Source organism: Limnohabitans sp. (assembly GCF_034680285.1).
Lineage (GTDB): Bacteria > Pseudomonadota > Gammaproteobacteria > Burkholderiales > Burkholderiaceae_C > Limnohabitans_A.
The window spans coordinates 55,274-112,121 of the sequence record NZ_JAXITC010000012.1 but is presented as its reverse complement, the minus strand read 5'-3'; the positions used below and the strand labels follow the sequence as shown (position 1 = coordinate 112,121).

The 56,848-nt window shown below is 58.0% G+C and carries 51 protein-coding genes (2 of these 51 cut by a window edge); 36 read left to right on the top strand and 15 right to left on the bottom strand.

The genetic code is table 11. The features are described 5' to 3' along the window. A protein-coding gene (locus tag SWE17_RS11260) for a polyhydroxyalkanoic acid system family protein (RefSeq protein ID WP_322993191.1) crosses the window boundary here: on the top strand, positions 1-218 show its 3' portion. It extends 79 nt beyond the left edge of the window; the window shows 218 of its 297 coding nt (coding positions 80-297); its start codon lies off the left edge, out of view; its stop codon occupies positions 216-218. A 7-nt stretch (positions 219-225) separates the two neighbouring features. On the opposite strand, the gene SWE17_RS11255 is transcribed toward SWE17_RS11260, so the two are convergent. Next, positions 226-2,214 (bottom strand): lytic transglycosylase domain-containing protein, encoded by a 1,989-nt coding sequence (locus tag SWE17_RS11255; protein ID WP_322993190.1) that lies wholly within the window; start codon positions 2,212-2,214, stop codon positions 226-228. 9 nt (positions 2,215-2,223) lie between these two features. Between SWE17_RS11255 and SWE17_RS11250 the strand changes: the two genes are divergently transcribed. The 4 genes from SWE17_RS11250 to SWE17_RS11235 all read left to right on the top strand — a co-directional run bounded on the left by SWE17_RS11250 (position 2,224) and on the right by SWE17_RS11235 (position 5,033). Then, positions 2,224-2,808 (top strand): 5-formyltetrahydrofolate cyclo-ligase, encoded by a 585-nt coding sequence (locus tag SWE17_RS11250; RefSeq protein WP_322993189.1) that lies wholly within the window; start codon positions 2,224-2,226, stop codon positions 2,806-2,808. Positions 2,809-2,826: 18 nt separating this feature from the next. Next, a complete protein-coding gene (locus SWE17_RS11245) occupies positions 2,827-3,456 on the top strand; it encodes a TetR/AcrR family transcriptional regulator (RefSeq protein ID WP_322993188.1) in 630 nt (209 codons plus the stop codon). Positions 3,457-3,529: 73 nt separating this feature from the next. Next, complete coding sequence (locus tag SWE17_RS11240; protein WP_322993187.1) at positions 3,530-4,531, top strand: MBL fold metallo-hydrolase; 1,002 nt, start codon at positions 3,530-3,532, stop codon at positions 4,529-4,531. Between the two features lie 49 nt (positions 4,532-4,580). Continuing rightward, positions 4,581-5,033, top strand: coding sequence for an OsmC family protein (locus tag SWE17_RS11235; RefSeq protein ID WP_322993186.1), 453 nt, complete (start codon positions 4,581-4,583; stop codon positions 5,031-5,033). Positions 5,034-5,043: 10 nt separating this feature from the next. On the opposite strand, the gene coq7 is transcribed toward SWE17_RS11235, so the two are convergent. After that, on the bottom strand, positions 5,044-5,670 hold the full coding sequence (gene coq7 / locus SWE17_RS11230; RefSeq protein WP_322993185.1) for a 2-polyprenyl-3-methyl-6-methoxy-1,4-benzoquinone monooxygenase: 627 nt from the start codon (positions 5,668-5,670) through the stop codon (positions 5,044-5,046). Between the two features lie 357 nt (positions 5,671-6,027). Here coq7 and SWE17_RS11225 point away from each other — a divergent pair, with 357 nt between their 5' ends. Both SWE17_RS11225 and SWE17_RS11220 read left to right on the top strand, forming a co-directional pair. Beyond that, on the top strand, positions 6,028-6,993 hold the full coding sequence (locus SWE17_RS11225) for a porin (RefSeq protein ID WP_322993184.1): 966 nt from the start codon (positions 6,028-6,030) through the stop codon (positions 6,991-6,993). A 149-nt stretch (positions 6,994-7,142) separates the two neighbouring features. Beyond that, on the top strand, positions 7,143-8,171 hold the full coding sequence (locus SWE17_RS11220; RefSeq protein WP_322993183.1) for a tripartite tricarboxylate transporter substrate binding protein: 1,029 nt from the start codon (positions 7,143-7,145) through the stop codon (positions 8,169-8,171). 45 nt (positions 8,172-8,216) lie between these two features. On the opposite strand, the gene glpK is transcribed toward SWE17_RS11220, so the two are convergent. Continuing rightward, complete coding sequence (gene glpK, locus SWE17_RS11215) at positions 8,217-9,722, bottom strand: glycerol kinase GlpK (protein WP_322993182.1); 1,506 nt, start codon at positions 9,720-9,722, stop codon at positions 8,217-8,219. Between the two features lie 3 nt (positions 9,723-9,725). Next, positions 9,726-10,526 (bottom strand): DeoR/GlpR family DNA-binding transcription regulator, encoded by an 801-nt coding sequence (locus SWE17_RS11210; RefSeq protein ID WP_322993181.1) that lies wholly within the window; start codon positions 10,524-10,526, stop codon positions 9,726-9,728. A gap of 135 nt (positions 10,527-10,661) precedes the next feature. On the opposite strand from SWE17_RS11210, the gene SWE17_RS11205 reads away from it, so the two are divergent. Together SWE17_RS11205 and SWE17_RS11200 are read left to right on the top strand one after the other, a co-directional pair. Continuing rightward, complete coding sequence (locus SWE17_RS11205; protein WP_322993180.1) at positions 10,662-12,239, top strand: glycerol-3-phosphate dehydrogenase/oxidase; 1,578 nt, start codon at positions 10,662-10,664, stop codon at positions 12,237-12,239. A 24-nt stretch (positions 12,240-12,263) separates the two neighbouring features. Beyond that, complete coding sequence (locus tag SWE17_RS11200) at positions 12,264-13,409, top strand: Gfo/Idh/MocA family oxidoreductase (RefSeq protein ID WP_322993179.1); 1,146 nt, start codon at positions 12,264-12,266, stop codon at positions 13,407-13,409. Between the two features lie 25 nt (positions 13,410-13,434). Here SWE17_RS11200 and SWE17_RS11195 read toward each other — a convergent pair whose 3' ends face one another. After that, the gene (locus tag SWE17_RS11195) at positions 13,435-14,412 is read right to left on the bottom strand and encodes a hypothetical protein (protein ID WP_322993178.1); all 978 of its coding nucleotides are present in this window, start codon (positions 14,410-14,412) and stop codon (positions 13,435-13,437) included. Between the two features lie 71 nt (positions 14,413-14,483). On the opposite strand from SWE17_RS11195, the gene SWE17_RS11190 reads away from it, so the two are divergent. From SWE17_RS11190 to SWE17_RS11135, 12 genes are all read left to right on the top strand, one after another. Further along, positions 14,484-15,755: an ABC transporter substrate-binding protein gene (locus SWE17_RS11190; protein ID WP_322993177.1), complete on the top strand. Its 1,272-nt coding sequence runs from the start codon at positions 14,484-14,486 to the stop codon at positions 15,753-15,755. A gap of 107 nt (positions 15,756-15,862) precedes the next feature. Further along, entirely contained in the window at positions 15,863-16,840 is a 978-nt protein-coding gene (locus tag SWE17_RS11185; RefSeq protein ID WP_322993176.1) for a sugar ABC transporter permease, read from the top strand. A 1-nt stretch (position 16,841) separates the two neighbouring features. Beyond that, positions 16,842-17,891, top strand: coding sequence for a carbohydrate ABC transporter permease (locus SWE17_RS11180; protein ID WP_322993175.1), 1,050 nt, complete (start codon positions 16,842-16,844; stop codon positions 17,889-17,891). 36 nt (positions 17,892-17,927) lie between these two features. Further along, positions 17,928-18,968 (top strand): sn-glycerol-3-phosphate ABC transporter ATP-binding protein UgpC, encoded by a 1,041-nt coding sequence (locus SWE17_RS11175; RefSeq protein WP_322993174.1) that lies wholly within the window; start codon positions 17,928-17,930, stop codon positions 18,966-18,968. Continuing rightward, entirely contained in the window at positions 18,965-21,118 is a 2,154-nt protein-coding gene (locus SWE17_RS11170) for a TIM-barrel domain-containing protein (RefSeq protein WP_322993173.1), read from the top strand. The genes SWE17_RS11175 and SWE17_RS11170 overlap by 4 nt, the downstream gene beginning before the upstream one ends. A 162-nt stretch (positions 21,119-21,280) precedes the next feature. Further along, positions 21,281-22,558, top strand: a complete 1,278-nt coding sequence (locus SWE17_RS11165) for an ABC transporter substrate-binding protein (RefSeq protein ID WP_322993172.1) — start codon at positions 21,281-21,283, stop codon at positions 22,556-22,558. 110 nt (positions 22,559-22,668) lie between these two features. After that, complete coding sequence (locus SWE17_RS11160; protein WP_322993171.1) at positions 22,669-23,517, top strand: sugar ABC transporter permease; 849 nt, start codon at positions 22,669-22,671, stop codon at positions 23,515-23,517. Then, positions 23,514-24,347 (top strand): carbohydrate ABC transporter permease, encoded by an 834-nt coding sequence (locus SWE17_RS11155; protein WP_322993170.1) that lies wholly within the window; start codon positions 23,514-23,516, stop codon positions 24,345-24,347. Before SWE17_RS11160 ends, SWE17_RS11155 begins: the two co-directional genes overlap by 4 nt. Positions 24,348-24,352: 5 nt before the next feature. Continuing rightward, entirely contained in the window at positions 24,353-25,393 is a 1,041-nt protein-coding gene (locus tag SWE17_RS11150) for an ABC transporter ATP-binding protein (RefSeq protein ID WP_322993169.1), read from the top strand. A 10-nt stretch (positions 25,394-25,403) separates the two neighbouring features. Beyond that, complete coding sequence (locus SWE17_RS11145) at positions 25,404-26,699, top strand: MGH1-like glycoside hydrolase domain-containing protein (RefSeq protein WP_322993168.1); 1,296 nt, start codon at positions 25,404-25,406, stop codon at positions 26,697-26,699. 30 nt (positions 26,700-26,729) lie between these two features. After that, a complete protein-coding gene (locus SWE17_RS11140; RefSeq protein WP_322993167.1) occupies positions 26,730-27,755 on the top strand; it encodes a LacI family DNA-binding transcriptional regulator in 1,026 nt (341 codons plus the stop codon). Positions 27,756-27,766: 11 nt separating this feature from the next. Then, positions 27,767-28,945 (top strand): AGE family epimerase/isomerase, encoded by a 1,179-nt coding sequence (locus SWE17_RS11135; RefSeq protein ID WP_322993203.1) that lies wholly within the window; start codon positions 27,767-27,769, stop codon positions 28,943-28,945. 27 nt (positions 28,946-28,972) lie between these two features. Here the strand turns inward: SWE17_RS11135 and SWE17_RS11130 are convergent, their stop codons facing one another. Then, entirely contained in the window at positions 28,973-29,947 is a 975-nt protein-coding gene (locus SWE17_RS11130; protein WP_322993166.1) for a tripartite tricarboxylate transporter substrate binding protein, read from the bottom strand. Positions 29,948-30,153: 206 nt separating this feature from the next. Between SWE17_RS11130 and SWE17_RS11125 the strand changes: the two genes are divergently transcribed. From SWE17_RS11125 to SWE17_RS11090, 8 genes are all read left to right on the top strand, one after another. Then, the gene (locus SWE17_RS11125; protein WP_322993165.1) at positions 30,154-30,798 is read left to right on the top strand and encodes a DUF3047 domain-containing protein; all 645 of its coding nucleotides are present in this window, start codon (positions 30,154-30,156) and stop codon (positions 30,796-30,798) included. A 145-nt stretch (positions 30,799-30,943) separates the two neighbouring features. Beyond that, complete coding sequence (locus SWE17_RS11120; protein ID WP_322993164.1) at positions 30,944-32,551, top strand: ABC transporter substrate-binding protein; 1,608 nt, start codon at positions 30,944-30,946, stop codon at positions 32,549-32,551. After that, the gene (locus SWE17_RS11115) at positions 32,551-33,531 is read left to right on the top strand and encodes an ABC transporter permease (RefSeq protein WP_322993163.1); all 981 of its coding nucleotides are present in this window, start codon (positions 32,551-32,553) and stop codon (positions 33,529-33,531) included. The genes SWE17_RS11120 and SWE17_RS11115 overlap by 1 nt, the downstream gene beginning before the upstream one ends. 2 nt (positions 33,532-33,533) lie before the next feature. Further along, complete coding sequence (locus tag SWE17_RS11110; RefSeq protein ID WP_322993162.1) at positions 33,534-34,781, top strand: M20 aminoacylase family protein; 1,248 nt, start codon at positions 33,534-33,536, stop codon at positions 34,779-34,781. 32 nt (positions 34,782-34,813) lie between these two features. After that, positions 34,814-36,397 (top strand): ABC transporter substrate-binding protein, encoded by a 1,584-nt coding sequence (locus SWE17_RS11105; protein ID WP_322993161.1) that lies wholly within the window; start codon positions 34,814-34,816, stop codon positions 36,395-36,397. Between the two features lie 3 nt (positions 36,398-36,400). Then, positions 36,401-37,309 (top strand): ABC transporter permease, encoded by a 909-nt coding sequence (locus SWE17_RS11100; RefSeq protein WP_322993160.1) that lies wholly within the window; start codon positions 36,401-36,403, stop codon positions 37,307-37,309. Then, positions 37,306-38,274, top strand: coding sequence for an ABC transporter ATP-binding protein (locus SWE17_RS11095; RefSeq protein WP_322993159.1), 969 nt, complete (start codon positions 37,306-37,308; stop codon positions 38,272-38,274). The genes SWE17_RS11100 and SWE17_RS11095 overlap by 4 nt, the downstream gene beginning before the upstream one ends. Beyond that, a complete protein-coding gene (locus SWE17_RS11090) occupies positions 38,271-39,266 on the top strand; it encodes a dipeptide ABC transporter ATP-binding protein (protein ID WP_322993158.1) in 996 nt (331 codons plus the stop codon). The genes SWE17_RS11095 and SWE17_RS11090 overlap by 4 nt, the downstream gene beginning before the upstream one ends. A gap of 58 nt (positions 39,267-39,324) precedes the next feature. On the opposite strand, the gene SWE17_RS11085 is transcribed toward SWE17_RS11090, so the two are convergent. From SWE17_RS11085 to SWE17_RS11070, 4 genes are all read right to left on the bottom strand, one after another. Continuing rightward, positions 39,325-40,326, bottom strand: a complete 1,002-nt coding sequence (locus tag SWE17_RS11085; protein ID WP_322993157.1) for a tripartite tricarboxylate transporter substrate binding protein — start codon at positions 40,324-40,326, stop codon at positions 39,325-39,327. Positions 40,327-40,410: 84 nt separating this feature from the next. Beyond that, on the bottom strand, positions 40,411-41,898 hold the full coding sequence (locus tag SWE17_RS11080) for a tripartite tricarboxylate transporter permease (RefSeq protein ID WP_322993156.1): 1,488 nt from the start codon (positions 41,896-41,898) through the stop codon (positions 40,411-40,413). A gap of 57 nt (positions 41,899-41,955) precedes the next feature. Next, entirely contained in the window at positions 41,956-42,420 is a 465-nt protein-coding gene (locus SWE17_RS11075) for a tripartite tricarboxylate transporter TctB family protein (protein WP_322993155.1), read from the bottom strand. Next, complete coding sequence (locus SWE17_RS11070) at positions 42,417-43,391, bottom strand: tripartite tricarboxylate transporter substrate binding protein (protein WP_322993154.1); 975 nt, start codon at positions 43,389-43,391, stop codon at positions 42,417-42,419. The genes SWE17_RS11075 and SWE17_RS11070 overlap by 4 nt, the downstream gene beginning before the upstream one ends. A 137-nt stretch (positions 43,392-43,528) precedes the next feature. Here SWE17_RS11070 and SWE17_RS11065 point away from each other — a divergent pair, with 137 nt between their 5' ends. Both SWE17_RS11065 and SWE17_RS11060 read left to right on the top strand, forming a co-directional pair. Continuing rightward, positions 43,529-44,251, top strand: a complete 723-nt coding sequence (locus SWE17_RS11065) for a response regulator transcription factor (RefSeq protein ID WP_322993153.1) — start codon at positions 43,529-43,531, stop codon at positions 44,249-44,251. Continuing rightward, entirely contained in the window at positions 44,248-45,678 is a 1,431-nt protein-coding gene (locus SWE17_RS11060) for a sensor histidine kinase (RefSeq protein WP_322993152.1), read from the top strand. The genes SWE17_RS11065 and SWE17_RS11060 overlap by 4 nt, the downstream gene beginning before the upstream one ends. A 94-nt stretch (positions 45,679-45,772) precedes the next feature. Here the strand turns inward: SWE17_RS11060 and SWE17_RS11055 are convergent, their stop codons facing one another. Both SWE17_RS11055 and zwf read right to left on the bottom strand, forming a co-directional pair. Then, positions 45,773-46,618 carry a MurR/RpiR family transcriptional regulator gene (locus tag SWE17_RS11055; RefSeq protein WP_322993151.1) on the bottom strand — a complete coding sequence of 282 codons (846 nt, stop codon included), beginning with the start codon at positions 46,616-46,618 and terminating at the stop codon, positions 45,773-45,775. 14 nt (positions 46,619-46,632) lie between these two features. Then, the gene (gene zwf, locus SWE17_RS11050) at positions 46,633-48,096 is read right to left on the bottom strand and encodes a glucose-6-phosphate dehydrogenase (protein WP_322993150.1); all 1,464 of its coding nucleotides are present in this window, start codon (positions 48,094-48,096) and stop codon (positions 46,633-46,635) included. Positions 48,097-48,179: 83 nt separating this feature from the next. Between zwf and tal the strand changes: the two genes are divergently transcribed. Both tal and pgi read left to right on the top strand, forming a co-directional pair. Beyond that, entirely contained in the window at positions 48,180-49,127 is a 948-nt protein-coding gene (tal, locus tag SWE17_RS11045) for a transaldolase (RefSeq protein WP_322993149.1), read from the top strand. Positions 49,128-49,130: 3 nt separating this feature from the next. After that, positions 49,131-50,663, top strand: coding sequence for a glucose-6-phosphate isomerase (gene pgi, locus SWE17_RS11040; protein WP_322993148.1), 1,533 nt, complete (start codon positions 49,131-49,133; stop codon positions 50,661-50,663). A 105-nt stretch (positions 50,664-50,768) separates the two neighbouring features. Here pgi and SWE17_RS11035 read toward each other — a convergent pair whose 3' ends face one another. Further along, positions 50,769-51,740 carry a cupredoxin family protein gene (locus tag SWE17_RS11035; protein ID WP_322993147.1) on the bottom strand — a complete coding sequence of 324 codons (972 nt, stop codon included), beginning with the start codon at positions 51,738-51,740 and terminating at the stop codon, positions 50,769-50,771. 662 nt (positions 51,741-52,402) lie between these two features. On the opposite strand from SWE17_RS11035, the gene SWE17_RS11030 reads away from it, so the two are divergent. Beyond that, positions 52,403-52,900, top strand: a complete 498-nt coding sequence (locus tag SWE17_RS11030; RefSeq protein ID WP_322993146.1) for a DUF411 domain-containing protein — start codon at positions 52,403-52,405, stop codon at positions 52,898-52,900. 114 nt (positions 52,901-53,014) lie between these two features. On the opposite strand, the gene groL is transcribed toward SWE17_RS11030, so the two are convergent. Both groL and groES read right to left on the bottom strand, forming a co-directional pair. Then, positions 53,015-54,667 (bottom strand): chaperonin GroEL, encoded by a 1,653-nt coding sequence (gene groL / locus SWE17_RS11025; protein ID WP_322993145.1) that lies wholly within the window; start codon positions 54,665-54,667, stop codon positions 53,015-53,017. A gap of 81 nt (positions 54,668-54,748) precedes the next feature. Continuing rightward, positions 54,749-55,036: a co-chaperone GroES gene (groES, locus tag SWE17_RS11020; protein ID WP_019426307.1), complete on the bottom strand. Its 288-nt coding sequence runs from the start codon at positions 55,034-55,036 to the stop codon at positions 54,749-54,751. A 225-nt stretch (positions 55,037-55,261) separates the two neighbouring features. Here groES and SWE17_RS11015 point away from each other — a divergent pair, with 225 nt between their 5' ends. Beyond that, on the top strand, positions 55,262-56,089 hold the full coding sequence (locus SWE17_RS11015) for a lysophospholipid acyltransferase family protein (RefSeq protein ID WP_322993144.1): 828 nt from the start codon (positions 55,262-55,264) through the stop codon (positions 56,087-56,089). Positions 56,090-56,101: 12 nt separating this feature from the next. Continuing rightward, positions 56,102-56,848: the 5' portion of a lipid A biosynthesis acyltransferase gene (locus SWE17_RS11010; protein WP_322993143.1), read on the top strand. It continues 120 nt past the right edge of the window; the window shows 747 of its 867 coding nt (coding positions 1-747); its start codon is at positions 56,102-56,104; the stop codon falls past the right edge of the window.

Sequence of the window (56,848 nt, the reverse complement as noted above, 5' to 3'; positions counted from 1 at the left end):
AAGCGGAGCAGGAGTGGGGCATGAACTGTGCGTTAGAGCCTGGTGAGGCGGTCGACCGCATGCGCTTTGAGCGCAGCGGTGTGAGCGGCGAACTGATCGTGACCGAGACCCGTTTTGACCTGCAGATCCAACTCGGCTTTTTGTTGGGTGCCTACAGCGGCAAGATCGCAGAAAAAATCAACGCCAACTTGGACGAGTTGCTGGGGCCCGTGGCCTGACTTTGGTTCAGGGCAAATCCTTGTTCACTTCGGCCATGGGTGAGTTGCGCGGGCCGATCATCCCCAAGCGTGCTTTGAGCGATTGCGGCTGGCGCGTCAAGATGGCCGCGTAGTTGGTCGTGTTGGACAGCACTTTTTTCACGTAGTCACGCGTTTCCTGGAACGGGATGTTTTCGGCCCAAATGGCGGCTTCGAGCACCGGGCCATTGCGCCAGTTGCGCGGGCGGCTGGGGCCTGCGTTGTAGGCGGCGGTGGCCATGGGCATGGAGCCTTCAAAATCGTCCAGCACCAGTTTCAGATAACCCGTGCCAATGGCCACATTCACTTCCCGGTCGGTGATCTGCTCCGGGGTGAAACTGGTCAACCCGATTTTCTTGGCGGTCCATTTGGCGGTGGCTGGCATGACCTGCATCAGGCCAGATGCCCCCACATGCGAGCGGGCGTCCATGATGAATCGGCTTTCCTGTCGGATCAGACCGTACACATAAGCCGGGTCAAGTTTGATCTCGCCAGCCCGGCGCACCACGATCTCGCGCAGCGGCATGGGGAAGCGCTGGTCAAAGTCGATGGCCTCTTTGGTCCGGTCGCTGGTGTTGATGCAGCGGTCCCACACCTGGCGCTGACAGGCCAAGTCGGCGGCGGCCAGCAGCTCGCGGTCGTTCATCCCGCCTGGCGTGTGCAAGTTGGTGCTGTAGTTCCACTCGCGGTTGCCTTCAGGTCGCAGTCCGATCTGGATCGCATAAAGGGCGCGTTGCAGACCGGGGTTGGTCTGGGCTGCGGCTTTCTCTTGCGGCGTCAACGCCAAAGGGCGCTCTGGCGCGGTGATGGATTGGCCCAACTCCTCCAGTGCCAGTTGTTCGTAAAAACCTTTCACGCTGGCAATGCTGCGCAGCAAAGCTTGCGCCTCTTGCTTTTGGATGGCGTCTTGCGCTGTGGCCAGCATCGCGCGGGCTCGCCAATACACCCAAGCAGGGTCTTTTTGTGATTCTGGGCTCATGGCCTGGGTGGCCGTCAGTACCTGACGCCACTGGCCCTGACGCAGAGCAGCGCGGACCTTCCAAGTCAGCAGGTCGTCGTTCAGGTCGTTGTCTTTTTGCACTTTGGCAAAGTGACTGGCGGCGTTCTCCTGCAGTTTCCAAGCAGCTTGTTTGCCAATCACAGCCCATGTCCAGTTGCGCTCCTCTGGGCTCAGCTGAACGGACCAGCGGCGACTGAGCAAATCGGCCGCTTCGTCCGGGTCTTTGGCCGCCAAACGGATCAGGGCCAGCACGGCCAACTCTTTGCGGCTCTTGGTGATGGCCAAAATCCGCTTGTCCAGGTATTTGCCTGGGTCGGCATGGATCAGGGCCACTTGCTCGGACAAACGTGGGGCTTCGATGTCGACCGCAGCCTGCGCCGCGCGGGGGCGGTTCGCGTCCATCGCGATGCGGGCCTTGCGCCACAAATCGAGGCCGTTGATCTGTTTGCCCGAATGCAAATGGTCGGCGACGTAGGTGCAGCCATCGTCGGTCTCGCGCAGGCTGTACCACAGGCGTTTGGCTTCCTCGACCACATCGGCTTTGCTGTTCATGGCCTCGGTGGCCAAGGCGTAGCAGCGCAATTCACGGTCGTCGCGCATGCGGTAGCGGGGGTATTCGGCGGTGAAGCCGGCCCAATCGCGTCGCTTGCCCAATTGCAGCAGCCAGTCGTTGCGCAAGCGGTCTTCGTAGTAGCTGCCCGCATAGCTGTTCAAAAAGCTGCGAATCTCCGATTCGGGGGCCGTGTCCAGCCGCGCACGCATTTCCCAATAGGCCGCCAAGGGCTCCAGCACATGGCCCCGGGATTTGGGCAGCAGGGCAGACAGGCGGGTTTTGTCGTTCTTTTTGAAGGCCTGGCTCATGTCCAGGATGACTTCATCCCCCTTGTTGAGGGCAGGAACTTGGGCGTTTGCAAAAGGGCTGCACAAGCCTGTCGCGGCGATGGCACAAAGCAGTGTCAGAATCTGATTGAATTTCATGGGTCGATTATGGACAAAGCTGACGTTAAAAGAGCCTTGCGAAAAGCCTTGGTGGCAGAAAGGTTGAACCTGCCAGACCGTTTGGAGCGGGGCGAAGCCTTGCAGCGCATCATGCGCATCTGGCTGTTTGACCGCCCGGACACGGTGATCGGCGCCTATTGGCCCATCAAGGGCGAGTTTGACCCTTTGCCCGTGTTGCACCGCTGGAAAGAGGACGGGGAGCTGCATGGCGAGCCCCAGCGCCGCCAAATTGGCTTGCCCGTGGTCAACAAGCTGCACAAAACCCTGACGTTTCATACCTGGTACCCCGGCTGTGCGATGGAGGAAGACGCGTACGGCATCCCCAAACCCAAAGACACCGAAGTCATCGTGCCCACCTTGCTGTTTGTCCCCTGCGTAGGCTACGGCACGGGCGGTTACCGCCTGGGCTATGGCGGCGGTTTTTACGACCGCACGCTGGCCACCTTACAGCCTAAGCCTTTCACGGTGGGCTTAGGCTTTACTCAAGGCTTTGTGGATGACCTCGAGCCGGAAGCGCACGATGAGCCGCTGGACGCCATCCTGAACGACAACGGGGTGGTGTGGCCGGTTTGAGGCCGCCATTCGCAAACCATGGCCCGACCCAAATCAGCCACCCACGACATCAAGCGCGACGCGATCCTCGACATCGCGGCGCAATGCTTTGCCGATCGCAGCTACCCTGCGGCGAGCATGAACGAAATTGCGGCAGCCTGTGGCACCTCCAAGGCGCGCCTGTACCACTACTACGAGAGCAAAGAGGCGATCCTGTTTGACTTGCTCGACCGACACACCCAGCGCTTGTTGGGGGTGATCGCGCAAACCGAAGCCACGGCCCAGCGCAAAGACCTGAACGAACGCGCCACCCTGCATGAGTTGGTGCGGGCGTTTTTGCAGGAGTACGAGACCTCGGCCACCCGGCACGCAGCGCTGCTGAACGACACGCAGTTTTTGAGCGACGCCGCCGATGCCACCTTGCCCAATGCGGGTGTGTCGCCGCGCGAGCTGATCCTGAACCGACAGCGTGACATCGTGGCCGCGATGACCCGATTCATGAAGCGGGCCTATCCCGAGCGCCTCACCCCCACCAACCAAACCGCGCTGACCATGATGCTGCTGGGCATGATCAACTGGACTTTCACCTGGCTGCGCCCAGGCGGTCCGATCAGTTACGCGGCTTTTGCCGATGAGGTGATTGGCATGCTCGAAAAGGGCTTGGGTTGAACTTTGAAATTTACCTATCCGTAACGCATTTCGTTTAAGTAAAATCGACCCCATTCATTGACCGGAGACTTCCATGTCCAAAGCCCCCACCAAAGCATTCGCCAGCCAAGCCGATTTGACCGAAAAGAAGATCACCTTCGAGCAACTCAGCCAGCATTGCTGGGCCTACACAGCTGAGGGCGACCCCAACTCGGGCGTGATCATCGGTGACCGATTCATCATGGTCAGCGACGCCACGGCCACGCCGGCCATGGCGCAAGACCTGATCAAGAAAATCCGCACCGTCAGCGACTTGCCCATCAAATATGTACTGCTGACCCATTACCACGCAGTCCGTGTGCTGGGCGCTTACGCCTACGCCGCCGAAGGCGCGACCGAGATCATCGCCAGCGAAGGCACTTTGGACCTGATCAAAGAGCGCGGCGCGCAAGACATGAAAAGCGAGATGGAGCGCTTTCCTCGCCTGTTCCGTGGTGCCGACAGCATCCCGGGCCTGACCTGGCCGACCATGGTGGTGGGCGGCGGCAACCCCACCCAAGGCGAAGTACCCGGCAAGCTCAGCATCAACTTGGGCGGCGTGGTGGTGCAGATTTGGCATCCGGGCCCTGGCCACACCCGTGGCGATACGATTGCTTGGGTCGAAGAAGAAAAAGTGCTCTTCTCGGGTGACTTGGTCGAGTACGAAGCCGGTGTGTACACGGGCGACGCCCAACTCGAAGAGTGGCCAGCCACGCTCGAAGCCCTGCGCGCCCTGAAGGCCGAGTTCATCGTGCCGGGTCGTGGCGAGGCCATGAAGGGCAACGCCAACGTCAACAAAGCACTGGACTACACCCAGCGCTGGGTGACGACTTTGTTCCAAGCTGGCAAAGAAGCCGTAGCGGGCAAGATGGACCTGAAAGCCGCCATGGCCCACACCCGCAAGAGCATGGACCCGGTGTTTGGCCATGTGTTCATTTATGAGCACTGCCTGCCGTTTGACGTGACCCGCGCTTATGACGAAGCCAGTGGCATCAAGAACCCCCGCATCTGGACCGCCGAGCGCGACATGGAGATGTGGAAAGCACTGCAAAGCTGAGCGGCCCTGACAAGCGCAGTCAAAACGGAAATATCGTAGGAATCACGACATGGAATGCACAGTTTCTTGGACCGGCGCGGCCGGCACCCGCTCAGGCATGGGCTTTGTGGCCGAGACCGGCTCTGGGCACATGGTGGTCATGGACGGTGCGCCAGACGCCGCAAAGCCTGAAAACGGTGGCCAAAACCTGGCGCCTCGCCCCATGGAAATGCTCCTGGCCGGGACAGGCGGCTGCACCGCCTACGATGTGGTGCTCATCTTGAAGCGTGGCCGACACGACGTGCGGGGCTGCAGCGTCAAGCTCAGCAGCGAACGTGCCGAGGTGGACCCCAAAGTCTTCACCAAGATCAACATGCACTTCACTGTCACCGCCAAAGGCGTGCCCGCCAGCGCGGTGGAGCGGGCGATTGCCATGAGCCATGACAAATACTGCTCGGCCAGCATCATGCTGGGCAAGAGCGCTGAAATCACCACCAGTTTTGAGTTGGTGGAAGCGGCTTAATCAGCGCGCTTCAAATCCGGTGCGCCACGGTGGTCATCACCTTGGCGGCCAGTTGCATCACCGACTTCACAGGGCCTGGCAGTTCAACAGCCCCGGCCTTCATGGCCATCTGGGCGTGAGCGATTTCATCGGCTTTCATTTGGGCCACGATGGCGCGAGAGGCGTTGTCCGCCGCAGGCAACAAGTCCATGTGGCTTTGCAGATGCGCTTCGACTTGGCGCTCGGTTTCCACCACAAACCCCAAACTGACCTGATCGCCGCCCAGCTTGCCCGCGACATAACCAATGGCGAAAGCCCCCGCATACCAAAGCGGGTTCAGCAGCGAAGGGCGGCCCTTGAGTTCGTTCAGGCGTTGCTGAGTCCAAGCCAAATGGTCCGTCTCTTCTCGGCTGGCTTCGGACAACTGCGCACGTAATGTCGGGTTTTGACACGCCAGGGCCTGCCCTGTGTAAAGCGCTTGTGCGCACACTTCGCCCACATGGTTCACGCGCATCAAAGCGGCCGACTCGCGCTGCTCGTCTGCTGTCAGCGCCAACTCGGCCCTAGAAGCCTGCGGAGTGGGCCGACTGGCTCGCGGCTCGGCAAACAAAGTGCGCAAAGCGCTGTCGGCGGCCAAGATGAAAGCGTTGGTGGACATGTAAACCCTCTGGTGAACGCCTTACTTTAATAGAGTCTTCTCCGCTTGTTCAGATGCGTCACCCTAAACACCCCGTCTTTTGCACCGTCGTATTCAAGCAATGCCTTCTGAAAATCAGCCAAATTGTTGAATTGATTGATAAAAATGGAAAATCAAAGATGGTTTGTTCTCTTGGGCGCCTTGTTTGTTGCATTCATGCAACGAAAAAGCCTTTTATTCATGGAAGTTCTTTGAAAAGTCTTCTTGCTCTGGTGCAATAGCTCAACCTTCCGAATTTGGAGGTTGGCTAAGCGTTCAGGCAGGTGTCTTTCACCTGGTGGATTCGAAGCTCTTTTTTAATCTTTGGAGAAATTTGCAATGAAAAAAACTCTGATTGCTCTGGCTGCTGTTGCTGCCACAGGCGCTGCTTTCGCACAATCTTCGGTGACCATTTCCGGTAAGTTTGGCCCTTCATACGGCAAAAGCATCGGTGGTCAGTCCAACCTGGGCGTGACCGACGGTGACGTTCGCTTCACTTCCGTTGAAGACCTGGGCGGTGGCTTGAAGGCAACTGCTGCTATGGAATTGCGCGTTCGCGGCCGTGGCGCTGCTGACGACGGCTCTGCAACTGGCGCTAACAGCGGTGTTGGTGGTCGTAACTCCACATTGTCCTTGGCTGGTGGCTTCGGTTCCGTGACTTTGGGCGCCATTGAAGCTGGTAACGGCATCATGGGCTTGGGTTTTGCTGGTGCTCCAGTGAACTTGCAGTCCGGCTATGACGGCGCAATCTTGTCCGGCGTTGCCAACTTGGATTACTTCAACTACACAACACCCGCTTTGATTCCTGGCATGACATTGGGCTACACACGCGTTGACAGCGCTGGTACACCTGCTTTGTCTGGCGCTACTGCCAAAGGCGTGGCTGCTGACGTGGTTGGTTTGAACTACGCCAACGGCCCTATCGCTGCTGCAGCTGACTACACTGTGTACAACACAGACCGCACACGCGTTCGTATCTCGGCTTCTTACGACCTGGGCATCGCCAAGATCGGTGCTGGTTTTGAAGACAACAAGAAAAACGGCGTTTACAGCGCTGGTACACAAAATGCCTTCGGCGTGACTGTGCCTATGGGCGCTTTGACACTGGGCGCTGTTTACGCGATCAACAAAGAAGGTTCGGCTTCTTTGGGCGCTGGTAAGACAGAAGGCTGGGGCATTGGTGCTGACTACGGTTTCAGCAAGCGTACCGTGTTGAACGTGTCCTACGGTGACCGTACAAAAATGGGTAACGCCACTGACAGCAACGGCGACCAGTACCGCGTTCGCTTGATGCACACTTTCTAATTTGACGCTGGCGCAAGCCAGCTGAGAGTTAAAAGACAAAAAACCCACCGTGGCAACGCGGTGGGTTTTTTCATGCCCTGTGCTGATGAGAGACGTCATTCCATTGAAATATGCACCACTCAAAATCATGGTTTTTCCTGAGGTATTGAATGAAACATTTACCCACACTGGCCAGTCCTGAAAAGAATTCACAAGTTTTGTTGCCATCTCGCCGTCACGTCTTGGTGACTGCCGCTGCAGGCGCGTTGTGGGTGACGTCGGACGCACGTGCTGCCAATTACCCAGAAAAGGCCATCAAAATCATCGTGCCCTTCGCGCCGGGTGCCGGAACAGATGCCATGGGCCGATTGTTGGCTCAGAAGTTGGGCGAGCTGCTCAATGTGTCGGCGGTGGTTGACAACAAAACCGGGGCTTCAGGCGCTATCGGCTCCCAATTTGTGGCCCAAAGTCCGGCCGATGGCTACACCTTGTTGTTGGTGGCGGCGCCTTACACCACCGTCCCGGCCGTCTTGCCCACCGCTGGCTATGACCCCTTGAATGGTTTTACCAACATCAGCATGGTGGCGCAGGGCCCCTTGATGTGGGCTTGCAACAAAGACTTGCCGGTCAACAGTTTGGCCGAATTGGTGGCTTACGCCAAAACCAGACCGAGTCAGCTAAATTACGGTTCGGCTGGAGCGGGAGGCATCAACCACTTGGTGCTGGAGCAACTAAAGGCGCAGCAGGGGGTGTCGATTGTGCACATCCCTTATCGTGGCATTGCACCTGCCACGGTGGACATGATGGGCGGCCAAATCCATGTGCTGACAGGCACCATTCCGGCCTTGGCACCTTTGGTTCGCGATGGGCGCATCAAAGCGTTGGCGGTCACCACGGGTCAGCGTCACCCCCTGTTCCCACAAGTGCCAGGACTGGCAGAGCAAAATTTGGCAGATTTGACGGCGTTGAACTATTTTGGTTTGGTGGCCCCCAAAGGAACGCCCGGTGATGTGGTCGAGCGCCTGAACCAGGCTTTGGTCAGAGTGACCGCCATGCCCGATGTGCAGGCACGTTTGAAGAATGATGCTTTGGAGGTAGCGCCCCCAGGCGTGGCTTACATGGACAAATTCATTCGCGGTGACCTGACTGCTTGGCAAAAAGTGGTCCGGCAGCAGGGCATCAAAATCGACCAACTTTGAGTCGACGTGGGTAAATCGCTTGCGGTCGCAAGGGTGAAAATAATTTCAACTGCGATGAACGGCCGTGTTCCAAGCGGCCAGTTTGGCCTCGGCTTGGTCGCGGCTCCATTGGGGTTCAAAGACCCGCTCAGTGGCCAAGCGTTCACGCAGCTCGCCAGCATGTTGGAAAACCCCTTGTTGCAGCCCCGCTAACAAAGCCGCGCCCAGGGCGGTGGTCTCGGTGGTTTGGGGGCGAATCACGGGCAAGCCCATCAGGTCGGCTTGCAATTGCATGAGCAGGTTGTTGGCGCAGGCACCGCCGTCCACACGCAGGGCTGCGACCTGCAAATTGGCCAGATGCCGTGCATCTTTTTGCATGGCTTGCAGCAGCACTGTGCTCTGGAGGGCGATGCTTTCAAGTGCGGCGCGGGCAATGTGCGCCACCGTGCTGCCCCGCGTGAGCCCCTGAATGCTGCCGCGGGCATGGGGCAACCAATAGGGCGCGCCCAAGCCAGCAAATGCGGGCACCAGCACCACACCGTCGCTGCTCTCCACGCTGGCTGCCAGTGCCTCGACCTCGCTGCTGTGGGCAATCGCTTTGAGACCATCGCGCAGCCACTGCACCACCGCACCACCGATGAACACGCTGCCTTCGAGGGCATAGTGGATGGGCGCTTGGTTTTGCAATTGGGCTGCGCAAGTGGTGATCAGCCCGCTGTCACTTTGCAGCGCCACAGATCCCGTGTGCATGAGCATGAAGCAACCCGTGCCGTAAGTGTTTTTTACATCGCCCGCTTGCAAGCCCGCTTGTCCGAGCAGGGCCGATTGCTGGTCGCCCGCCACGCCGCCTATCAATGGGCCTGCGCCTTCGCCCAGCAAGCCGTTCTGCACCCGGCCAAACTCCGAGACGGAGGGTTGCACCTGTGGCAGGATGGCAGGCGGGATGTCAAACAAGGCCAACAACTCGTCGTCCCATTGCCCCGTGTGGATGTTGAACAGCAGGGTGCGGCTGGCGTTGCTGATGTCGGTGACGTGGCTTTGCCCGCCCGTGAGTTGCCAGATCAACCAGGTATCCACTGTGCCAAAGGCCAGCTCGCCTGCTTGGGCTTGGGCGCGTGCGCCAGGAATGTGGTCGAGCAGCCAGCGCAGTTTGGTGGCCGAAAAGTAAGGATCCAAACGCAAACCGGTGCGTTGTTGGACCCACTGTTCTGCACACTGGTCCCGCCACTCTTGGCACATTGGCTCGGTTCGGCGGTCTTGCCAAACGATGGCGTTGTGCAGCGGCTGCCCAGTGCTGCGGTTCCACAACACCGTGGTTTCACGCTGGTTGGTGATGCCCACGCCGCGAATGTCAGAGGGCTTCAGGCCACATTGGGCCAACACCTGTTGTGCCGTGTCGCGTTGGCTGTGCCAAATGGCCATGGGGTTGTGCTCGACCCAGCCAGGCTGCGGAAAGATTTGCGGAAACTCTTGTTGAGCGGTACCGACGATGCGGCCGCGATCGTCAAAGACGATGGCTCGGGAGCTGGAAGTCCCCTGGTCGAGTGCCAGCAAATAAGCAGGGTGTGTCATGGTTCAAGTGTCTGAGGGGGTGCCAGGCGCAGCGTCTTTGGCGGGTGCAACGACACAGCGGACGGATTGGTCGCGCAGCAGTTGTTCAAAGTCGGGCGACAGGGGGGCATCGGTGAACAGGGTGTGCAAGGCTTTCAAGGGGGCCATCTCGATCATGGCCGCCCGGCCAAATTTGCTGTGATCGGCCACCAACCAGACTTGCCGCGACTGCTCGACGATGGCGCGGGCCACCATGACTTCACGCATGTCAAAGTCTCTGAGCGTGCCGTCCGCGTCGATCCCGCTGATCCCGATGAGGCCAATGTCGACCTTGAATTGGCGGATGAACGACAGTGCTGCCTCACCCACAACGCCCAGGTCTTCATGACGCACAGTGCCGCCTGCCATGAGAACTTCGCATTGAGGGTTGCCGGTCAAGGTCTGGGCCACATGCAAATTGTTGGTGATCACGCGCAGGTCGGCGTGGTGCAGCAATTCGCTGGCCACGGCTTCAACCGTGGTGCCAATGTTCATGAACAGACTCGCCCCCGGTGGTATGGCGGCAGCCACGGTGCGCGCAATGCGCTGTTTGGCCAGGGCATGGGTGCGTTGGCGCTGAGCATAGGTGGTGTTGCGCGCGCTGCTGTCGATGGCGCGTACCCCGCCATGAAAACGCTCCAGCGCTCCGGTTTCCGTGAGGCGTTGGATATCGCGGCGGATGGTCTGAAGCGTGGTCTCGAATTGTGCGGCCAAGGCCTCGGTTTTGAGGCTGCCGCGTTCACGCACGTGCTGCAGCATGGCCTGTTGTCGGGGATTGAGTGCCATGGTCATGGCGCTTGTTTTACCGCTTTTTCAGGAAATAGCCATCAGGGATAACGATCATATGTGATCACCTTTATCCCCTATATAAACTCATAAAAGAAAATAAACGAAAGAAAAGAAACATTTTCGCGCCTCATGATGACTCGACCTGAACTTTCAGACTGGACCCTAGAACCTTGCGATGTGCTGGTGGTCGGTGGCGGTGCCACCGGGTTGGGTGTGGCTGTTCAGGCCGCATTGGAAGGGCGCCAAGTGGTGCTGGTCGAGGCGCGTGATTTTGCGTGCGGTACATCCTCACGTTCGACCAAATTGCTGCATGGCGGTGTCCGTTATCTGGCGCAAGGGCGCATCAAGTTGGTGCGTGAGGCTTTGCGGGAGCGGGCGATTGTGCTGGGCCTGGCACCCCATTTGGCGCAGCCCTTGCCATTCGTCGTGCACGAGCGAAGCTGGTGGTCTTGGGCATTGACCACCGTGGGTCTTAAGCTGTACCAATGGTTGGCGGGTCGCTTGAGCCTCGGGTCCACCGAGATGCTGAGTTCTGACGAGTTGAGCGCCTCGGTCCCCGTGCTGCCTGGCACGGTGGCTGCCGTGCGCTATTGGGATGGGCAGTTTGAGGATGCGCGCTTGGCCTTGGCCTTGGCCCAAACAGCTCAAGCGGGTGGTGCGCGGGTGCGCAACCATGTGCGGGTGGTCGGCATGGTCCGTCATGGTCAGGGCTGGCAAGTCAGTTTGAAAGACGGCCTCAATGGCCAAACCGCAACGCTCCAGGCCGCCTGTGTGGTGAACGCGACCGGGGTATGGGTCGATGCAATGCGGCAGTTGGCCTTGCCTGCAGCGAACCCTGCGCAGAAATTGCCGGGTTTGGTCAAGCCGAGCCAGGGCGTGCACTGGGTGGTAGACCGTGCGCTGCTGCCTTTGCAGGAAGCTGTGTTGGTGCCTCGCACATCAGATGGCCGCGTCCTCTTCGCCGTACCCTGGTTAGGGGCAACCGTGATTGGCACCACCGATACGCCGAGAAACGATGCGCCGCTGGAGCCCCGTCCCATGGCCGAAGAGCTGGCCTTTTTGTTGAAAGAGACGGAGCAGGCGTTGGGCGTGCGCTTGCGGGCCCAAGACATCAAAAGCATATGGGTGGGCTTGCGGCCTTTGGTGGGCGGTGGTTCTGCCCCTTCGGGTGGCACTGCGCAAATGTCACGTGAACATTTGATTGTTCGAGAGGCGCCCGGTTTCGTCACCGTGACCGGCGGCAAATGGACCACTTACCGGAGCATGGCCCAGGATGTGATGGGCGAGTTGGTGCGCCAGGGTGATTTGTCTGCACCCGTGCACGATGCTCGCACCGAGCGCCACACCTTGTTTGGTGCTCCCTCGCCAGGCACTCTTGCGGTGAGTTTGATGGATACCCCCGGCTTGCACCTGCTGGGCACGCAGGCCGATCAAGTGAAAAATGCCCCGGGCTCAGAAGAGATGTTAGGGCTGGGCTTGACGGCTGCGATGGTGCGTTACGCTGCGCGTTCAGAATGGGCCGTCACAGTCGAAGACATGCTGGCACGGCGCTGGCGTGTTTTGTTTTTGGATGCCCGCCTGGCTGCCCAGATGGCCCCGCGAGTGGCCGAGTTGTTGGAACAAGAGACGGGCATCGACCCGGCATTGCCCGCATTTTTGGCCTTGTGCCAACAGTACCAGTTGAGCCCGTCTGATTTGGCGGGCACATAAATCACATGAGCGTTTGAAGGAGCGATGGTTTTGAACACCCCCAGCATTTCTAAAGTACGTTACGGCATCATTGGCTGCGGCATGATGGGTCAAGAGCACTTGCGCAACATCGCTTTGTTGCCCGGCGCATCGGTGACACGCATTTTTGAGCCAGACGACGCCATGGCTGCAGCCAGTTTGAGCATGACCCCTGGCAGTCAACGTGCATTCAGTTTGGCAGAGGTGGTGACATCGCCCGATGTGGATTGCTTGCTGGTGGCCAGCCCCAATTTCAGACACGCCGAACAATTGGCCGACATCGCGGCTTTGCGCCCCTTGCCCGTGTTGTTGGAAAAGCCTGCTTGCACCTCGCTCGATTCATTGCGTGATTTAGCCTTGTTGCGCAAGGCTTACCCTGCGCCGATTTGGGTGGCGATGGAGTACCGTTACATGCCACCCGTGGCACGCTTGACCGAGGAAGCGCATAGCCAAATCCACACCGGACCGTTGTCAATGCTGTCCATACGGGAACACCGTTTTCCGTTTCTGGTCAAGGTGGGCGATTGGAACCGATTCAACCGGTACACCGGAGGGACGCTGGTCGAAAAATGCTGCCACTTCTTTGACCTGATGCGCCATGTCTTGCGCAGTGAACCCGTGAGGGTTTACGCATCAGCCTCGGTGGCACACAACCATTTGGAGGAACGCTATGCGGACGGTGTGCCCGATATTCTGGACAACGCTTACGTGGTCGTGGACTTTGCCAATGGCCAGCGGGCCATGCTGGAGTTGTGCATGTTTGCCGAGGGTGCGCGGTATCAAGAAGAGATTTCATTGGTAGGTTCGCGCGGCAAGGCCGAATGTTTCGTGCCTGGCCCCGGCCGTTTTTGGCCTGCCCATTTGGGCGCTGCACCTGTTCCCAAGGTGGTCATCAGTCCCCGCGAGCCCAAAGGTCCTCGTGAGTTGGATGTGCCGGTGGATCCGGTGGCTTTGGCTGCCGGAGACCACAACGGCTCCACTTTTTACCAACACCAACGCTTCAATGCAGTGGTGCGCGGGCAAGGTGAGGTTGAGGTGAGTTTGCGCGATGGTCTGGCCGCTGTCCTGATGGGCTTGGCCGCTCAAGAATCTGCGCGCACAGGGCAGGCGATTGATTTGACCCGGGGCGATTACGCCCTGGCCCAAATTTAAAGCATTGACGACGGTGCCACGCACATCAGCCCAAAACCTGGCGCACGAATTGCGCAGCCGTTTGCCAATCGGCAATGGTCATGGCGTGGCCGCCTGCTCGCTCGTGCCATTGCAGGCGGTTCGGTCGCTTGGGGTCTTGCTCAGTGGTTGGCCAATGGGGGCGAAGCACATCGGCCATATGCCGGGTGCCCGCAGGATTGGCCCACAGGTCGTCACGCGCTTGCATCAGGCACAAGCCCCTTGGGGCGATCTGGGTCAGCATCAGCCTAGGCAAGTCCATTGCCAAAATGCGTTCGCGTTCAGCCACTTCTTGCATCGCAGGTCCCAGCCAGTGGGGGAATTGCTGGGCCAATTGTGCAAGGGTCTCGGCACCTGGCGAGTGGCTGGCCAAAGAAGCCGCGCCTGCGGTGCCGCTGTTGTGTGCGATGACGGCTGCAATGCGTGCGTCCAACGCGGTCGCCAGCAAGGCCGCTTTGCCGCCCCGCGAGTGCCCAATGGTCGCAACACCAGACATGCGGTCATGGGCAATTTGTTCCAAGGCGTCCACGCAGCATTGAATGCCCCATGCCCAGACCGCCAAACTGCCGCTGTTGCTTTGACTGACCTGTTGGTAAAACGGACCTTCGCGTTGTCCTTGGCCATTGTCAAAAGCGAGATCGGTGCGGTTGAACCAGGCCAGTGCGATCCCTTGGCGCAAAACGGTCGATGCCGCATCCTGACCCACCACGTGCGGCCAACATCCATCGGGGCTGAGCAACACCGGGCAGCGACCCTTTTGTTGGGGCCAAACCACCGTCAGGCTCCACTGAAGCCAAGTTGGCGAGCCAGCGCCCACGCGCCAAACTTCCAGCACCCGATCGGTTTGCACCAATTGATGCGCCAGCTGTGCATGCACTGGGTCTGTGAGGGAAACCAAGTGTCCAAACAAGGCTTCGAGGGCTGCGAGGTACGTCGCCGTATTCGACACCGATGCCGCAGGGTTGCGTGTTAATTCATTCAGCATTCGTGTAAACGATAAGCGCGTTTCGTCATCTTTCAACTATATTCATTTCACCACTAAACGAGGAGTCCACCATGAAATCTGTTTTTATTCGTCCCCTGGCTTTGGCCGTTGGTTTGTCTGCTTTGGCTGGCTTGGCCCATGCTGGAGACATCCGTGTCATGTGCTACCAAGACGGTGTGGAATGCGAGGTCACAGCCGAGCTGGCCAAACGCTTTGAAGCCCAGAACCCCGGCACCAAAGTCATCGTCGACACGGTCCCCTACAAGTCCATCGTTGAGCAGCTGCCGGTGCAGTTGGCCGCTGGCCAAGGTCCGGACATTGCCCGAGTGACCGATTTGGGTGGTTTGTCCAAGTACTACATGGACATTTCGGCGCACCTGAAAAACCGCAAATACTGGGACGACAACTTTGGTGCCACAGCCGCTTGGTTGCGCCCCAGCGCCAGTGACAAAGGGATTTACGGTTTCATGTCGCAACTGACCATGACCGGCCCGTTTGTGAACAAAACCCTGTTTGAGCAAGCCAAAGTCCCTATGCCCGGCGCTAAAGCCACTTGGGACGACTGGATGGAGGCCAGCCGCAAGGTGGCCAAAGCCACACAAATCAAAGCCGCTGCCGCTTGGGACCGTTCTGGTCACCGTTTTGCTGGCCCAGCCATCAGCTATGGCGCCAAAATCTTTGATGCTCAGGGCAATCCGGTCATCGATGCGGGCTACAAAAATGCGGTCAACAAATTTGTGGGGTGGCACAAGGACGGCGGCATGATGCGCGAAGTGTGGGCCGGCTCGGGTGGTTCAACTTATGCCTCTTCGATCGATGAATTCATCAACGGCAATGTGGCCATGGTGTTGGCAGGCAGCTGGCAAATTGGCAACCTGCAAAACAAAGTGGGCACCAATTTTGACTGGGTCGCGGTGCCCAACCCTTGCGGTCCTGCCGCTTGTTCAGGCATCCCCGGTGGTGCGGCCTGGGTGGCACTGAAGACCAGCAAATCGCCCAAGGAAGTCGGCGCTTTCATGGACTTCATGGCTTCTGAAGCCGCTTACGCCGAGTTCAGCGCCCGCACCAACAACATTCCTGCACACGCTGGATTGGCTAAAAAAGGCGTGGACTACGCCAGCGCCAAGCCTGCAGCCAAAGCGGCTTTGGGTGTGTTCAGCGCAGGTGTGGCGCAACTTGCACCTGTGGCCTACCAATTCCAAGGTTACAAGTTCAACCGCGCCATCATGCTCCCTACGGTCAGCCGTGTGACGCAGGCCATTGTGGGTGAGATGAGCACGGACGAGGCGGTCAACAAGATCACCGCCGACATGCAAGACGCCGTCAAGCAAGCCCAGAAGTAATCAAAGGCCGAGCTTCGTCAACGCAGGTGTGGGCGTTCAAATGCCCACACCGCTTTTTTATTTTTTTGCAGATCGCCCCCAGTTTGAGAGAGGGGTGAGGGTTGTTCATGAGATTTCTCTCCTTCTTTTTCAATCTGCTGGAGCCTATTTTCCGATTCGGACAACAGCGCTTGGGTCTGCAACGGTTGGGCTGGATGTTCGTAGCCCCCAATTTGTTTGTCTTTGGTCTTTTTTGTTTCTTGCCGATTCTGATCAACCTGGTTTATGCCGTCACGGGTGGCGTGAACTTGATGCCTTTGAGCCGACCTTTCACCGGGGCCGAGAACTTCCAAATATTGTTTGAATGCGGCAACTACCTGGACTTGTCCACCTGTCGAAAGGATGTTTTTTGGCGAGCCATTTTCAACACCCTGAAGTTCAGTGTCATTCAGGTGGGTTTGATGGTGTTGCTGGCGCTGGTCACCGCACTTGTGCTCAACCGCAAAATCCTGGGTCGTGGGTTTTGGCGTGGGGTGTTTTTCTACCCAGTTTTGTTGTCACCCGTGGTGGTGGCCTTGATCTGGAAATGGTTGCTGCAAAGCCAAGGCGCGTTCAACGCGGGTTTGGTGGCGCTCGAGATGCAGCCTGTGCAGTGGCTGACCGAATCGGGTTGGGCTTTTTTCTGGACGGTTTTTGTGTCTATTTGGGCGCACATGGGGTTTTACACCCTGATTTTGTTGGCCGGGCTGCAGGCGATTCCCAAAGATTTGTACGAGGCAGCCGAGATGGACCGGGCCAGCCCTTGGCGCACCTTGACCCGCATCACGCTGCCTTTGCTGATGCCCAACTTGATTGTGGTGCTGGTGTTGGCTGCCATTCGCGCGGTGCAGGTGTTTGACGAGGTATTTGTCTTGACCGGTGGCGGTCCGGGTTCGGCTACCACCTTCATTGTCCAGTTCATCTACCAGACCGGGTTTGCAGAGCAAATCCATTTGTACGGTTTGGCCGCCGCAGCCTCTTTGGCGCTCGCTTTTTTCTTGATTGTGTTGACTTTGGCCCAGTTGCGGCTGACCCGAGCCAGCGAAGCTGGCCAGAAAGGGCGCTGAAATGGCTTGGATGAATTTTTTGTTGCGTACCCGTGGCCGCCAGCGGCTGGATTGGACCGACGTGCTCAGCTATGCCTACCTGGTGGTGGGCTTGTTCACCATGTTTGCACCCGTGGTGTGGCTGGTCATGTCTTCTTTCAAAACCGAGGCGGCGATTGGGCAATTTCCACCGACTTTCATGCCCTACGCCCAAAAAACCGTGGTGGTGGCGGGGCATGACAAACCCTTGCCTTTGTTCACGGTGACCCTGGACGATGGCCGCAAACGCGAAATGGCTCAGGTTGGGCGCATCGGCATCATGGCCAACATGGTTGACCCCGCAGCACCGGAAGAGCGTGTTCAGGTCAACATCCGTCAGCGTGAACCGGTCAACACCTTGAAGTTTGCCTGGGGCAACTACACCGAATTGTTTGGCAAGTTCACCTTTGGCACCTACCTGTGGAACAGCGTGTTCATCACCGTGGTGGCCACGTTGTTGACTTTGCTCTTCAACTCCATGGCTGCATTTGCCTTGTCTAAATACAAGTTTCGTGGGCAAAAAGGGGTGTTCTTCCTCATCATCGCCACGCTGATGATTCCACCCACCATCATTTTGGTGCCTGTGTTCTTGGTGATCAACCAGGTGGGTTTGCTCAACAGTTTGTGGGGTGTGATTTTGCCGGCCGTGGCCACGCCCACCGGGGTGTTTTTGCTGCGGCAGTACATGCTGACCATTCCGGATGAACTGATCGAAGCGGCTCGCATGGACCACGCCAGTGAGTGGCGCATTTATTGGCGCATTGTGTTGCCCTTGTCTGCGCCCGCGCTGGCTGTGTTGGCGATTTTCTCGGTCATGTGGCGCTGGAACGATTTCTTGTTGCCTTTGATCGTGTTGTCGAAAAACGAGTTTTTCACTTTGCAGTTGGCCCTCAACTCCTTCCAAGGTGAGCTCAACACCCAGTGGCACTACCTCTTGGCCATGACGGTCATCACCTTGTTGCCCGTCACCTTGGTGTTTGCATTTCTTCAGCGTTACATCACCACCGGCATCGCGGGTGCTGGGGTGAAGTGAACGGTTTGTTTTTATATTTTTGTCAGGTCGTTGATCGTGTCCACTCTTGAACTGCGTGCCCTTCATAAGAAGTTTGACCAAACCCCGGTGATCCACGGCGTGGATTTGCAGGTGGCCCATGGCGAGTTTGTGGTGTTTGTTGGCCCCTCTGGCTGCGGCAAATCCACCCTTTTGCGCATGATCGCCGGTCTTGACTTGCCGACCGAGGGCGATTTGCTGATCGATGGTCAGCGCGTCAACGACGTGGGCGCAGCCGAGCGTGGTTGTGCCATGGTGTTTCAGTCTTATGCGCTGTATCCACACATGACGGTTTACGACAACATGGCTTTCGGCCTTGAAAACGCCAAGGTGCCTCGTGCGGAGATTGAGCGCAAGGTGCAGGAGGCGGCCACTTTGCTCAGGCTGGATACCTTGTTGCAGCGACGACCGACTCAGTTGTCGGGCGGGCAACGCCAAAGGGTGGCCATTGGCCGAGCAATTGTGCGAGACCCGAAAATTTTCTTGTTTGACGAGCCTTTGTCCAATCTGGATGCCGAGTTGCGCGTTTCCATGCGCAGTGAGTTGCGCGAGCTACATCAGCGCTTGGGCGCCACCATGGTTTATGTGACCCATGATCAGGTGGAGGCCATGACCATGGCCGACAAGATTGTGGTCTTGCGTGCTGGTCTGGTGGAGCAGGTGGGCACGCCTGTGTCCTTGTATGAAAAACCTTGCAACACTTTTGTGGCCGGCTTCATTGGCAGTCCGCGCATGAACTTCATGTCTGCAGCTTTGGTCCGTGCTTGTACGGCTTTGTCGGCTTGGGTGCCGCCGCAGGCCCACCAAGTCGGCGTGCGCCCCGAACATTGGCAAGCCTGTGGTCCTGAGCAGGGTCTGCCCATGACGGTTCTCCATGCCGAATATATGGGCGCCCAACGCCTCGTTCATGCCGAGCTGGCAGACCGAACCCGTGTGGAATTGTTGGTCGATGGTGAGCAGCATTTGACCGCTGGGCAAGTCATTCATATGTCGGTTGCAGAACACCACTTGCATGTATTTGATGCGCAGGATCAACGCATCGAAAGGGCGGTCGCATGAAACCCGTTTCCACGCCTGGTTGGCAAGCTCAGCCTGGTGCACCTAAAGCTGATGCGGTCGCCACACTCCAGACGGGTGGGCAGCTGAGTTTGGTATTTTTGTCGGACACACTGGCACGCGTCTGCTGGCAACCAGAGGCCGGTTTTAAAGAGTCCCGAACCTGGGCGATTGCGCCTGTGGCGGGTGAGGATGTGCCATGGCAAGGGCGCGATCGCCACAGTTTGGCTGGCTTTGAGCGGCCCCGATTGGTGTCAGCTGCGAATGGCCAAGGCCTCCAGACCAACAAGTTGGCGGTGCAATGGACGGGCGGCAACGGCGCTCCGGTACGTCTGGAGTGGAGACAGCCGGACAGTGACAAGGTTTTTCAATCCGACCGCGTGACCAGTGCTTACTTGAGCGAGAAGCGCACAGGGCTGGTGCGGCACTGTGTGGTGCGCGATCCGCGCGAGCATTACTTTGGCTTAGGCGACAAGACCGGACCTCTGAATTTGCATGGCCGCCGTTTGCGTTGTTTGGGGCAAGACTCCATTGGCTACGATCCCCAGCATGGCGATCCGCTCTACAAGCATTGGCCATTTCTGATGACCCGCACCGTCGATGGTTTGTGGGTTGGCATTTATTACGACACCTTGTCAGCTTGCACTTTCGATTTAGGTTGCGAGCACGACAACTACCATGGGCTGTTTCGCACCACGGAAATTGACGACGGCGATCTGGATTACTACCTGATGGTGGGCGAAACGCCCGCGCAGGTCGTTTCACAATTTGTCCAACTGGTGGGGGGGACTTTGCTGCCGCCGCGCTGGACTTTGGGCTTTGCCCAGACCGCCATGGGCTTGGCCGACTCTCCCAATGCCCAGGTCTTGCTGGAGTCTTTCATTGACGAATGCCAACACCACGGCGTGCCGATTTCGTCTTTTCACTACGGATCGGGTTATTCGAACCGTGGCAAGCAGCGCTATGTGTTCACCTGGAACGCCAACAAATTTCCAGACCCAGAGCGGGTCAATGCCAAATTTCATGCCGCTGGTATGAAACTGGTCGCCAACCTCAAGCCTTGTTTGCTGGACGACCATCCGGCCTACGCCGAATTGGCCAAGCAAGGTGCGTTCATCGAGCACGAGGCCACGCGTGAGCCTGTAGTGGAGCCTTATTGGGATGGACAGGGTTCCCATTTGGATTTCACGCGTGAGCAAGCCATTCGGTGGTGGCAGTCGCAGCTCAAATCACAAATTTTGCAGCGCGGTATCGATGTGGGTTGGAACGACAACAACGAATACGCCATACAGGCCGAAGACGCCTTCAGCGCGGGCCTGGGTCAAACCTTGCCCATGCACCGGAGTCGTCCTTTGCACGGCTTGTTGATGACGCGCGCCACCTTCGAGTCGCAACAAGCCCATGCTCGAGAAACTGGGCAAGATGAACTGGTCTTCACCATCACCCGCGCAGGCCCGCCAGGCTTGCAGCGCTATGCCCAAACCTGGTCCGGTGACAACACCACCAGCTGGGCGAGTTTGAAGTGGAACATCCGCACCGGTTTGCAAATGAGCCTGTCGGGCATGTTCAACATCGGGCATGACGTCGGCGGCTTCTATGGGCCTGTGCCCGATGCCGAGTTGTTCCTGCGTTGGGTGCAGGCATGCTGCTTGAACCCGCGTATGGTGATGAATTCTTGGAAAGCTGGAAACGTCAGCAACTTGCCCTGGATGCATCCGGAAGTCACCGATGCGGTCACCCAGGCCATCCGTTTGCGCTACCGCCTCTTGCCTTATATGTGGCAATGCTTCGAAGCGGCCAGCCAAAAGCATGAACCCATCATTCGGCCGACCTTTTTCAACTTCACGAACGACGCACGTTGCCTTGATGACTGTGACGACTTCATGTTGGGAGATGCCTTGCTGGTGGCGCCCGTTGTGACGCAAGGCGCAACTGAGCGCCGGGTATACCTGCCCCAACTGCCGCCGGGACAGAGCTGGTTTGATTTTTATACCCGCAAGCCCATGGCTGCAGGCACCGAGCATGTGGTGCTTGCCGCTTTGAACCACCTGCCCTTGTTTGCGCGATCTGGGACGCAGATTCCTGTGGCAAATCCCCAAGTCGGTACTTTGCCCAGGTTCGATGATCCGGTCTCTGAAACGCTGGTGTTCTGAGCGTTTCGATTCGCGGTATTTATTTGCTCGAAAACTAGGGTAAACCCCCTTTTTTTGATGTCCACAAGTTGAGAAACTCCTTTTTCCAAAAACGTTTTTGGACTGGTTTTGAACTGTTTACTTTTCGGACGATCCCGCCCGATATTGCACAAGGAGAATTGGATGAAACAGATGAAACGCCCCGCCGCGCAGTTGCTGGTTGGAATGGGTCTGTCGCTGTTGGCGACAGCCTCGGTCAATGCGCAATCGGTGTTGTTCTGGTCAACACAGGCCACCCCGGTCAATGAGCAAAAAGATGTGCGCGAGATCGTTCTGAAGAACAGCCCCGTGCCCGTTGAGTTCGTGACCAACAACGATGGCCCTTACTTCACCCGTCTGAATGCTGAGTTGCAAGCGGGCAAAGGCAGCATTGGCGTGCTGGGTGCGTTGCACGGCGGCTTGTCGAGCAACACCAAAGACTTGCAAGATTTGAGCAAACTGGGTGCTACGGCCAAAGTCAGTCCAGCCTTTGTCAAATTGGGCAAGTTGGGTACGGCAGAGCAAAAATACGTGCCTTGGATGCAGGCCACTTTTGTGATGGCGGCCAACAAAAAAGCTTTGCCTTATTTGCCCGCAGGTGCAGACATCAACAAACTGACCTATGACCAATTGGTGGCTTGGTCGAAGAACTTGGCTGAAAAAACAGGGGGTCCCAAATTTGGTTTCCCCGCAGGGCCTCAAGGCCTGAAGCACCGGTTTTTCCAGGGTTACCTGTACCCCTCCTATGCGGATTCCATGGTCACTGAGTACCGTTCTGCAGGCGCCGAGGCGGGCTGGAACATGTTCAAAGAGCTTTGGAAATACACGCACGCGTCGTCCACTGGCTTTAACCAGATGCAAGAGCCTCTGAAGAACGAGCAAGTTTGGGTCGCTTTTGACCACATTGCGCGATTGGCCGATGCATTCAATGCAAAGCCCAATGACTTTGTGGCGTTTCCTGCGCCAAGCGGTCCGACAGGGCGAGGCTTTATGCCGGTATTGGCTGGCTTGGCTGTTCCTAAAACAGCACCGGATAAAGCCGGCGCTGAAAAGCTGGTGGCCTACCTCATGACCCCTGAGGTGCAGTTGGCCACACTGCGAGCCACGAATTTCTTCCCCACGGTAGACATCAAGATCCCGGCAGACATGCCCGCATCGGTGCGCATCACAGCTGAGGCGATTGCCAAGCAAGCCGGTTCTGCAGACGCCAACCCTGGACTCTTGCCTGTGGGCTTGGGTGCTTTAGGCGGTAAGTTCAACCAAGTTTATGTGGACACCTTCGAGCGGGTGGTTTTGGCTGGTCAGCCGGTCAGAGCGGTTCTGGATGAACAAGCGGCTGCCTTGCGCAAAATCATGCAAGAAGCCAATGCGCCTTGCTGGGAACCTGACAAGCCATCCGTGGGCGCTTGCCCAGTCAAGTGATGGTGTATTGACCTTCTGATACAGGTCCGATGCCCCCAGCTGGGCATCGGCCTGAATGGAATGGCCACGGTCAGTGGCCCGCTTTTCAAAGCCATCAAATCCCCCAAAAAATGATCCAACGCCTATTGCCTTATTGGCTGATTGCGCCTGCAACCCTGTTCACGGTGGCATTGTTTGTGGTGCCGTTTTACGGTGTCGCCAGCTTGGCTTTTGCCGATGCCAACGGGGTCTTCTCGCTTGCGGCATTTCAGACGATGACCAGCCATTGGAAATTCGGCGCTGCCCTGAAGAACACCCTGTGGCTGGCGCTGTTGGTCATTCCTTTGCAGCTGGTTTTGGCTTTGTCCATGGCTCAAATGTTGAGTCAAATCCGACGTGGCCGCGATTTGTTGTTGTACGTTTGGACGGTGCCGCTGGGCATTTCAGATTTGGCTGCGGGCATCATTTGGTTGGCGATTTTTGAGCAAACAGGTTTTCTCAATTCACTGCTCGTGGCCTCTGGGGGGCTGGATGCGCCGCACAATTTCTTGGCTTTTCAAAACACAGGCAGTCTCCTGCTCGCTGTTGTTCTGGCCGAAGTGTGGCGGGCCACAGCCATCGTCTTGGTGATTTTGGTCTCCGGCATGGGGTTGATCCCCAAAGAATACGGGGAAGCCGCGGATGTGTTCGGTGCCAGTGCTTGGCAAAAGTTCAGGCATGTGACGCTCCCTTTGCTCAAGCCCAGTCTGCAGACCGCCTTGATATTGCGAACCATTTTGGCCTTTGAAGTGTTTGCGGTGGTGGCTGCTTTGTCAGGTACGAAATTCCCGGTCTTGATGAGTGAGACCTACAACTGGCAGTTCAATTTGCAGGACGGACCCGTCGCAGCAGCGATGGCCATGGTCATTTTGGGTATTTCCATTGTGTCCACCCTTATCTATCTGCGTGCATTGCGTACGCCGCAAGGAGCATCGGCATGAATCGCTCAGTGCTGACGCTGGCGCAAAGACAGCGCCGTACGCGGTTGATCTTGATCACTGGCGCCACTCTGGTCAGTTTGTGGGTCGCGTTGCCCATTTATTTTCTGGTGGCCAATGCCTTGTCAACGCCAGAAGCGGTCAATGCATTTCCGAAAAACTGGATTCCCAAAGTGGACATGGGCAGCATTCAGTACTTGCTGGCCTACGACGGCGTGTTGAAGTCCTTGTTGAATTCTTTGGCTGTGGCCTTGTTGACCATGGTGGGGGCCATCACTTTGGGCGCACCCGCAGGTTACGCTTTGGCGCGCTACGAGTTCAAAGGCAAGGGCGGTTTTCGCATGCTCATCATGCTGACTCGCGCATTCCCTTTGCCCTTGTTGGCCTTGCCCTTGACGGTGTATTTCATTCGCCTGGGCATCGACGATTCGCTGATCGGCCTGGCGCTGGTGCACACCATGCTGGCCTTGCCATTTTCGGTGCTGATCACCTATTCCTTGTTTTCGGGCATTCCGGTGGAACTTGAAGAAGCTGCATGGGTTTTTGGCTGCAACAAACTTCAGGCATTCAAACGCGTAGTGTTGCCTTTGGCCTTCCCAGGCATGGTGGCCTCTGCGGTATTTGCGTTCATCATTTCTTGGAATGAGGTGTTTGCTGCCTCTGTCTTGACCGTCCAGAACAGAACGCTCACGGCGCTCTTGCTGCAGAGTCTGGACTATGCGCCCTTGCACTTGAAGTTTGCTGGAGGTGCCTTGTTGGTTTTGCCAGCAGCTGTTTTCATGTTCCTGATTCGCAAGCACATGTTTGCGATGTGGGGCATTTCCAACCGTTGAAAAAAATGGCTCAGATTCAAATCCAAAACATTGAGAAATCCTTTGGCGAGTTCCGTGCGCTCAAAGGCATTGATTTGCAAATCGCTGACCAGGAGTTTATGGTTTTGCTGGGGGCATCGGGCTGCGGCAAATCCACGTTGCTGCGCATCATGGCAGGGCTGGAGACTGCTGATGCGGGCCACATTCATGTAGGCGATAGCCGCATCGACAACTTGGCGCCCCGAGATCGCGGCCTGTCCATGGTGTTTCAAAACTATGCCGTGTTTCCGCACTTGACCGTGTTTGAAAACATCGCCTTTGGTTTGCGAATGCAGAAAAAGCCACAGGCCTGGGTTGAAAAAAAGGTCCAGGAAGTGGCCGAGCTGGTGCACCTGGAAGTGTTGCTGCATCGGTATTCCGGACAACTCTCGGGTGGACAGCGTCAACGTGTAGCCTTGGCCCGCGCCTTGGCTGTAGAGCCCAAAGTCATTTTGATGGATGAGCCCTTGTCTAACCTGGATGCCTTGCTCCGCTTGGAGATGCGCGCTGAGCTCAAAACCATTTTGGCCAAGAGCCAAGCGAGCACCATTTATGTGACACATGACCAAGTGGAGGCCATGAGTCTGGCCGACAGGATCGCCATCATGGACCAAGGGGTCATTGTCCAGTGTGACACCCCGATCGAGATTTACCGCAATCCGGCCTCCACCTTTGTGGCGGGTTTCATTGGCAATCCGCCCATGAATTTCTTACCTGCACGGGCCGTCCAGAATGGCATTTTTGAAGTGGCTGGCATGCGATTGCAAGGACCTGCCGGCTATGAGCAACTCACGCTGGGTGTCAGACCCGAAGACCTTCACCCTTCCGATACAGGTCTGACATTGCAGGCCGATGTCATTGAACCTTTGGGCGCACACACCTTGGTGACCGCATTGCAGACGCAAGGGGTGTTTCGGGCTGCATTGCCTTCCGATCTGGCACTTTCTGTCAGGCAGGTGTTGCACTTACAGCCTGATTTGAACCGCATCCGTTGGTACGACGCAGCCGGGCGTTTGGTCAAAGTTTGATAGAGAAGCCATGAACACCCAAGACATGCTCCAAGAAGCCGAGCGCATTTTGCGACTCAACGACAAAGGCCATTACACCGTTCCCACGCATGGCCTTTACCCTTTTCAATGGAATTGGGACTCATGCCTGACCGCTTTGGGGCAATTCAGCATCAGTCCCGACCGGGCATGGGTTGAAGTCGAGACCTTGATGGCCCACCAATGGCCCGACGGCATGGTGCCCCACATTGTTTTCCACGAGCGTGATGAAGGTTATTTCCCGGGACCGGATGTGTGGCAAACCGGTCGGCCCACCCCCACGTCAGGCATCACCCAACCGCCCGTGTTGGGCATGGTTTTGGAGCAACTTTTTTTGCGTGACCAACGTGGCCCTGAGGTCGAATCGCGTTGTCGCCAGCTGATGCAGGCGGCGGCTCGTTGGCATGACTGGTTTTACCGTTGCCGAGACCCACAAGGCACCGGGGTGGTGGCCCTGTTGCACCCTTGGGAGTCGGGGCGTGACAATTCTTGCGATTGGGATGATGCATTGGCCCAAGTGCCGATCGAGGGCATCTCGCCTTATCAGCGCCGCGACACCTCCCATGTCGATGCCAGCCAGCGGCCCACCGCTTTTGAGTACGACCGCTATGTCGCGCTGCTGGAGTGCTTTCGAGCACTGAAGTGGGACAACGCCCTATTGCACGATGCTTCCCCTTTTCAGGTGGTGGACCCGGGCTTCAATGCGATTTTGATCCACTCCGAGTTGGCGCTTTCGCGCTTGGCCACTTTGTTGGGAGACAACGATTTAGCGCAAAGATTGGCCGAGCGAGCAGCGCAGTCCATCGAGGCCATGAACACACTGTGGCATGCCGACTTGGGGCAATATGCCTGCTTGAACCGTCGCACCGGTCAGCGTGTCCACAGCGCCAGCATCGGGGGATTGTTGCCCTTGTTAGTGTTGCCCACTGGGCACCCTCATGTCGGCGATGTGTGTGACAAGCTGAACGATTGGCTTGACAAAGCGCCCTTTGGCGTTTGCAGCATGGACCCGCAGGACGTGCGTTTTGATGGCAAGCGCTATTGGCGTGGCCCCTCGTGGCTGATTGTCAATTTTCTGCTCATCACTGGTCTGCGCCAATGTGGTCAGACCGACTTGGCGCGTCGTGTGATGCAAGCGAGCCTCAAGTGCATCCAAAAGAGTGGTTGTTCGGAGTACTACCACCCCATGACAGGCGAGGCCTTGGGCGGTGGCACATTCACTTGGACCGCTGCCATGGTGATTGAATTCCTGAACATGGACGCGAAGCAAGCGCTGGATATCACCTGATAGGCAGGTGGACTGGTTAACATCAGCGCCATGTCAATTGTTCACCTGGCTCAAGATCTTGGATTGTCGGTTTCGACCGTCTCGCGTGCATTGAATGGCTACACGGATGTGGCCGAATCAACCCGGCTCAGGGTCATGGAGCGCGCTCAGGCTTTGGGCTACAAACCTCATCCCGGAGCCAGAAGGCTCAAATCGGGTAAATCTGGTGCTGTCGGGGTTGTTTTGCCCACCTCGCCGGAAGGCGGTCAGTTCATTGACTCGATGTATTCGAGTTTGTTGGGTGGCACGTCCAGTATTTTGGAGCCTGCTGGTTATAGCTTGATGGCCACGACATCGGCGACTTCGACCCCAGAGCAGGAGCGTGCTGTCTACGAAAACTTCATTCGCAGTGGCTGGTTTGATGCCTTTGTGATTGTGCGAACCCGTTTGGTGGATCAGCGGGTGGAGCTGATGTTGGCGCACCAAAAGCCCTTTGTCACCTATGGACGCTGCGCTGACAGTTTGGACCACGCTTGGGTAGATACCGACAACGAAATGGCTTTTTTCATGGCGGCCCAACGTCAAATTCAATTGGGCCATCAAAGGATTGCATTGCTCAACGGTCCAGCTGAATACACATTTGCTCAATTGCGACAGCAAGGCTATTTGAATGCTTTGACTCAGGCCAATTTGAAGGTGGACGAGCGCTTGATCGTGCAAGGCCATTTGTCTGAAACAGGAGGATTTTCCATGGCGCAGCAGTTGATGGCGTTGGAGAATCGCCCGACGGCATTGTTGTGCGCCACCGATGCCATGGCCATTGGAGCCATGGCCGCATGCAGAGCCATCGGTTTGCGCGTGGGATCAGACATCTCGGTCATGGGTTACGGCAACAGCGATGCTGGGCGCTATTGCAACCCGCCGCTGTCGACCATTGAGCACCGTATTTTTGAGAACGGCCAACACTTAGGTCAGGTCTTGCTTTCGGTTCTTGCAGGTGATTCTTCCAAGTCCATGCATTACCTGGAGCCCGTGGTCTTGGTCCCTCGGTCATCAGACGCGCCAGTTGCATGCTGAATTTACAGGAGATAAAGGCCATGAATTTTCAAAGCCGCCGCTTTTTAGAAGAGCACATCGCTCACACTTTGCATTTTTATGAGCCCCGAGCGGTGGATCCGGAAGGCGGGTTCTTCCACTATTTTCTGGACGATGGTACGGTCTACAACACCACGCATCGTCATTTGGTCAGTGCCACCCGGTTTGTGTTCAATGGTGCCATGGCCAAGCGTCATACGGGGCGTGACGCCGTCGCCGATTGGGCTCGGCATGGCCTGGCCCATCTGGATGCATTTCGCAGGTCCGATGGCTTGTACGCTTGGACGGTCAACCACGGACGAATTGAAGACAGCACGGTCATGGCTTATGGACAAGCATTTGTGTTGTTGGCGCAAGCCCACGCGTTCAGCGTAGGTTGCGCCACGAGAGAGGATGTTGCCAATGCTTTTGCACGCATGAACGATGCGTTCTTCAGTGCTTCGGATAGGGCGTATGCCGATGAAATCACGCCAGATGGGCGCATGCTGGATTACCGGGGGCAAAACGCCAATATGCACATGTGCGAAGCTTGTCTGGCGGCCTATGAATTCACCGGAGAAACCCAGTACCTCGATCGGGCAGAACTGTTGATTGAGCGCTTTGCTTTTGATCTCGCAGAGCATGCAGGAGGCTTGGTCTGGGAGCACTATCAAACGGATTGGTCGGTCGATTGGGAGTACAACAAGAACAACCCGGGCAATATTTTCAAGCCTTGGGGTTTTCAGACCGGTCATCAAACCGAGTGGGCCAAATTGCTCATGATGGCCCATCAGCACCGCCCACAACAACGGTGGGTCGATCGGGCGGTTCACTTTCAGCGAGCGGCTTACCTTCACGGCTGGGACGCACAACATGGCGGACTGATTTATGGCTTCGCCCCCGACAAATCGCCCTGCGATACCGACAAGTACTTTTGGGTTCAAGCGGAGTCTTTTGCCAGCGCATGGCGCTTGTGGCGGCACACGGGTGAGAAAGAGTTCCTCCAGCAATACCAAGCGCTGTGGCAATGGAGTTGGTCGCACATGGTTGACCACCAATACGGTGCTTGGTTCCGAATTTTGGGGGCGGACGGTCGCAAGCTAGAAAACACCAAATCACCCGCTGGCAAGGTGGATTACCACACCATGGGTGCTTGCTGGGATGTGCTTTCGGTGGGCGGCTTAGAGGACTGAGTGTTCGTCCAGCCGAGACCGAGAAGGTCATTGCTGCGGTATCCCCGCTTTTTGAATCACTTCGCCCCAACGCTTGATGTCATTGTCCAGCAACTGAACCAATTGGGCGGGGGTGCTGGTTTTGGCTTCGACGTTGAAACCCGCCAGGCGTTGGACCATCTCGGGTTCAGACAGCACTTTGGCCACTTCGGCGCTGAGTCTTTCGACCACGGCTTTGGGCGTTTTGGCGGGCGCAGCCAAAGCATTCCAAGACGAAACGTTGAAGTTGCTCAGACCGGGCAGTTCTTGCACCACCGGCACTTGTGGTTGGTCTTTGGGACGGGATGAACCCATGACGCCGAGCAAGCGAACCGCCTTGGCGCTGATCTGGGGCTTCAGTGGCCCCAGAATTTCCACCACGACATCGACTTGCCCCCCACGCAGTGCGTTGATGACGGCAGGCGTGCCGTTGTAAGGAATGATTTGGCTGATCAGGTTGGCCTGAGTCCTGAACAGTTCCGCAGCCAAATGTTGGGTGCTGCCGATGTTGATGGTGCCGATGTTCAGCTTACCTGGATTGGCGCGGCCAAAACTGACCAGATCGGCCAGTGTTTTGTAGGGGGATGACTCGGGGACCACGATGGCAATGTCAAACAAGCCCAGCAAAGAAATAGGCGCGAAGTCTGTGCGTGGGTTGAAGGGCAGGGACTTGAACAGTCCCGCGCTGACCGCCGTGCCGTTGGACATCAAAAGCAGTGTGTGGCCATCGGGTGCGGCTTTTGCCACCATTTCACCCGCGACAATCCCACCCGCTCCGGGACGGTTATCAATCACCACGGCTTGTCCCAAGTTTTCTGATAGTTTCTGGGCCACGGCGCGGGCCGTCAAATCGGCCACGCCTCCAGCGCCAAAGGGCACCACAATGCGCAGAGGTTTAGATGGGAAAACCGAGGGGGCTTGCGCCCATGCAGCGGGCATGCCGCTCAAGACAATGGACTGGAGCAGGTGGCGACGGTTGAACATGGCAAGAGTTCCAAAATGAGGGAATTTGGTCATTGAATGAAAATTCGCGGAAGATGCGTGTTGTATTGTCTTTCAAACGTATTGAAAGGTCCCTCATGGTTTTCTCTGGTTCTTGGATCCGTCTTTGCGTGTGGTCGCTAGGTTTAACCTTTCTGGCAGGTTGTGCGACGCAGGGTGACAATGCCCAGCGGGTAGCCAGTCCAATTTTGAAACAGCGCCCTGGCGGGCTTCATTTCAGCCCCCAGGACAAGGCCCAGTGGGAGGCGGTGACTTTGCCCAGTAAATTGCGCACGGCTTTCAAGCTTGAAAAACGCCACCAACGCGAGGCCCTGAGCGCACACGCGCAGGCCTCGGCCAGCATGCTGCGCCAGCGGCTGCATGTGCCCGCGGACCAATTGGGCCGCTTGCAATTCAATTGGCAGATAGACAAATTGCTGGCCGGGGCTGACATGGGGGAACGCGATGGCGAAGATTCCCCAGTGCGGGTGATCTTGGCGTTTGAAGGAGATCGAAGCCGATTTTCAACCAAGAACGCCATGCTCAGCGATCTGACCGAAGCACTCACGGGCGAGCCCTTGCCCTATGCCACCTTGATGTACGTCTGGTGCAACCATCGCCCGGTAGACACGGTCATCGTCAACCCGCGCACCGACCGTGTACGCCAGTGGGTGGTGGAGTCGGGTTCTTCCCACATTCGGCAATGGCGGCATTACCAACGCGACGTGCGTGCGGATTTTGAAAAGGCTTTTGGCGAAGCGCCTGGGGCTTTGGTGGGGATCGCCATCATGACCGACTCAGACAACACTCGCGGCGATGTCCGAGCTTGGTACGGCGACATTCGGCTCGATTGAAGCTTTGTCAAGCAATTGGCTCACGCGCATGCACCAGTCCTGTGCGCGACAGGCCGTTTGGGGGAATTCCCTCTCCCTGGCGCGGGCCTGAATGTTGCATAGTATGCAGCTCTGTACATCACATTCCATGATCGAGGTGACTCTGATGAAAAAAGTAACGAATTTGTCTGTTCGCGCCACCACTTTGGTGTTGTCACTGGGTTTGGCTGGCCTGTTGGGCGCTACCAGCGTGCAGGCAAAACCCTTCAAATGGTCCAGTGCCAGCGACATCCCCACGCTCGATATCCACTCCCAAAACAATGCTCTGGGTAATGGCGTTCATGCAGCCATTTTTGATTCGCTGGTTTACTACAACAGCAAAACTTTCAAGGTGGAGTCCAAGCTGGCGACTTCCTGGAAAGAAATGTCTGCCACGCAATACCGCTTCAATTTGCGCAAAGGCGTGAAGTTCAGCGATGGTTCAGCCCTGACGGCTGACGATGTGGTGTTCTCTCTGGAACGCGCACGCGCCAAAACGTCCAACTTCAACGTCTACACCCAGGGTTTCAGCAAAGTGGTGAAGGTCGATACCAATACGGTGGACATCCTCTTGAGTGGCCCCAACCCTGTGCTGCTGAATCAACTGACCGAGCTGCGCATCATGAGCAAAGCCTGGGCCGAGAAGAATAAGTCGGTCGAGCCCAAAGACATCAAGGCCAAAGATGAAAATTTTGCTCACCGCAACGCCATGGGCAGTGGCGCCTACATGGTCAAAGAATGGCAGCCCGACCAAAAGCTGGTGTTGGTGAAAAACCCCAACTGGTGGGGTTGGTCCGAGGTGCCCTCCAATGTGACCGAGATCATCTACACCCCCATCAAAAACGAAGCCACCCGTGCGGCCGCTTTGCTGTCGGGTGAACTGGACTTTGTGCTCGACCCCAGCCCCCAAGACCTGGGCCGCATGCGCAACAACGCCAACTTGAAAGTGGTCGACGGCATTGAAAACCGCACCATCTTTTTGGGCATGGACCAGCACCGTGATGAACTGCCAGGCTCTAGCGTCAAGGGCAAGAACCCGCTCAAAGACGTGAAAGTGCGTAAAGCCTTGTACCAGGCCATTGACATGGACACCATCCAACGAGTGACCATGCGCGGCCTGTCCCAAAACACGGGTGCTTTGGTGGCGCCGCAGGTCAATGGCTGGACCAAAACCGTGGACACCCGTTTCCCTTATTCGCAAGATGCGTCCAAAAAGCTGTTGGCCGAGGCCGGTTATCCCAACGGTTTTGAGGTGGACTTTGCTTGCCCCAACAACCGCTACATCAATGACGAGGAAATTTGCCAGGCCATCACCGCCATGTGGGCCAAAGTGGGCGTGAAAGCCAAGCTGCGCACCTTGCCCTTGGTCACCTATTTCCCCATGATCCAACGTTACGAAGCCAGCATTTACATGCTGGGTTGGGGCGTGCCGACCTTTGACGGCTTGTACAGCCTGCAGTCTCTCACCCGCTCGGTGGGAACAGGTGGTGACGGCAACTACAACGTGGGACGTTACAGCAACACCCGCATGGACTACATCGTGGACCGCGTGAAAACCGAGACCGATCTTTTGGTGCGCAACCGTTTGCTGACAGAGGGCCTGCAACTGTCCAATGACACCGTGTCGCACATTCCGTTGCACAACCAGGTGATCCCTTGGGCCATGAAGAAAAATGTGGAGGTGGTGCACCGCCCTGACAACCGCCTCGACTGGTCGCTGATCAAGGTCAACTGATGCTCGCTTTCATCCTGCAGCGGCTGATCCAGGCCGTGGTCGTCATGGTCACGGTCGCTTTCATTGCGTTTTTGCTGTTTCAGTATGTGGGTGATCCGGTGGTGTTCTTGTTGGGACAAGACGCCACCAAAGAACAGATTGACATGCTGCGGGCAGATCTGGGATTGGATCAACCATTTTTCGTGCAGTTCTGGCACTTTTTGCTGAATGCGGTGCAAGGTGAGTTTGGCTTGAGCTTGCGCCAGGGTGCCAAGGTGTCACGTCTGATCGCTGAGCGACTGCCTGCGACGCTCGAGCTGGCCTTGGTCGCTGCTTCCTTGGCCCTGCTCATCGGCATCCCCATGGGGGTGTACTCGGCTTTGCGCCGGGGCACTTGGGCCAGCCAACTTATCATGACGGTGTCTCTGCTGGGTGTGTCCCTGCCCACCTTCCTGATCGGCATCTTGCTGATCTTGGTGTTTGCCGTGATGCTGGGCTGGTTCCCCAGCTTTGGCCGGGGCGAAGTGGTTCAAATGGGCTGGTGGTCGAGCGGATTGATGACGGCCAAGGGCTGGCACCACATCGTGCTGCCCGCCGTCACGTTGGCGATCTTTCAACTCACGCTGATCATGCGCTTGGTGCGTGCCGAAATGCTGGAGGTGCTGCGCACCGACTACATCAAGTTTGCCCGTGCGCGGGGCTTGTCCAACCGGGCCATCCATTTTGGCCATGCGCTCAAAAACACACTGGTGCCTGTGTTGACCATCACTGGCTTGCAGTTGGGTGGTTTGATCGCGTTTGCCATCATCACCGAGACCGTGTTCCAGTGGCCAGGCATGGGTTTGCTGTTCATTCAGGCGGTCACCTTTGCCGACATTCCCGTCATGGCGGCTTATTTGTGTCTGATTGCGCTGATTTTTGTGGCCATCAATTTGGTGGTTGATTTGCTTTACTTTGTGGTCGATCCGCGCCTGCGCGTGGGCAAGCCGGGGGGGCACTGAACATGGGCACTTCGCTGCAATCTGTTTTAGGGCGTGGTGCCGCGTTTGCGCGCATCGCACAGTTCCATCCAGAGCTGACAGCCTTTCGGCGCGACCTGCACGCCCACCCCGAGTTGGGCTTCGAAGAGGTTTACACCGCACGCCGCGTGGCTGAAATGTTGCAGGTTTGCGGCGTAGACAGCATCCACACGGGTATCGGAAAAACCGGTGTGGTCGCTTTGGTCCACGGACAAGGCCGATCGTCCACCAATCCGGGCCGCATGGTCGGTTTGCGGGCCGACATGGATGCGCTGCCCTTGACCGAATTCAACGAGTGCACTTGGAAGTCGGGTACGCCTGGGTTGATGCACGGCTGTGGGCACGACGGCCACACTGCCATGCTCATGGGCGCTGCCCGCTACCTGGCCGAAACACGGCGCTTTGATGGCACAGCGGTGTTGATTTTTCAGCCAGGCGAAGAAGGCTATGCGGGCGCACGCGCCATGATGCAAGACGGTTTGTTTGAGCGTTTTCCGTGCGAACAGGTCTATGCCCAGCACAATTCACCTGAAACGCCTTTGGGCGTGATCGGTATCACCCCCGGCCCGATGCAGGCGGCGGTGGACCGGATCGAAATTTTGATCCGCGGCAAAGGCGGTCACGGTGCACGGCCGCATCAAGGCGTGGACCCGGTGCTGGTGGCTGGGCACATCATCACCGCCGCACAAAGCGTGGTCTCGCGTAACCTGTCTGCTTTTGACCAAGCGGTGGTCAGCATTTGCTCCATGCAAGGCGGTCATCCCGGGGCCATGAGCGTGATCCCCGGCGAAGTCACTTTGGTGGGCACCGTGCGCACTTACAGCGAAAGCGTGCAAGACCTCATCGAAGACCGTTTGCGGTCTTTGTGCATGGGCGTCGCTCAGGGCTTTGGCGCTTCGGCGGAATTGACCTATGAGCGCGTTTACCCCGCCACTGTGAACACCGTGCCCGAAGCCCAGTTTGCCTGTGACGTGGCAGCCAGCTTGGTGGGCGAAGACAAGGTCTGGCGCAACATGCTGCCCAGCATGGGCGGTGAAGATTTTTCTTTCATGCTGCAGGCCAAACCCGGTGCGTACATCCGCATCGGCCAAGGCCTGCCGCACGGCCCTGGGCCGCACCCGCTGCACAACAGCCGGTACGACTTCAACGACGACATCCTGCCTTTGGGCGCGGCCTTGCACGCCAGCTTGGTGGAACAGGCCTTGCCCCTGGGCACCACGGTCAAGCTTTGATCGCTATCCATTTCAACTACTGGAGTTTTTCAATGCGCACATCCTTACTCTCCCGTTCTTTGCTGACCATGGCCATGGCCTCGGCCTTATCCATGGGCACCGCAAATGCTGCCACTGTGCGCATCGCCAACCAGGGCGACGCTTTGTCCATGGACCCGCATTCGCTCAACGAATCGCTGCAACTGAGCGTCACCAACAACGTCTATGAGTCCCTGGTGGGCGTGAGCAAAGACCTGAAGTTCGAAGCAGGCTTGGCCACTTCGTGGAAGCAGACATCGCCAACCGTTTGGCGTTTTGAGCTGCGCAAGAACGTGCGCTTCCACGACGACACGCCTTTCACGGCGGATGACGTGGTGTTCTCGATCAACCGAGCTGCTGGTGAAGGCTCTGACATGCGCAGCAACACCAACGACATCAAGGAAGTGCGAAAGCTGGGCAGCCACACCATCGAGATCGAGACCAAGGCACCGTTTCCTATCTTGCCTAACGTTTTGTCCACTGTTTACATCATGAGCAAGAAATGGTGCGAGGACAACCAAGCCACACGCCCCGTGGATCGCCGCAAAGGCATTGAAAACGCAGCGTCCTTCCGTGCCAATGGCACAGGCCCCTACCGCCTGCGTGAGCGCCAGCCCAACGTGCGCACCACCTTTGTGCGCAATGGGAGCTATTGGGGAAAATTTGAGGGTAACGTCGACGAAGTCATCTTCTCAGTGATTTCGAACGATCCGACCCGCGTCGCAGCTTTGCTCTCCGGCGAGATCGACATCATGGAACCCGTGCCTGTGCAAGACGTTCCCCGCATCAACGCTGGTGCCAACACCCGCGCCTTGGTAGCACCCGAGTTGCGCACCATCTTTTTGGGCATGGACCAAAAGCGTGACGAGCTTCTTTACTCCAGCGTGAAGGGCAAAAATCCTTTCAAGGACAAGCGCGTCCGTCAAGCCTTCTACCAAGCCATCGACATCGAAGGCATCAAGCGTACCGTGATGCGTGGTGCATCCAACCCCAGCGCCTTGATGGTCGGCCCAGGCATCAACGGTTACAACCAAGAATTGAACAAGCGCTTGCCCTTTGACCCCGAAGCCTCCAAAAAACTGCTGGCCGATGCGGGCTACCCCACTGGTTTCACGGTGGACATGAACTGCCCCAATGACCGTTATGTGAACGACGGCCAGATCTGCGAAGCCGTGGCCGCCAACCTGGCACGGGTGAACATCAAGATCAACCTCAAGGCTGAGACCAAGGGCACCTATTTCCCGAAAATCTTGCGCCGTGACACGAGTTTCTATTTGCTGGGCTGGACACCAAGCACCTACGACGCCCACAACGCGCTCAATGCCTTGATGCGCTGCGTGGATGACAAGGGCACTGGCCAGTTCAACTTGGGGGCCTATTGCAACCCCAAGGTGGACGAGTTGACCGTGAAAATCCAGAGCGAGACCGATCAGACCAAGCGCAATGCCATGATCCGCGAGGTTTTTGAATTGCACAGTGCTGACATCGGTCACCTGCCATTGCACCAACAGGCGTTGGCCTGGGGCACCAGCAAAAAGGTCACCTTGGTACAGCGCGGGGACAACTACATGCCGTTCAAGTCCATCACTGTGAAGTAATCCATGAACGCATTGCAACGCTGGCTGAACAGCGATGTCGGTTACAGCTTCCGCCAATCGCCCACGGCGATGGTGGCGGCGGGCATCGCCTTCGTCTGTCTTTTTTGTTCGGTTTTTGCCGGCTGGGTCTCGCCGACCAACCCGTTTGATCTGGCCACCCTGGAGCTGAGCGACGCCCGCTTGCCCCCAGCGTGGATGGAAGGGGGCACCACCAAGTTCTTGCTCGGTACCGACGATCAGGGGCGTGACATTCTGTCGGCCCTGATCTACGGCTCGCGCATTTCTTTGGTGGTGGGCTTGGCCTCGGTGATCTTGTCGGTGGTCGTTGGTGTGGGCATGGGTTTGCTGGCAGGTTTCAAAGGCGGCTGGCTGGACGCATTGTTGATGCGTTTGTGCGATGTGATGCTGTCCTTCCCGGCCATCTTGGTGGCGCTGTTGATCGCGGGCGTGGGGCGGGCCTTGTTCCCCAATGCCAACGAGTCGCTGGCTTTTGGCGTGTTGATCATCTCGATCTCGCTCACGGGTTGGGTGCAATACGCCCGCACGGTGCGCGGCACCACACTGGTGGAACGCAACAAGGAATACGTGCAAGCCGCACGCGTGACGGGCGTGGCGCCGCTGCGCATCATGTTCAAGCATGTGCTGCCCAACGTGATGGGCCCTGTCATGGTGCTCGCCACCATCCAGGTGGCCACGGCCATCATCACAGAGGCCACCTTGTCTTTCTTGGGTGTGGGCGCTCCGCCCACTTCACCCTCGCTGGGTACGCTGATCCGTGTGGGCAACGACTATTTGTTCTCGGGCGAATGGTGGATCACGATTTTCCCGGGGCTGATGCTGGTGCTGATCGCTTTGTCGGTCAACTTGTTGGGTGACTGGTTGCGCGACGCGCTGAATCCGAGATTGCGATGAGTCTTTTACAAGTCAAGAATTTGGTGGTGGAATTCCCCAGCCGCCACGGCACGCTGCGTGCGCTGGATGACATTTCTTTCGACATTGCACCCGGTGAAATTCTGGGTGTGGTGGGCGAGTCGGGCGCTGGCAAGTCACTCACGGGTGCTGCCATCATTGGCCTTTTGGAGCCACCGGGCCAGGTGGCCGGAGGGCAAATCTTGCTGGAAGGTCAGCGCATCGACCACCTGAACAATGACCAGATGCGCCACATCCGCGGCCGCAAAATTGGTGCGATTTTTCAGGACCCGCTGACCTCGCTCAACCCGCTGTACTCCATCGGGCGGCAGTTGACGGAAACCATTTTGGCCCACTTGCCGGTCACGCCTCAAGAGGCGCGTCAACGGGCCATCCAATTGCTCATGGACACGGGCATTTCGGCTGCCGAAGAGCGCATCGACCACTACCCGCACCAATTTTCGGGCGGCATGCGTCAGCGCGTGGTGATTGCGCTGGCCCTGGCGGCCGAGCCCCAATTGATTGTGGCCGATGAGCCGACCACGGCGCTTGATGTGTCCATCCAAGCGCAGATCATCAGCTTGCTCAAAAAGGTCTGCAAGGACCGGGGCGCTGCCGTGATGTTGATCACGCACGACATGGGCGTGATCGCCGAAACCTGTGACCGCGTGGCGGTGCTGTATGCCGGACGCGTGGCCGAAATCGGCCCCGTCCACCAGGTCATCAACCACCCGGCCCACCCTTACACCGCAGGCCTGATGGCCTCGATCCCCGACATGGACAGTGACCGCGAACGCCTGAACCAAATTGACGGTGCGATGCCGCGCCTGAACGCCATTCCCCAAGGCTGCGCTTTCAATCCGCGCTGCCCCAAAGCTTTTGACCGCTGCCGCCAAGAGCGGCCCGATCTGGTGCAGGCCGGGGTCAATCTAGCGGCTTGCTGGCTGCACGACGGGAGCGCGGCATGAGCGACCACAAGACGCAGCCTTTGGTCGTGGCGCACGACCTGGCCAAGACCTTTGACGTCTCCGCCCCTTGGCTCAACCGCGTGATCGAGCGCAAACCCCGTCAACTGCTCAATGCCGTAGACGGCGTGAGCTTTGAGATCGAGCGTGGCAAAACCTTGGCCTTGGTGGGCGAGTCTGGCTGCGGCAAAAGCACCGTGGCCCGTTTGCTGGTGGGCTTGTACGAACCCACACGCGGCGGCCTGACCTTTGACGGGCAAGACGCGCACGCCGCCTTCAAATCGAACAATGCCAAGGCCATGCGCCAGCGCATTCAGATGATTTTTCAAGACCCCTATGCCAGCCTGAACCCTCGCTGGACAGTGGACAACATCATTGGTGAGCCGCTCAAGGAGCATGGACTGATCAGCGATGCCGAAGAGCTCAAAGCCCGCGTGGCCGAGTTGCTCCAGTCGGTGGGCTTGTCGCCGCTCGACATGGTCAAGTACCCTCACCAGTTCTCAGGTGGACAACGCCAGCGCATTTCGATTGCCCGTGCTTTGGCCACAGCACCCGAGTTTCTGGTGTGTGACGAGCCGACCTCGGCGCTTGATGTGAGCGTTCAAGCGCAAGTGCTCAACATCATGAAAGACTTGCAGCGCGAGCGGGGGCTGACCTATTTGTTCATCAGCCACAACCTGGCCGTGGTGCGCCATGTGAGCGACCAGGTGGGCGTGATGTATTTGGGCCGACTGGTCGAGTTGGCCGACAAGCACACCCTGTTTGCTAATCCGCAGCACCCTTACACCAAGATGCTGCTGGACGCGATTCCGAAGATGCACGACACGGGCCGTGCCCGCACCCCGGTGCAAGGCGAGGTGCCCAACCCGCTCAACCCGCCTACGGGCTGCACCTTCCACCCCCGCTGCCCGCAAGCGACCGACATTTGCCGAGCAGAGCGCCCCGCTTTGCGTGACTTCCAAGGCATCAAGATCGCGTGTCATGCGGTGGTGTGAAAAGCACAAGTGCGTCACTTGGACGCACTTGTTGGTGATCAGCCTGATGGGTTGAGTGTCAACCGGGTTTGATTTGACCCTTGATGACGACTTCTTTCCACCGGGCTTGTTCGCTGGCAATGAAGGCCCCGTATTCGCTGGCCGGGCCCCCGCCTGCAATGGCACTTTCGGCGGCGTACTTGGCAATGACTTCAGGTGAGGTCATGGCTTTGGCACATTCTTGTTGCAGTTTGAGCAAGATTTCAGGCGGTGTTCCTACCTTGGCTGTGATGCCGTACCACTGCACGGTTTCAAAATTCTTGTAGCCCAATTCGGCCACGGTGGGGACGTCGGGCAGTACCGAGATGCGTTCGCGTGTGCCCACGGCGATGCAGCGAAGAGCACCGCTCTTGATGTGAGGCAACAGAGCCGGTGTACCTGCCGAAAACAGCTGGATACGTCCAGCCAACACATCGTTGAGCGCAGGACCCGTACCGCGGTAGGGGATGTGGGTGATGAACATGCCCGTGGCGAGCTTGAGCGCTTCCATGGCCAAGTGGCCGGCGCTGGCGTTGCCCGCAGAGGCGTAATTGAGTTGCCCTGGGCGCGATTTGACATAGGCCACCAGTGATTTGAGATCGGTGGCAGGTACGTCTTTGTGCACGACAAACAGACTGGGCACGCGCGAGAGCAGGGTGACAGGTACAAAGTCTTTGTTGACGTCGTAGCCGCTGTCTGGGTAGATGAGAGGGTTGACCGCCATCAGGCCAATGTGGCTCATGACGATGGTGTAGCCGTCGGCTGGGGCACGCATCATCTCTTGCATGGCGGGAACGCCACCGCCACCACCTTTGTTGTCAATGATGAAAGGTACGCCCATTTGTTTGGTCAATTCTGTGGCCATGGTGCGTGCCACGATGCTGGAAGTGCCACCCGGGGCGAAAGGCACGATCCAGCGGATAGGCTTGTTGGGCCAGGCCGATTGCGCGTTGGCATTGACGCCCGTAGCCGCTAAACCGGCAGCACCCATCCACTTCAGGTAATCGCGACGTTGCAATGGGAGTGAATTGATTTCGTTCATGTTTTTGACCGTGAATAAAAATGACAGGTAATCAAACCAAAAAAAACAAAAATCTCAAAGGGGGTTTTTACGTACCCATGGTTTTTATGAGCGTCGGAATTGTCGCCAAAGACTGGGGACGACCAACAGCAGGAGCGCCACAGCCATCAAGCTGCCTGACAGTGGCCGCGTGAAGAAGGTGGACCATTCGCCTTGGCTGATGGTGAGGGCCTGCCGCATGGACTGCTCACCCAGTGGCGCCAGGATCAAGCCGACGATGAGTGGTGCAGCCGGGAAGTCGAAGCGGCGCATGATGTAACCCAGTAAGCCGAAGACAAACAACAAGCCCACATTGAACACCGAGTTGCCAGCGCCGTAAACGCCCGCTGTCGAGATCACGATGATGCCAGCGTAGAGCCAAGGCGGCGGGATCTTGAGCAGCTTGACCCACAGGCTCACCAAGGGCAGGTTGAGCACCAGCAAGATCACGTTGCCGATGTAGAGGCTGGCGATCAGTGTCCACACCAGGCTGCCTTGTTGACTGAACAGTTGCGGGCCGGTCTGAATGCCGTAGCCTTCAAAGGCCGACAACATGATGGCCGCCGTGGCCGAGGTGGGGATGCCCAAGGTGAGCAAGGGCATGAGCACACCCGCAGCGGCGGCGTTGTTGGCGGCTTCAGGGCCAGCCACACCTTCGATGGCGCCATGGCCAAATTCTTCAGGGTGTTTGGAGAGTTTCTTTTCGGTGTAATAAGACAAGAGGGTGGGCAGTTCCGCCCCGCCTGCGGGCATGGCGCCGATGGGGAAACCAAAGAAAGCGCCACGGAACCAGGCTTTCCAGGAGCGTGCCCAGTCTTGTTTGCTCATCCACAGGCTGCCCGTCAATTTCATGACCTCACCACCTTTGGACTCGCGGCCTTGCCAAGCGAGGTACAGCGCTTCGCCCACGGCAAACAGGCCCACAGCGGCCACAGTGACTTCGATGCCGTCGAGCAATTCGGGGCGGCCAAAGGTGAAGCGGGGTTGGCCTGTTTGCAAGTCCACACCCACCATGCCCAAAAGCAAGCCCAAACCAAGCGCCACCAGTCCGCGCAGCATGGAATTGCCCAGCACGGCCGACACGGCCACGACCGACAAGACCATGAGGCTGAAGTATTCGGCCGGGCCAAAGGCCAGCGCCGCTTCGACCACCCAGGGGGCGACAAAGGTCAGGGCCAATGTGCCGATGGTGCCGGCCACAAAGCTGCCAATGGCGGCAGTGGCCAGGGCTTGACCCGCTCGGCCGCGACGGGCCATCTTGTTGCCTTCCAGGGCTGTGACCACAGCCGCAGATTCGCCCGGTGTGTTGAGCAAAATCGAGGTCGTGGAACCCCCATAGGCTGCACCATAGTAAATGCCTGCGAACATCACAAACATGCTGGTGGCGGGGACGTGGTAAGTGAGGGGGAGCAGCAAGGCGATGGTCAGCGCAGGGCCAATGCCGGGCAGCACACCGACCAGCGTGCCGACAAAGCAGCCCACAAAGCCCCACATCAAGGTGGTGGGTTGCAAGGCAATGGCAAAGCCACCCATCAGGGCGTCAAAAGCTTCCATGGGGTATCCGATCGAAAAACGTGAAGACTTGCTGGCGCAGCGCGGACGATGCCCGCGTCAGATCAGCCAAGGCAGTGCCGGTCCCAAACCTACGCCCAGCAATTGGGCAAATACGAACCAAAAGGTGCTGGCAATGGCGGCACAGATCATTGCAGACTTGAGTCCCAAAGGTGCGTCAAACGAGCGGGCCACGCCCATGCCGCACAACGTGGCGGGAATGACAAAACCCAAGGGGATCACCAGCGCGATGAAAGCCACACCGCCGCCCAGCAAGCTGAGCACCCGTACATTGGCGCCTGGCAGGGCAGACTGATCGGGTGCTTGGCTTTCGTCGGTTTGGCTACCGCGCCAAGCGCTGATGCCGTACAAAACGGCAAAAGAGCTGAGCGCGGCCACGATCACGCCCGGGGCGAGCACAGGACCTACGGTCATCTGCATCAAAGATTCCGGAATGACCGTGACCTGCCAAGCGGCCACCCCGCAAAGGGTGACCAGCAAAAGGGCGACGCGAAAAGGCGTCATGCCAAGCCCAGTTCTTTCATCAGAACTTCTTTTTCTGCAATGTCAGCAGCCAAGTCGCGTTCAAATGGGCGCTCGGTCATGAAGGCGTCGGTCCACTTGCGTGTTTCCAATTCTTGCTTCCATGCTGCAGATGCGTTGAGTTTGGTCACAAAGTCAATCATGGCTTCACGCTGAGCATTCGAGATGCCGGGGGGCGCGAAGACACCACGCCAGTTGGACTCGGTCACGTTGATGCCCAATTCGGCCAAAGTGGGTACGCTCACGCCAGGGATACGTCGCTTGCCGGACACGGCCAGCGGAATCATGCGGCCCGCTTTGATTTGCTCTTCAAATTCGGAATATCCCGAAATGCCTGCCGTGACTTGGCCACCCAAAATGGCCGCGTTGGCTGGACCGCCGCCTGCAAAAGCGACATAAGCGGCTTCGCGCGGGTTCTTGCCTAAAGCTTTGATCAACATGCCCAAAATCAGGTGGTCGGTGCCGCCTGCACTGCCGCCTGCGACCGACACCGCCTTGGGGTTGGCCTTGATGGCGGCTTCGAGCTCTTTCCAAGTCTTGATTTTGCCGTTAGCAGGCACCACGATCACGCCAGCTTCTTCAGTCAAGCGGGCAATTGGGGTCACGTCCTTGATGGTCACGGGGCTCTTGTTGGCAATGCCTGCACCGATCATGACCGAGCCGCCCACCATCAGGCTGTTGCCCTGGCCTTTGCGTTGGTTCACATAACGGGGCAGACCCACCATGCCACCGGCGCCGCCAACGTTTTCAAACTGCATGTTGCCGACCAAGCCTGCTGCTTTGGCTGCGCGTTCGATGGCGCGGGCCGTGCCGTCCCAACCACCGCCAGGTGCAGCTGGCACAAACATGTTGAGGCTGGCAATGAGGGGTTTGGCTTGCGCCCAAGCGGGCAGGGCCATGGATGCGCCAGCGGCAGCGCCGAAGGCCAGAAAGTCGCGTTTGGAAAAAGTCATGCGGGTCTCCTGTGTGAAAATGAAAACAACTCTGCGGGGCGCATGCCTCGAGCAGATTGAAGGATTTTGCGGCGTTGCTGGCCGTCAACCTGTCAAAGAGCTGTCAATTCCGTTCGGTAATTACCCTCAAACGACCCATGACCCCCCGAATTTTGTTGGTGGAAGACACGCCTGATATTGCCTTGTGGCTGGGGACGGCTTTGCGTCTGGGCGGCATGCAGGTTGAATTCGCCGCAGACGGGCATGCCGCTGAGCACAGCTTGCAGCTGGGGCACGGTTTCGATGCGGTGCTGCTCGATTTGCAGTTGCCCGGGCAAGACGGCCTGAGCGTTTTGCAGGCTTTGCGCGGGCGGGGTGATACCGTACCCGTGCTGATTTTGACGGCGCGTGCCAGTGTGCCTGACCGGGTATTGGGCCTGAACATGGGGGCGGACGACTATTTGCCCAAGCCTTTCGATTTGAGTGAACTCGAAGCGCGTTTGCAAGTTTTGCTGCGACGCCACGGGCGCGCCAAAACCACAGCCTTGCGATGGGGGCCATTGGAGATGCGGACCGACACCAACGAGGTGCAACTGCGCGGGCAGCCCTTGGCACTGACCCAGCGGGAGGCGGCGGCGCTGCGGGTGTTGCTGGCTTCGCCCCAACGCACTGTGAGCAAAGAGCAGTTGCACGCCGAAGTGTTTGCTGACGAGTCCGCTGGGCTGGACGCGGTCGAGGTGTTGATTTACCGATTGCGCAAAAAGCTCGAATCTTCCGCGCTGGCGTCCGGCGTATCGGTCGATGTGGCGATCACCACCTTTCGGGGCATGGGTTACATGCTGACCCAACCCGCGAAACCGCCAGAGGCTGCGTCTCCATGAGCCAGACCCCGCTGCTTTGGGCAGGTTCTGCCACCTCCTTGCGCAGGCGTTTGCTCAGCTGGATTTTGTTGCCGCTGGCTGGGCTGATTGGTATCAACGCTTGGGTGGGTTACGGCAACGCGGTACAAGCAGCCAATGAGGCTTACGACCGGTCTTTGTATTTGGCCGCCCGGTCTCTGGCCGAAGAGCTGGAATGGCAGGGTGCTGAGCTTCAACTCGATGTGACCAAGGCGGTTGGTTATTTGTTTGAAAACCACACGGGCTCGCGTTTGTTTTACAAAATCACCACGCCCGAAGGCCAGTGGTTGGCGGGTGTGGCGGCTTTGCCCGATGTACCTGCCCGCGCCCAGTCTGCCGTGAAGTTTTTTGCATTGGTGCAGTTTGACAATGGTCAATATTTGGGCCAGCCCGTGCGATTGGCGCAGCTCACGCATGTGGTGGAAGCCGTATCTGGTGTTAATGCGGCTGGGCCCCGTGACCCTTTGGTCAAGATCACCGTGGCCGAGACCATGGAGGCGCGCCAGCAACTGATTGAACACATCTTGTGGGACACGCTGGGCAGCCAGGGCCTGCTGCTGCTGGCGGCTGCCTTGTTGGTGGTGTGGGGTGTGCAGCGCGGCATCCGCCCGCTGGAGGCTTTCCGGCAGCAATTGGCCCAAAAAAGCGATGACGATTTTTCTCCCATCCAACCGCCGGATTTGCCGCGTGAATTGCGTCCCTTGATCGACACCCTGAACAGCTACTTGGACCGATTAGGCCGCTTGATTGAGATTCGCAAACGCTTTTTGGACAACGCCGCTCACCAGTTGCGCACGCCGCTGACCGCGCTCAAAACCCAATTGGCCTTGGCTCATCGCAATGCCGAGCCGGAAAATGCGCAGGCTTTGATGGCTGCGGCCCGCCAAACCACAGACGATGCGGTGCGTTTGACCGAGCAGTTGCTCGCCATGACGCGGGTCGAGCATGCCCGCGAAATGCACAGCCCCGAGCGTGTGGACCTGGTGGACTTGGCCCGGCGGGTGACGCAGGAGCATTTGCTGCGTGCCCACCAATCGGGTGACGATTTGGGCCTGGAGTTGCAATTGGCGAGCAGCGAGGTGCAGTGCGTGGAATTGTTGCTGCACGAAGCGCTGAGCAACTTGATCGACAACGCCATGCACCACAGTTCTGTGGGCACACACATCACGGTGCGGGTTGGGTCCGGTTGGGTCGAGGTGGTGGACGATGGCCCGGGCATTCCGCCTGAGCACCAAGCCCATGTGTTTGAACGTTTTTACCGCGCCGCGCCCTCAGGTGTCTCGGGCAGTGGTTTGGGTTTGGCCATTGTGAAAGAAATCGCCAATCAACAAGGCGCTGAAATCAGCCTGGTCAGCCCTGTGGCAAACGGTCGCGGTACAGCGATCCGCTTGTATTGGCCACTTGCCTGAACCCCATCGCCCCGGGGGCGAGGCTCCCACTAAAAAAATTCTCTCTGTAGGAGCGACACCCTCCTCGCAATAGGCGCTTCGCAGACCTAAAACTTCAGGTGTAACGCTTGCTGCGCAGGTTGTTTTTCATGTCCCGCAGATTGGGCTGCAGTTCTTCGCCAATGCGCAAGGCCACGGTGGTGGCCAAAATGTCGATGATCAACAGGTGCAGCAGGCGAGAGACCATGGGGCTGTATTTGTCGTAGCCCTCGGGGTGGTCGGCCGTGAGGTGGATGTGTCCGGCGCTGGCCAGAGGCGAGCCGCTGGCGGTGATGACAATGGTCGTGGCCCCTTGCTTTTTGGCAATGTCGCAGGCGTCCATCAGGTCGCGGGTGCGCCCTGAGTTGGAGATGATCACCGCGCAGTCACCCGGCTTGAGCATGGAGGCGCTCATCACTTGCATGTGGCCGTCGCTGTAGGCGATGGCGTTCACCCCCAGGCGAAAGAATTTGTGTTGCGCGTCTTGGGCCACGATGCCCGAATTGCCCACGCCGTAAAACTCGATGCGGCGGTTGGTTTTTTGGGTAGCAGCCAAGGCTTGCGCAGCGTGTTCCAGTGCGAACGAGCTGGCGTCGTTGCGGTACTTCAAAAACGCGGCCACGGTGTTGTCGATGACCTTGACCGCGATGTCGCTGGTTTTGTCGTCCACATCCACGCTGCGGTGGATGAAGGGGACGCCTTCGCTCACACTGCCAGCCAGCTTCAGCTTGAAATCCGACAAACCGTCGTAACCCACACTGCGGCAAAAGCGCACCACGGTGGGTTTGCTCACATGCGCGCGGTCGGCCAACTCGGTGACGGGTAAGTTGGCAAAGGCCCGTGGGTCAGCCAAGACCAGCTTGCCCACGCGTTGCTCGGCCGGGGCCAGGGAGGGCAAAGAGGCTTTGATTCGGTCGAGCATGGTGTGTCTCCGGTTTAAATTTCTTCAGACCAGCAAAAGCCGTCGCGGGCGATCATGGCGCTGGATGCGCTCGGACCCCAGGTGCCCGCAGCATAAGGGCGTGGGCCCATGGTGTCGTTCTGCCAGTGCTGCAGGATTGGCTCTACCCAACGCCAAGCTTCTTCTTGTTCATCGCTTCGCACGAACAGGTTCAGGCGGCCGTCCAGCACATCGAGCAGCAAGCGCTCATAAGCGCCCACGCGTTGGCTGCCAAAGCGCTTGTCAAAGTCCAGGTCCAGGTGCACAGGGCTCAAGGTGGCGCCACCGCTGCCTTCGCCGCGCTTGCTTTGGCCCTGGGCGAACAGGTGCAACTCCAGTCCGTCTTTGGGCTGCAAATGGATGACCAGTTTGTTGGCTTGCCCCATGGGACTTTTGAAGATCTCGTGCGGCGTTTTGCGGAAATTGATCTCGATGTGCGCCTCTCGCGAAGCCATGCGTTTGCCAGTGCGGATGTAGAACGGCACGCCCGCCCACCGCCAGTTGGCGATCTCCGTGCGCAGCGCCACAAAGGTTTCGGTGCTGCTGCTTGGGCTGACACCTTGCTCTTCGCGGTAGCCGGGCACGGCTTGGCCGAACACATTGCCTGCGCTGTACTGACCGCGGATGACGTGCTGGCTCAGGGTTTCGGGCGTCCAGCGTTTCAAGGCGCGCAACACCTTGAGCTTTTCATCGCGGATCGCGTCGGCGTGGGCGTTGATGGGCGGCTCCATCGCGATCGCGCAAACCAATTGCAAGGCGTGGTTTTGAACCATGTCGCGCAGGGCGCCGGTGGTTTCGTAAAAGCCGCCGCGTTTTTCCACACCCAACTCTTCGGACATGGTGATCTGGATGTTGGCGATGTGCTCACGCCGCCACAGGGGCTCAAACAAGGCATTGCCAAAGCGCAGCGCAAACAGGTTTTGCACCGCAGGCTTGCCCAGGTAGTGGTCGATGCGAAAAATTTGCTGTTCTTTGAAGACCTTGCCCACCGCCTCATTGATCGAGCGGTTGGAGGCCAGATCATGGCCCAGTGGCTTTTCCAGCACGATGCGCGTCTTGGCGGTGTTCAAGCCGTTGGCCGCCAATTGCTCGCAAACGGTGGTGAAAAGGCTGGGTGCGGTGGACAAATACATCACCACGCTGTCGGTCTCGCGCTCGGCCAAACGGGCTGACAAGGCCGCATAAGACTCTGGCTTGGACAGGTCCATGCGCACGTAGCACAGCATGCTGGCAAAGCGGGCGAATTCTTCAGGGTTGGGGCGCTTGTCCCCGTCCACTTGGTCAAAACGCGACTGGATCTGCTGGCGGTATTGCGCGTCCGTCATATCGTCGCGGCCCACACCGATGATGCGGCCACCTTCAGGCAGACTGTCGTGACGGTACGCCTGGAACAAGGCGGGCATGAGTTTGCGCCAGACCAAATCGCCCGTGCCGCCAAAGAAAACCAAATCAAAAGCCATGATGTTCTTGAGTTACATGAAAAATTGATTTGTAATGTAACTTTGTTTCACAGATAATTCAAGCGACTTCTCAAATAAACGCCATGAACCAACTCGACGCTCTCAAAAAATTCACCACCGTGGTCGCAGACACTGGTGACTTCAAACAACTGGCCCAGTTTCAACCACAAGACGCGACCACCAACCCTTCGCTGATTCTGAAGGCGGTCCAAAAACCCGAATACGCGCCTTTGTTGGTCGATGCGGTGAGCGCTCACCGGGGTCAGCCATTGGATGTGGTCATGGACCATCTGCTGGTGCGTTTTGGCTGCGAAATTTTGAACACCATTCCGGGCCGTGTGTCGACCGAAGTCGATGCCCGTTTGAGCTTTGACACCGCCGCTACCGTAGCGCGCGCGCGTCGCATCATGGCGCTTTACGAGGCGCAGGGCATTTCCCGCGAGCGGGTGCTGATCAAGATCGCCTCGACTTGGGAGGGCATTCAAGCCGCCGCCGAGCTGGAGCGCGAGGGCATTCGCTGCAACCTGACGCTGTTGTTTGCGTTTTGCCAAGCCGTGTCTTGCGGCCAAGCCAAAGTGCAACTGATCTCGCCCTTTGTGGGCCGCATTTACGACTGGTACAAAAAGTCTGCGGGTACCGCTTGGGACGAAGCATCCAAAGCGGGCGCCAACGACCCCGGCGTGCAGTCGGTGCGGGCCATCTTCAACCACTACAAAAAGCACGGCATCGCCACCGAGGTGATGGGCGCGTCGTTTCGCAACATCGGTCAGATCACTGCGCTGGCCGGTTGCGATCTGTTGACCATCAGCCCTGAGTTGTTGGGGCAGTTGGCCGCCAGCGATGCAGCGCTGGGTTTGGCGCTGGACGCCGCTGCCGCGCAAAGCATGGATTTGCCTGCGGTGAGTTACGACGAAGCAGCTTTCCGCTTGGCGCTCAACGAGGACGCCATGGCCACAGAAAAGCTTGCCGAAGGCATTCGGGCGTTCTGTGCCGATGCGGTGAAGCTTGAAGAATTGATGAAAAAGGCCTGAGGCATGCGCTGTGACCAAACCCCGGCCTGGAAGGCGTTGACAGCTCATGCGAGTGAGGCCAAGGGTTTCGATTTGCGAACGGCCTTCGCACAAGACGCCAGTCGGGTACAGCACCTGAGTCAGAACGCCCCGCATGTCTTTGCCGACCTGTCCAAAAACCATGTGGATGCCGCCACCGAAGCCCTGCTGCAAGCGCTGGCCCAACAGACGGGGCTGATTGCGCACCGAGATGCCATGTTCCGGGGTGAGCATATCAACACCACCGAGGACCGCGCTGTCATGCACTGGCTGCTGCGCCAACCCGAAGGCTCCTTGGGTGGGGATTTGGCCGAGCCGCTGGCGCTGGTGCACGCCACGCTCCAACCCATGCTGGCCTATGCCGAGACCATCCGTGCCGATGCGCAGATCACCGATGTGGTGAATATCGGCATTGGCGGCTCCGATCTGGGCCCTCAGATGGCGGTGCTGGCGCTGCAGGATTTTGTGAGCGAGGGCAAACGCTTCCATTTCGTGTCTAACGTGGACGGCCATGAACTGGCTTCGGTACTCAAGGGGCTGAAGGCTGAGCACACGCTGTTTTTGATCGCCTCCAAAACTTTCACCACCATCGAGACCATGACCAATGCCCGCTCGGCGCTGGCATGGTTACAGGCACAAGGCGGCACCCAGGTGGCCCGACACTTTGCGGCGCTGACCACCAACGTGGCGGCGGCGGCCGATTTTGGGATCACCACCACTTTTGGGTTTTGGGACTGGGTGGGCGGACGTTACTCCATGTGGTCGGCCATTGGACTGCCGCTGGCCATCGCCATTGGCACGCAGGGTTTCAAGGATTTGCTGGCCGGAGCACACGCGATGGACCAGCACTTTCAGACTGCGCCGCCAGAGCTCAACTTGCCCATGCGCTTGGGGCTGCTGGATGTCTGGTACCGCAACTTTTTGAACTACACCAGCCGCAGCATTGCGCCTTATCACAGCGCCCTGCGCCGCTTGCCCGCGTATTTGCAGCAGCTGGAGATGGAGAGCAACGGCAAGCGGGTGGACCGAAACGGGCATGCCTTGCCCTTCGATACCTCACCCGTGCTCTGGGGCGAGCCGGGCACCAATGGCCAGCACGCTTACTTTCAGATGCTGCACCAAGGCACCGACGTGGTGCCGCTGGAGTTCATCGCGGTCAAAAAGCCCACGCACAATTTAACCGACCACCATGAACTGCTGCTGGCCAATGCAATCGCGCAGGCCCAGGCGCTCATGGTGGGCAAGTCCGACGAAGGTGGGCACAAGCACTTCACCGGTAACCGACCCAGCACCTTCTTGCTGCTCGATGAACTCACGCCCGCCAGTTTGGGGTCGCTCATCGCCTTACAAGAGCACCGCGTGTTTGTGAGCGGCTCCGTCTGGGGCATCAACAGCTTTGACCAATGGGGTGTGGAACTGGGCAAGGTCCTGGCCAAAGACATCCATGCCCGAATGGCCTCGGGGGATGTCACCGGCTTGGATGCTTCAAGCGCTGGACTGCTCGAGCGGATTCGCTGACGCTTAAACCCCTAGCACCCGTGCGGGGCTCCTACAGAGTCAGACGTTTCGTCTTCCCCTGTAGGCGCGGCGCCCCCGCCGCGATAAGGCCAATGTTGTGGGTTTTCAGTGCTTGTGCGTGCTGTGGTCGTGATCTGCTTTGGCCGCCTTCACTTCCAAGGTCCCGCGCATGCCTGCCTCGTAATGCCCGGGAATCAGGCACGCCATTTGCAAGCGGGTGGCCTGGGCAAAGGTCACCACCAACTCGCCGGTTTGCCCAGCCCTCACGCTGATGGCAGCCCCTGTGCCATGGTGGGGGTGCTCCTGTTGCGCCGAACCTTTTGCCGCGGCTTGTTTCATCACCTCAGCGTGTTCACGAATGGCCTCGTCGCTGCCCAGCACCATTTCATGGGTCGTGCGGCCCGAATTGGTGATGACAAAACGGATGGTTTCACCGGCTTGCACCTCAATCTGGCTGGGCGTGAAGCGCATTTGGTCGTCCATGTTCACGGCGATGCTGCGGCTGACCACTTGGGCCTGAATGGGGTCAGCTGGCCCAGTGGTCCCAGCGGGTGGGGCGCCATGGTGGTCATCTGCTGCAACGGCCTCGCCATGGCTGTGCCCTGAGGCTGCCCAGTTGGGGTGGCGTTCAAGCCATTGCCAAGAGGCCCAGCTGCCCGCCGTCACGGCTGTGCCCAGCACCAGCACATACGCTGTGGCCGCTCGCGGCCAGTGGCGAGGCGCACTCAAGCCCAGAGCCAATACAGAGATGAAAAAGCCCAGCGGCACCACCCAGGCGCTGCGCGCAGGCGAGTCTGGAAAGTGCTGCAAACCGCCCGTGAAAAAGCCCAAGCCAATCGACAGCAATGTGCCCAGCACCAAGGTTTTCAGTAAACCTGTTTGCGGAGAATCAATCGTTGGGGTGTTTTGCCGATGCTCCAGCCAAGCCCCGAGCACAAATAAAACGATGCCAATGGCTGCGGTCCAGAGGGAACGTGTGCCGCTGAAAAAGCCGTGGTTCACAGCCCCAGAAATGAAACTGATGCCCGAGTACTTGAGCAGCATCGCGCCATGGTGTTGTTGAAAAGAAGAAGTCATGCGTCCATCCATGCGCAGCTGTTAACTGCGCGTATTCATCGATCTGCTGCGCAGGCAAGGGCCCGCACAGAATGGGAAAAGAGTGGAGCGCTTAGGCGATGGGAGGGCGAAATAAAGGCTGAAAATTCGTACTTTGCCAGCCCTGTGGCGCCAGCTGAGGCTGGCCGGATGGCGCAGTGTGCTGGGCCTTGTTCGTCCAGTGACCCAAGCCCACCGCACAGCAATGGTGACAGTCGTCAAGTGAGGTACAGCGCGTGTGGGCGTCTTCGGAGGTCGAGGTCGTATCGCTCGATGACTTGTCGGCTTGATTCTCTGAGTGTCCGTGGCAGTCAGTCGATGCCATGAAGGCTATGGTGTTGATGGCGAATGGACTTTCTCTGGTTTGTTCCGTGGGCGCCCTGTTTTGATGGGCTGTTGCCACAGGGGTTTGCAAGTGTGATTGCCAACCGGATTGCAAAGATGTGGGCATGGCCATGACCGAGCTCAAACTCAACTTGAGCAGCATCCAACCTATTAAAAACCATGAACAACAACGCATGTCTTCATCTTAACGACTGAACCTTGAACGCTGCAGGCAGGTTTGAATTTGCCTGCCGGATGACTGGCCATTTTGAAGAGGGCATGATCCATGGCGTCACTGTCAAGTAAAGGGTACACACTTCATGAGCCATTCACCAATGAACGCCTTGTCCAGACGCCAATGGCTTGCAACTGCGGCCGTGATCATTGGCGCAGGATTCCAGCTGACTGCGATGGCGCAGGCCACCACCGTGCAGGTCTGGAAAGACCCCAATTGCGGCTGTTGCCATCTTTGGATAGAACACTTGCAGTCCAGCGGCTTCAAGGTCGAGGTCCGTGACGTAGGCAACGCCGCCGCCCGCAAGCGCTTGGGCATGCCCGAAAAACTCGGCTCTTGCCACACCGCCACCGTGGGTGGCTATGTGATTGAGGGCCATGTGCCTGCCGCGGACATTCACCGTCTGCTCAAGGAGCGGCCTGTGGCTTTGGGTTTGTCAGTGCCTGGCATGCCAATTGGCAGTCCCGGCATGGATGGCCCTGAATATAAAGGGCGTAAAGACGCGTTTGACGTGTGGTTGGTACAAAAAGACGGCACTGCGAAAAGCTTTCAGCGATACCCGGGTCAGGGCCGTATGGCCTAGCTTGATGTCTTACAGACCTTGCGCCAATAAAAAAGCCCCGCAAGGCGTGAACCTTGCGGGGCTTTGTTTTTGGCCGGGAGAGGGCGCAAACCCTCAGTCCAGACAGCGGGGCAATTACATGCCCATGCCGCCCATACCGCCCATTCCACCCATGTCAGGCATGCCGCCGCCGCCAGCGCCGGACTCGTCCTTCGGAGCTTCGGAAACCATGCACTCGGTTGTGAGCATCAAAGAAGCCACAGAAGCGGCGTTCTGCAAAGCAGTACGGGTCACTTTTGTAGGATCCAGAATACCCATTTCGATCATGTCGCCGTAGGTGTCGTTGGCCGCGTTGAAGCCGTAGTTGCCTTTGCCAGCCAACACAGCGTTCACCACCACCGATGGCTCGCCGCCGGCGTTGTACACGATCTCGCGCAGAGGCGCTTCGATGGCTTTCAACACCAGCTTGATACCAGCGTCTTGGTCAGCGTTGTCGCCTTTGATGGCGCCAGCGGTTTGACGTGCACGCAGCAATGCCACGCCGCCGCCAGCCACGATGCCTTCTTCCACAGCAGCGCGTGTAGCGTGCAGGGCGTCTTCCACGCGGGCTTTCTTTTCTTTCATTTCGACTTCGGTGGCAGCGCCAACCTTGATCACGGCCACACCGCCAGCCAACTTGGCCACGCGCTCTTGCAGCTTTTCGCGGTCGTAGTCAGAAGTGGCTTCTTCGATTTGCACGCGCACTTGTTTGACGCGGGCTTCGATGTCAGCAGCTGCACCAGCGCCGTCGATGATGATGGTGTTTTCTTTGCCCACTTCGATGCGCTTGGCTTGGCCCAGATCGGCCAAAGTCACTTTTTCGAGTGTCAAGCCAACTTCTTCAGCGATCACTTTGCCGCCGGTCAAGATGGCGATGTCTTCCAACATGGCTTTGCGACGATCGCCAAAGCCTGGAGCCTTGACAGCCACAACCTTCAAGATGCCACGGATGGTGTTCACCACCAAAGTTGCCAAGGCTTCGCCTTCGACTTCTTCAGCAATGATCAACAAAGGACGGCCAGCTTTGGCAACGGCTTCCAATGTGGGCAGCAGATCGCGGATGTTGCTGATCTTCTTGTCGAACAACAACACGAAAGGGTTGTCCAGCAAAGCGGCTTGCTTTTCAGGGTTGTTGATGAAGTAGGGCGACAGGTAGCCGCGGTCAAACTGCATGCCTTCAACGATGTCGAGTTCGTTGTCCAAAGACTTGCCGTCTTCCACGGTGATCACGCCTTCTTTGCCGACTTTGTCCATGGCTTTGGCGATGATGTCACCGATGCTGTGGTCGCTGTTGGCAGAGATCGAACCGACTTGGGCGATTTCTTTGGTCGTTGTGGTGGCCTTAGTGGCTTTCTTCAACTCGTCGATCAAAGCTGCAACAGCCTTGTCGATGCCGCGCTTCAGGTCCATCGGGTTCATGCCGGCGGCCACGTACTTCATGCCTTCGCGCACGATGGCTTGGGCCAACACAGTCGCAGTCGTCGTGCCGTCACCAGCGTTGTCAGAAGTCTTGGAAGCCACTTCCTTGACCATCTGCGCGCCCATGTTTTGCAACTTGTCTTTGAGTTCGATTTCCTTGGCCACGGACACACCGTCCTTGGTCACGGTAGGGGCGCCGAAAGAACGCTCCAGAACCACGTTACGGCCCTTAGGGCCCAGAGTCACTTTGACCGCGTTGGCCAAAATGTTCACGCCTTCAACCATGCGTGCGCGGGCTTCGCCGCCGAAAATTACGTCTTTTGCTGCCATTTTTAAGCTCCTAAATTCAGATTAATCAGTTGAGGACAGAGCGACAGGGCGTTTCGCGCGTCTGTCGGTCTGTCCCGCAAATCACTCAACTACCGCGAACAGGTCTTCTTCTTTCATGACCAACAGCTCGTCGCCGCCGACCTTGACGGTCTGGCCGCTGTACTTGCCGAACAACACGCGGTCGCCGACTTTGACGCTCAGGGCTTTGGTCTCGCCTTTGTCATTGGTTTTGCCAGGGCCGACGGCCAAGACTTCACCTTGATCAGGCTTTTCTGCAGCGGAATCGGGGATCACGATGCCCGAAGCTGTTTTGGTTTCGCTTTCGATACGCTTGACGATCACGCGATCGCCCAAAGGACGCAGTTTCATGGAATCTCCTGGATTTGAAACAAGGGTTGAAAAACACGAGCACCGACGGTGCTTCTGAAATCTGAGGGGTGGGTGTTGTTAGCACTCATCCCCATCGAGTGCTAATGATACGGGCATTTCTTGGCATTTCAAGAGCGGCTTGTTTTTTCCGTTGAGAATTTGAGGTGACCGCTTCGGCCCTCCTTTTCACCAGTTACAAGCGTCTTCAGTGCAAAATCACCCCCTATGTTGAGATGGTTTTTGTTTTTTTCCCGTTGGCCCCTGTGGGCATTGCATGCGCTGGGCAGCTTGGGTGGCTGGCTGGCTTGGTGCTTTTCGGGGCGTTACAGAAGCCGCTTTTTGAAAAACGTGCGTCTGGCCGGATTGGGCTGGGGCACGGTCATTCGGGCGGTAGGCCATGCCGGACGCATGTCGGCAGAGCTGCCTCGTTTATGGCTAGGCCAAACGCCGCCCTTAGTTTGGGTGGATGACCGCGCGGTGGTTGAGGCTTATGACAGCGGTCAAGGCGTCTTGTTTTTGACCCCGCACATGGGTTGTTTTGAAATCACGGCCCAAGCGCTGGCTGCGCGTTTCTCACAAAAAAACGGTTCCCTGACGGTGCTTTATCGCCCCGCCCGCCATGCCGGTTTGGGCGAGGTCATGACTTTGGCCAGGCAGCGACCGGGTCTGGAAGCCGTGCCGACCACTTTGGCTGGTGTGCGCCAGATGATCAAGGCCTTGCGTTCAGGCCGTGCCGTGGGTTTGTTGCCGGACCAGGTACCGCCCGAAGGCATGGGTCAGTGGGCACCTTTTTTTGGGCAATCGGCTTACACCATGACCTTGGCCGCCCGTTTGGCCCTGCAAACCGGGGCCCGAGTGGTGTTGATTTGGGGCGAGCGTTTGTCATGGGGCCGCGGCTACCGATTGCACACCCAAGCTTTGGGACATGAGCTCTCAGACGATCTGAACACGGCCGTGGTGCAGATCAACCAAGCCATGGAAAGGCTGATTTTGCAGTGTCCGTCCCAGTACATCTGGGGTTATGCCCGCTACAAGAACCCCAGGCAGGCCTGAGCGGGCGCCCATATGGTGAATTTGTTGATTGCTTATTTGCGCTTGTTCTCGCGGCTGCCTCTCTCATGGGTGCGCGCAGCGGGTACGGGGCTGGGTTGGCTGCTGTGGCAAGTGGCCCTTGCACGCCGGCACATTGTGCAGGTCAACCTGCAAAAGTGCCTGCCGGAATGGTCCGAGGCGCAGCGCAAGGCATTGGCTTACCGCCACTTCGTGGCTTTTGGCCAGTCTGTGATGGACCGGGCTTGGCTTTGGCACGCGCCCGAGGCCACGGTGCGACAACGCTTGCGCTGGGTGGGTGATTTGGATGCCTTGAAAGCGCCCGGACCCTTGGTGATGTTTGCACCCCATTTTGTGGGGCTCGATGCCGGCGGCATGGCCGTGTCCTTGGATGTCCAAGGCCCTGTGGCGTTCATATTCACGGCGCAATCACGACCCGCTGTAGAGGCATGGGTCCGTGAAGGGCGAGAGCGCTCAGGCAATGTTCGGCCCTATTTTCGTCACCAAGGCATGCGCCAGATCTTGGCGGGCATCAAAAAGGGCGAACCCTTGCACCTGTCACCAGACATGGATTTTGGCCGTGGCGAATCGATTTTTGTGCCCTTCATGGGGGTCGAGCAAGCCGCCACGGTGCCCTCTTTGTCGCGCTTGTCCAAGGTGGTGGGTGCGCGGGTGGTGCCCGTGGTGACACGCATGACGCCTGAGGGCTACGACATCGAAGTCCACGCCCCCTTGACAGACTTTCCCAGCGCCGATGTGGTG

What these genes read in the sequence shown, in the direction of transcription:
- SWE17_RS11255 (WP_322993190.1), bottom strand. Translation starts at nt 2,214, where the DNA reads ATGAAATTCAATCAGATTCTGACACTGCTTTGTGCCATCGCCGCGACA.
- SWE17_RS11250 (WP_322993189.1), top strand. Translation starts at nt 2,224, where the DNA reads ATGGACAAAGCTGACGTTAAAAGAGCCTTGCGAAAAGCCTTGGTGGCA.
- SWE17_RS11245 (WP_322993188.1), top strand. Translation starts at nt 2,827, where the DNA reads ATGGCCCGACCCAAATCAGCCACCCACGACATCAAGCGCGACGCGATC.
- SWE17_RS11240 (WP_322993187.1), top strand. Translation starts at nt 3,530, where the DNA reads ATGTCCAAAGCCCCCACCAAAGCATTCGCCAGCCAAGCCGATTTGACC.
- SWE17_RS11235 (WP_322993186.1), top strand. Translation starts at nt 4,581, where the DNA reads ATGGAATGCACAGTTTCTTGGACCGGCGCGGCCGGCACCCGCTCAGGC.
- coq7 (WP_322993185.1), bottom strand. Translation starts at nt 5,670, where the DNA reads ATGTCCACCAACGCTTTCATCTTGGCCGCCGACAGCGCTTTGCGCACT.
- SWE17_RS11225 (WP_322993184.1), top strand. Translation starts at nt 6,028, where the DNA reads ATGAAAAAAACTCTGATTGCTCTGGCTGCTGTTGCTGCCACAGGCGCT.
- SWE17_RS11220 (WP_322993183.1), top strand. Translation starts at nt 7,143, where the DNA reads ATGAAACATTTACCCACACTGGCCAGTCCTGAAAAGAATTCACAAGTT.
- glpK (WP_322993182.1), bottom strand. Translation starts at nt 9,722, where the DNA reads ATGACACACCCTGCTTATTTGCTGGCACTCGACCAGGGGACTTCCAGC.
- SWE17_RS11210 (WP_322993181.1), bottom strand. Translation starts at nt 10,526, where the DNA reads ATGGCACTCAATCCCCGACAACAGGCCATGCTGCAGCACGTGCGTGAA.
- SWE17_RS11205 (WP_322993180.1), top strand. Translation starts at nt 10,662, where the DNA reads ATGACTCGACCTGAACTTTCAGACTGGACCCTAGAACCTTGCGATGTG.
- SWE17_RS11200 (WP_322993179.1), top strand. Translation starts at nt 12,264, where the DNA reads ATGGTTTTGAACACCCCCAGCATTTCTAAAGTACGTTACGGCATCATT.
- SWE17_RS11195 (WP_322993178.1), bottom strand. Translation starts at nt 14,412, where the DNA reads ATGCTGAATGAATTAACACGCAACCCTGCGGCATCGGTGTCGAATACG.
- SWE17_RS11190 (WP_322993177.1), top strand. Translation starts at nt 14,484, where the DNA reads ATGAAATCTGTTTTTATTCGTCCCCTGGCTTTGGCCGTTGGTTTGTCT.
- SWE17_RS11185 (WP_322993176.1), top strand. Translation starts at nt 15,863, where the DNA reads ATGAGATTTCTCTCCTTCTTTTTCAATCTGCTGGAGCCTATTTTCCGA.
- SWE17_RS11180 (WP_322993175.1), top strand. Translation starts at nt 16,842, where the DNA reads ATGGCTTGGATGAATTTTTTGTTGCGTACCCGTGGCCGCCAGCGGCTG.
- SWE17_RS11170 (WP_322993173.1), top strand. Translation starts at nt 18,965, where the DNA reads ATGAAACCCGTTTCCACGCCTGGTTGGCAAGCTCAGCCTGGTGCACCT.
- SWE17_RS11165 (WP_322993172.1), top strand. Translation starts at nt 21,281, where the DNA reads ATGAAACAGATGAAACGCCCCGCCGCGCAGTTGCTGGTTGGAATGGGT.
- SWE17_RS11160 (WP_322993171.1), top strand. Translation starts at nt 22,669, where the DNA reads ATGATCCAACGCCTATTGCCTTATTGGCTGATTGCGCCTGCAACCCTG.
- SWE17_RS11155 (WP_322993170.1), top strand. Translation starts at nt 23,514, where the DNA reads ATGAATCGCTCAGTGCTGACGCTGGCGCAAAGACAGCGCCGTACGCGG.
- SWE17_RS11150 (WP_322993169.1), top strand. Translation starts at nt 24,353, where the DNA reads ATGGCTCAGATTCAAATCCAAAACATTGAGAAATCCTTTGGCGAGTTC.
- SWE17_RS11145 (WP_322993168.1), top strand. Translation starts at nt 25,404, where the DNA reads ATGAACACCCAAGACATGCTCCAAGAAGCCGAGCGCATTTTGCGACTC.
- SWE17_RS11140 (WP_322993167.1), top strand. Translation starts at nt 26,730, where the DNA reads ATGTCAATTGTTCACCTGGCTCAAGATCTTGGATTGTCGGTTTCGACC.
- SWE17_RS11130 (WP_322993166.1), bottom strand. Translation starts at nt 29,947, where the DNA reads ATGTTCAACCGTCGCCACCTGCTCCAGTCCATTGTCTTGAGCGGCATG.
- SWE17_RS11120 (WP_322993164.1), top strand. Translation starts at nt 30,944, where the DNA reads ATGAAAAAAGTAACGAATTTGTCTGTTCGCGCCACCACTTTGGTGTTG.
- SWE17_RS11115 (WP_322993163.1), top strand. Translation starts at nt 32,551, where the DNA reads ATGCTCGCTTTCATCCTGCAGCGGCTGATCCAGGCCGTGGTCGTCATG.
- SWE17_RS11110 (WP_322993162.1), top strand. Translation starts at nt 33,534, where the DNA reads ATGGGCACTTCGCTGCAATCTGTTTTAGGGCGTGGTGCCGCGTTTGCG.
- SWE17_RS11105 (WP_322993161.1), top strand. Translation starts at nt 34,814, where the DNA reads ATGCGCACATCCTTACTCTCCCGTTCTTTGCTGACCATGGCCATGGCC.
- SWE17_RS11100 (WP_322993160.1), top strand. Translation starts at nt 36,401, where the DNA reads ATGAACGCATTGCAACGCTGGCTGAACAGCGATGTCGGTTACAGCTTC.
- SWE17_RS11095 (WP_322993159.1), top strand. Translation starts at nt 37,306, where the DNA reads ATGAGTCTTTTACAAGTCAAGAATTTGGTGGTGGAATTCCCCAGCCGC.
- SWE17_RS11090 (WP_322993158.1), top strand. Translation starts at nt 38,271, where the DNA reads ATGAGCGACCACAAGACGCAGCCTTTGGTCGTGGCGCACGACCTGGCC.
- SWE17_RS11085 (WP_322993157.1), bottom strand. Translation starts at nt 40,326, where the DNA reads ATGAACGAAATCAATTCACTCCCATTGCAACGTCGCGATTACCTGAAG.
- SWE17_RS11080 (WP_322993156.1), bottom strand. Translation starts at nt 41,898, where the DNA reads ATGGAAGCTTTTGACGCCCTGATGGGTGGCTTTGCCATTGCCTTGCAA.
- SWE17_RS11075 (WP_322993155.1), bottom strand. Translation starts at nt 42,420, where the DNA reads ATGACGCCTTTTCGCGTCGCCCTTTTGCTGGTCACCCTTTGCGGGGTG.
- SWE17_RS11070 (WP_322993154.1), bottom strand. Translation starts at nt 43,391, where the DNA reads ATGACTTTTTCCAAACGCGACTTTCTGGCCTTCGGCGCTGCCGCTGGC.
- SWE17_RS11065 (WP_322993153.1), top strand. Translation starts at nt 43,529, where the DNA reads ATGACCCCCCGAATTTTGTTGGTGGAAGACACGCCTGATATTGCCTTG.
- SWE17_RS11060 (WP_322993152.1), top strand. Translation starts at nt 44,248, where the DNA reads ATGAGCCAGACCCCGCTGCTTTGGGCAGGTTCTGCCACCTCCTTGCGC.
- SWE17_RS11055 (WP_322993151.1), bottom strand. Translation starts at nt 46,618, where the DNA reads ATGCTCGACCGAATCAAAGCCTCTTTGCCCTCCCTGGCCCCGGCCGAG.
- zwf (WP_322993150.1), bottom strand. Translation starts at nt 48,096, where the DNA reads ATGGCTTTTGATTTGGTTTTCTTTGGCGGCACGGGCGATTTGGTCTGG.
- tal (WP_322993149.1), top strand. Translation starts at nt 48,180, where the DNA reads ATGAACCAACTCGACGCTCTCAAAAAATTCACCACCGTGGTCGCAGAC.
- pgi (WP_322993148.1), top strand. Translation starts at nt 49,131, where the DNA reads ATGCGCTGTGACCAAACCCCGGCCTGGAAGGCGTTGACAGCTCATGCG.
- SWE17_RS11035 (WP_322993147.1), bottom strand. Translation starts at nt 51,740, where the DNA reads ATGACTTCTTCTTTTCAACAACACCATGGCGCGATGCTGCTCAAGTAC.
- SWE17_RS11030 (WP_322993146.1), top strand. Translation starts at nt 52,403, where the DNA reads ATGAGCCATTCACCAATGAACGCCTTGTCCAGACGCCAATGGCTTGCA.
- groL (WP_322993145.1), bottom strand. Translation starts at nt 54,667, where the DNA reads ATGGCAGCAAAAGACGTAATTTTCGGCGGCGAAGCCCGCGCACGCATG.
- groES (WP_019426307.1), bottom strand. Translation starts at nt 55,036, where the DNA reads ATGAAACTGCGTCCTTTGGGCGATCGCGTGATCGTCAAGCGTATCGAA.
- SWE17_RS11015 (WP_322993144.1), top strand. Translation starts at nt 55,262, where the DNA reads ATGTTGAGATGGTTTTTGTTTTTTTCCCGTTGGCCCCTGTGGGCATTG.